A 57,671-nucleotide genomic window follows, 5' to 3' on the forward strand; every position below is an offset into this window, starting at 1 on the left:
GCCAAGAATTAAACCAACAATAAAAAGGGGTATATGAATATGAAGAAAGCCATTATTGTAATCGCAAGTACAGCCATTACCTTATACACAATAAAAAATAGAAAAAAGAAACAAAACGAAAATACTCTATATTATCCATACACACTATTAAAGAAAAAATAAAAGACAAGGTACCCTATTGTAATGAGGATATCTTGTCTTTTATTTTTCCTATTCCCTTTAAAGGATTTCCTTCTCCTTTTCCCGAATGTATTAAGCGGGATTTTCACACATATTTTAAAGGGGCATATATACAAATGGATACACAACAACTATACTTTTTAAACGATATCGGCAAACAAAAACCAGAAAGCATCCGGAACAGAAGCGCTGCATGTCCTTTTTGTGACAGAGAAAATTTAACGGATATTTTAGCTACTGAAGACTCAATTATTTGGCTAAAAAACAAATTTCCTACATTAAAAGATACATTTCAAACGGTGCTAATCGAAACAGATAATTGTGAAGACCATATTGCGACATATACAGAAGAACATATGAGATCGCTAATCCGTTTCTCCATTCAACATTGGTTAGACTTACAGAAGAATGAAGAATTCACATCTGTGATTTTATACAAAAATCATGGTCCATTCTCAGGCGGAAGTTTGCACCATGCACACATGCAAATTATCGGAATGAAACATGTAGACTATCTTGAAAATATTGAGGAAGCAAATTTCCAAGGGGTAATTGTTCAAAAAAATGAACACATTGAACTCAACATTTCAGAGCGTCCTATTATCGGCTTTACTGAATTTAATATCATCATTGAAGATATTGCATTTATAGATGAAATGGCCAATTATATTCAGCAAACTGTACGTTACATACTGACAGATTTCCATAAAGGATGTAGTAGTTATAACTTATTCTTCTATCACTTAAACAGGAAAATCATTTGTAAAGTTGTTCCTAGGTTTGTCGTTTCACCGTTGTACGTAGGATATAAAATACCGCAAGTTTCTACAAAACTAGAAGATGTGAAAATACAACTAGCGCAGTATTTCACGAAAGAAAAGGATGAAATTATTCATAAAAAAACAGAGTAGGTATAGAAAACCTACTCTTTGATTACACCTTTATTTCGATAGTATACATCCTCTAATCCGATGTTATACTTCATATTGTTATCCGTCCACTCTGGTCCTAAATTCCCTGGCCATCCAGATGTATTCGCTATATATTTTAGTAATGCAAAATCAGTCAAACCTTTTTGCACCCCGCGCTTATATCCTTTCATTAAATGCGGCATTGCAATTTGCGCATTTGTACGCGGATCTTTCAACTCCTCATCAGTTAAATGCTCTGGTGCAAGCCCACCACCACGGTGTAATTGAAACAATCCGAATGAAGTTCCGTTATCTCCAACACTTCTTGGATTTAACCTACTTTCATGTTCGGCAATTGTAAGAGGTATCCATTCCGGAAGGTTTACTTTCTTTGCTTCCTCTATAATAATTTGTTTCATCTGTTTTGCTTCTTCTGAATCAACATAGCTTGTTTCATTCATTAACTTACCCATTCCTTCAGACTTTCCTTGGAAATATAAATACACTCCAAGAACAACTAAAAATCCTACAAAGAATTTCTTCACTACCTCTACCTCTTTCTCCGCTGAAATTTGTCCCCTTTCAGCCTTCCCTTTACAATTACCTACACTCTATCATTCTCTTACCCTTCAATCATAGCAAATAACTATACATATTATCATCATGCTTTAGACCGATTTTGTGAAAAAATATATGGTAAATACGTGCAAAAATGTAACTTCCATAGACTATAATTTATTTTTTGTATATAATTGTAAATTGAATTATATATATAGAATAGGAGCATAAATAAATGAAAAGAACTCTACTAATCTTTTTCAGCATTTTACTACTCATTCCTATACATACCTCTGCGCAAACATCAGCAAAACCAAAAGTACTTATTTTGTATAGTACAGAAGACAACAAAATTACAAACAATGTACAAATCCTTAATACTCAGTTAGGATACTTTACAAATGATATAACAGTAAAAAGTTTAAAAGAAATGAATGAAACTACTAACTCATCTTCTTATACACACATTGTTTATATTGGAGAAAAAAAAGAAGATTTTTCTATTGCAGCAAAACAATTTCTAGAAAACTTCTCAGGTCCAGTATTAGTTTTAGGGCAAAATGTTGAACAATTATCTAATCGTTTTTCTTTCATTACCTCGAAAGAAACCGATATACGAATTCACACTATAGAATATCCGACTAACCAATTAAAAAATGAATTACATGAAGAACGCTTAATGAAGAAAGTTGAAACAAAAGGAACAACTCTTGCTTACGCCTTGAGTGCTGATGGAACTCATCCGTTAATCGTTCAGCAAGGAACATCCTATTATGTCGCGACTCCAAACCTTTTTGATTGGATGTCTCATTACGTCGGTGAAATGCTATTTTCTTACTTCGAACAAAAGCCTATGACAAATAAAAATTCAGCTTATTTACGTCTTGAAGACGTTCACCCAGCTGTAGATGTAAAGCAATTAAAAGAAATTGCTGAATTACTAAAAGAGAAAAAAATTCCTTATATGATTACCGTTATCCCTGTTTACAAAGATCCAGACACAGGAAAAACAGTACATTTAAAGGATAACTCTGAATTAATCGATGTTTTACGCTTTATGCAAGATAACGGCGGTTCTATCGTTATGCATGGTTACACCCATCAGTTTTATGATAGTGAAACTGGCGAAGGTTTTGAATTTTGGGATGTAAAAACAGATCAACCAATTCGCCAACCGAATCATGAAAAACCAAAGACAAAAGAAGATTTTCAGTCTACAGAAGACTATACTAAATACGTAGAAAACGGAAAAGCCTTCGAAGAAAAATATACTAAAGAGCATATTGAAAAAGGGATTACAGAGCTTGTAGGAGCAAAATTATATCCAGTTGCCTTTGAAGCTCCGCACTATACAATGTCTCAAAAAGGATATGAAATACTATCACAATATTTTTCAACTTATGTAGGACAACTACAACTAAACGATACAACTTGGAAATCAATGCACTCACCGGCTTATATAAGTACACCGTCATTTTTACATGGGATGAAATTAATTCCTGAAACTGTTGGCTTTATTGAAGAAGATAAGCCACAAGCTATAGCAAAAATGAAAGAACGTGCTTTATCTGTCGAAAAATTATCAGATGGAATTATCGGTGCATTTTATCATCCTTACTTGGGCGTTAAACCATTAAAAGAGGTATTAAAGGAACTAGAAAGTATTCCAAACATAGAGTGGATTGATTTACAAAAAGAAACGAATGAAGTAAAAATGAAAGATATTCATATTACTACTGATAAGGACGGCATTCACGTTGAAAAACCAACAAGTGCGAATGACATAATTGATTATATAAAACAATATGGGTTCTTCCTTATAATTGGGTTTATAATAATTGTCTTTCTTTTATTATTAAGACGTGCGAAAAAATTAGAATCATAAAAAACACCAAGCAAATGCTTGGTGTTTTTTATGATGACTCACTAACTTTATAAAATCGCACCGTATTCTCATATATTTGCTCAGTAACTTTCTCTACTGATATTTTTTTTATTATACTAATTTCTTGTAATACATCTTTTATCATATAAGGATGTGTCATCGTATCCTTCTGAAATTCCCACGGCCCATCTGTTTCTACCATCATATATTCAAGCGGATAATACGAAACGATTTTTCTAATTTTCTCCTTATGTAAAACATCCGGTGTGATAGAAATAAAATAACCGTTCCTCATCATCCGTTTCATTGTCTCTTCACTTCCTTTAAACCAATGGAAGTGTACACGTGAAACTTTATATTCTTCAAGTAAATCACATACAGTGTCAGCATCTTCATAAACCGCATGCAATATAATTGGTAAATCATATTTATTAGCTAGTTCAACAAACTTTTTTAACACCGCTATGTAGGGATCGATAGCAATATTTTCATCTTCTTTCCTTAAATAATATGGCAAGCCCACTTCACCAATCGCAACGATGTCCTCTACATGATCTTCGATTAATTTATAAATTTGCTCACATTCCTCTTTATGAATCGGTTGCTCTGGATGAAAACCTATCGCTGGTTGCACAAAAGGATATCGCTTTGCTAAAGATAAAGTTTCTAGGCATGATTGATAATTCATAGATACTGCAATAAGCCCTTTTATCTCTTTACTATTTTTCACATCTATAAGTAATCTACCTTTCTCTTCATCCTCATATTGATCAACATGTATATGGCTATCAATCCATTTCATCTTTATGCCCCCATAAAAAAAACAAGAAAGGGTCTCCCTTCTTGTTTTATCATCTATATTATTTAACAACTAAGTTTGTTATTATATCAAATAATCCAATACATACTATGGCAACAGTAAAGTAGCTACAGAAATCTTTAATTGGAAACTTCACTACTTCTTCTTTACGCATCCCAGTTTTCTCCCTTCTTACTATATCCCTAATTATTTTTTATCTATTTGTATCTATTATGCAAAAAATATGACAAATTTGCTATCGAATTAACTTACGTAAACCTTACAATGTTGTAAGGTTAAAAAAAGAACCCCATCTAAATAAAGATGAGGGCTATTAAAAATTAGTTGGTTTTTCGTTCTTCATTAACATTACAAACAGAAAGTAATACAGTAGACTTTCTAGTTATAATATATTATATTCACTATCTTCTAACTATCGAATTACATTACAGGATACTTACATGTTTGTAAGCTATGTGTAATGTAATTCGATAGTTTCCTTTGCCTACATCTCGTACAATAAAGTTAGAAAGTAAGCCAAATAAGAAGAACACTCACATAACCAAATTACATTGCTAGTAGCTACTCTTCTTATACCTTTCACTCATGCTACTACAATGTACCCCCTTCCCCTTTATATAATAAAAAAGCCTTAGTCCATATGGACTAAGGCTTTTTTATGCACTTCAAAATACCCCTACCTAGTATTTTTATTTTCGACAAAAAATAGGTGGGGGTATAATTCGCTATCTCATCGTTAAAAGTTTACTCTTCGCATTAATAGGAATATTTACAGCTTCAATTTCTTCAATCGCCTCGCCGTAGCGTCCTTTTGCGTACACTTTTAATGCTCCATCTCTCTTTAACATATGCTTAACAGTCTTCTTTATTTTTTGTTCTTTTCCACGTTCGTCAAATGCAATAAATTCATATTCATACCATTCATCACCAATATGCTGACCAATTGTATTCACAACCGTATAATATTCTTTCGTCTTATAAAGTGGATTATATTTATCGATAACTGGTCCAAGTTTTGTAGGCAGTAACATTACTACTATCACTATCATCGCTATTATAGTAGTGATCATTTTTTTCTTCATACTAAACATTCCTCCTCTGCAGGATATATATACATCCATTTTAAAAAGAAGGAATAAAATCTACTATTGAATCTCATTACATTACACTTACATTTTTGTAAGAATTAAAAAAGGCGAACGAATTTACTCGTTCACCTTTTAGCTCGCTTTAAAGCCACCACCAAGTACATCACGTACATCGTGAATAACAACGAAAGCATCTTCATCAACTCTACTAATAACTTGCTTTAACTTAACAAGCTCTTGTTTATTAATAACGACATATAATACTTCTTTATTTTTACCAGTATATCCGCCGCGTCCTTCTAATACAGTGACACCGCGTGTCATGTTTTTCGTAATAGTCTCTCGAATTAAGTCTGGTTGATTCGAAATAATCGTAACAGCTGTTTTTGTATCCATACCTTCCACGATGAAATCAATCACTTTCGCTCCGACAAATACAGCTACAAGTGTATACATTGCCTTTTCTTGTCCTATTATAAATACAGATCCAGCAATTACAACGATATCAATAATAAGTACGCCTTTTCCGACGCTCCAACCTAAATATTGATTTGCTAACTGCGCTAAAATTGCCGATCCTCCTGATGTACCTCCAGCTTTGAACATACACCCTAATCCGATACCTACAAATACACCAGCAAATAAAGCCGCTAATAATGTATCACTATTTACTTGATACTGAATGTGCTCTGTAACATATAAAAACAAAGATGTTTCCACAATACCTATAATTGTGTAAACCATCGTTTTCTTATCAAAAAATTTATAACCTACAGCTAATAAAATTGCATTTAAACCAAAATTCACAATTCCTGGTGACCAATCAAATAAATAATAAGTAACAACCGTTAAACCGATGATTCCACCCTCTGATAAACGGTTTGGAATTGCGAAGTAATTAATACCAATTGCAAATAGTAATGAACCGATTGTAATTAATGCGATTTCCTTTATACGTTGATTAACCATAGTTCATCCCTCCCCCCATTTGACATTGTATCACTATCTCCTAGAGGTTTAGAAGTTGTTTTTATTACGCAATTCTTCTCATAACAGTAATGTTATTATGTTTAAACAAACGCCTGATTAATTATTCATATTTGCCCTAACTGTACGAGCGAAGTGCTCCACATTACCTTTCTGAATATACTTAGCTGTCACCGTCTCCTGATTGCAAGTAAATACTAAATGCGGATGAGAATTTATGTCGTCTATATGCAAATACGAATACTCTTCAAATGTTGCAGGATAGTACGGAAATTCCCCATAAAAGAGAAGACGTCTAGTCGTAGCAACGAAAATCCCACGTCGATATGATAAGGTAAAATCATCTTTCTCAAATATCCCTATCACAAATGCTAAAATTTGTTCGTCATCCTCTACATATTTTTTCATACTTAATAAAAGTTCATTCATGCATACTCCTCCAAATTCTATTCATTGTTTTAACACTTGAAAAGAATCCATGGATTATTACAGACCGGTGTAACTCTTTTATAAAGTATGAAACGCGTTTCCTGTCAAAGACATTTCAAAAAATAATCCGTTATGTGATTATACACATAACGGATTATTACTAAACCGTGGAGCGTTCCACAAGTTTATACGGAATTTCCATCTTTTCTTGTTTAGAACTCTCATCACTTACTTGCCTGTAAAACATTTCAAAAGCCGTCTTACCTATTCCCTTTAAATTTTGGTCAATGGTTGTCAGTTGTAAAACTTGAGAAATCGGTTGATTATCAAAACCAATAATCGCTAAATCCTCAGGAACTTTAATACCTAATTTTTCAACTTCTGTCATGATCCCAATAGCAACTTCATCTCCTGCCACTATTAATGCTTCAGGAGGATTCTCCATCTCCTTGAATTGATGTGCAACTCTTACACCATCTTCTAATGTAAAGCATTCTGTGAAAATGCGATCTTCCATCACTTCTTCATCTATTAATTGTAGCTGTTGTTTATAAGCATCAAAACGTTTCTTACTACTTGGCCCTAACTTTCTTCCCGTACAATATCCAATCTTCTTATAACCTTTTTCAATAAGGTAACTCATTCCTAATTGAAAGGCATTAAAATGATCTGTATATACACTCGATATGCTTTCAATATCATTAGCCTCACAAGCGACAACTGATCCATATGCTGCATACGGCTCTATAATTTCCCACTCATTAGCACGAGAACAAATGATAAGACCGTCTAGTTGCTTTGTTTTCAACATATGTAAACTTTTCATTTCTTCTTTTTTATTGTAGTTCGTTTGACAAAGAAGTACTCGATAATTGTGAGCTAACGCAACTTCCATCATTCCACCCACCATCGCATCAAAAGACGGATGATTAATATAAGGTAGAATCACGCCAACAATATTCGTCTTCCCTTTTGATAAATGAACAGCATTTGCATTTTGTGAGTAATTCAATTTCTCAACTATTTCTAAAACAACTTTCCTTTTTTCTTTACTTACATATGGATGATCATTTAATACCCTCGAAACAGTCGTAACTGAAACCCCAGCCATCTTTGCAATATCTTTAATATTAGCCATACACTCACCTCTACTTTTAACTTAATAAATCATATGAACATATGTCAAATCTTCTCATCATTACACTTTCATTCGCTTTTCTTACAAAAGTGTAATTTTCCTGTAAGCTAATTCGATAGTGACTCCCTCCACTATCTTATACAATTAAGTCAGAAACAGGGCAACAACCATTTGAAAAGGAGCGGATCTATATGATGAACAAAATGAAAACGAACAATTTCTTAAATACAATGGGCATGGTATTTTCCGCTCTTATCGATGCAAAAGCTGTTGCTTCTACATTAAACAAGTAAGGAGAATGCATTATGAATAACATGACTTTTAACAAATTAGATTTTTTAGGACTAGCTAGCGGCTCGATTCTTCTTACTGCTTTCATTTACGCTGCTACTCTTATATAAACTTTGTGTCCCCTTTCCCCCTTTATATAAATAGTAATAGAAAAGACGACCGTCTATGCCCGGTCGTCTTTTCTTACTTTTGATTTGGTTGTAAAACTTCCTTTAGTTCTTCAAACTTTTCATTTAATTCATCTGTCATCATTTTCATAGCCGTTTTTCGATCTATTTGTTCTTCAGCATCAATTTGAATTGGGTCTCCAAAAATCAATCGTGCTTTTTTCCCTTTTATCAATTCTTTTACACTTGATGGGCCAACATAAGCTGCTGGTATTAACGGAACGTTAGAACGCATTGCAATCGTAACAGCCCCAGCTTTTAATGAAACGTCTTCTGATGATCTCGTCCCACTTGGGAAAATCCCTACTACTTTTCCTTCTTTTAATAAGCGCGATGGAATTTTCAATGTGCTTGGCCCTGGATTCGCACGGTCTACAGGGAATGCATTTACATTTTTAAAAAACCAATTTTTAAATTTCCCTTCAAACAATTCTTTTTTTGCCATGTAATGAATTTGAGTTGGGTACATTCCTGCCGCTAACATTAAAACATCCATAAAACTTGTATGTGTACACGCAACAACGTAAGGGCCATCTTCTGGTAATTTCTCTCTCCCTTGCACTTCTACCTTCCCAGCCATTTTAAATATATATTTCAACGAAAATGTAATTGGTTTATACATTTGTTTCGTTCCTTTCTGAATATCCGAAGTATAATCATTTTCTTACAATGATTATAACACTAAGTTTTAGGAGTTGGTAATAAAAATAAGTATTTATTGTTAAATTTCAATTCTTACAAAAGTGTAATTTTCTTGTAAGCTAATTCGATAGTGACTCCCTCCACTATCTTATACAATTAAGTCAGAAACAGGGCAACAACCATTTGAAAAGGAGCGGATCTATATGATGAACAAAATGAAAACGAACAATTTCTTAAATACAATGGGCATGGTATTTTCCGCTCTTATCGATGCAAAAGCTGTTGCTTCTACATTAAACAAGTAAGGAGAATGCATTATGAATAACATGACTTTTAACAAATTAGATTTTTTAGGACTAGCTAGCGGCTCGATTCTTCTTACTGCTTTCATTTACGCTGCTACTCTTGTATAACTTTGTGTCCCCTTTCCCCTTTATATAGAAAAAGACGACCGTCTATGCCCGGTCGTCTTTTTAATTTTTTCTTTCCTTCAATTCTTTTAAAAGCTGTATCAGTTCAGCTTGTTGTTTTATACTCTTACGACCATTTCGATTAATTGCTGCAAGCTCGCAGGCAACTCCAGCAGCAAAGAAAAACAATAAACTTTCTAACATATAAAATCCTCCAGTTGCCTATTAAACAGCTTGACGCAATTGCTTTTCTTGCAAAATTTGTTTATTTATATTTTCTTCTTTTCTCTGACAAACATTATTACGAATAAGCGCTGCAATAACAAATAATGTTCCTACAATATCAAATGTTGTTATTTTATATCCTTGCATCATCATAATAACTAACGTAGTAATTGGCACAAAGTTAATAAATAAAATACCATTAATTGATGATAAGATTTTCACACCGTAGTTCCAAGCAAGTAGCGCTACGATACCTGGTAATGTCATCATAAATAACAAATCATATTTCACAATAGAAATCGTTCCCATACTTGGAACTGATACATATCCAAGTGACGTAATGATTATAGTTATAATTCCTGTAACTGCAGTCCCAAATACACAAGTTAATGTTGAGTAACGTAACGTTGACCAATCACTACACGTTTGACCACCCATCGTATAAATAACCCATCCTACAACACCAACAAATATAAATGCTAGCGAAAACATGTTATCTTTCAATGTTAAAAAGAAACTCATATCACCTTTCGTAATAACAAATACAGCTCCTACAAATGCGATAATCATGCTCGTTATCATATACTTCTTCGGCTTTATATTTTTATATCCCCATAAAATACAAATTGAAATCATCGGCATAAGCGCCTCCATAATAGAAGCTACCATCACACCTGATTTCCCCATTAACATTTGTCCTAGAAAAATTAATACATTATATACGGTAAAAGCCATCGTTCCAAAAAAGACGAGTAACTTTCCTCTTCCTTCTAAGCGAAATGCTTTCTTTCCTTCTTTCATTAGCAATAATACAATCAGTACAATTGCTACCGCCCCATAACGAATAAACGAAAAATAAAACGGATCTATGTATTCTAGCGCATGATCAGCAACCGGAAACATCGCTCCCCATGACATACTTGCAATTAAACACGCTAAAGCACCTATTATCATTTGACCTTTTCTCACCACAATCCCTCGCTTCTTTCTATTTGCACAAGGAGAATTGTAAAAGAAAAAATATATCACGTAAAATGATTCAAAATGATGTTAACTATCATTTATAATGATAGTTAACATCAAGGGGGAGCATAAAATGGAATTACGAGACTTACAAATTTTCCAAAGCGTTGCCGACCGCGGTAGTGTAAGTGGTGCAGCAAAGGAATTAAATTACGTACAATCAAATGTAACCGCACGTATTAAACAGTTAGAAAACGAGCTAAAAACACCACTCTTTTACCGTCATAAACGAGGTATGACTTTAACAGCTGAAGGAAGAAAAATGCTCGTTTATGTTCATAAAATTTTGCAAGATGTTGAAGAGCTAAAACAGGTGTTTTTAGATAGTGAAATACCATCTGGTATATTAAAAATTGGTACAGTCGAAACAGTCAGTACATTACCTACCATCTTGTCTTCTTACTATAAAAGCTATCCAAATGTCGATTTATCATTACAAGCTGGCCTAACGGAAGAACTTATTAGAGAAGTACTTGATCATCAATTAGATGGTGCCTTTATATCAGGTCCTATTAAACATCCACTAATTGAACAATACGATGTTAGTACTGAGAAATTAATGCTTGTTACACAAAATAAAGCTTTTCATATAGAAGAATTTACTACGACACCCCTACTCGTTTTTAATCAAGGATGTGGATACCGTTCCAAGCTAGAACGATGGCTTAAAGATGAAGGTTTGCTACCAAAAAGAATTATGGAATTTAACATATTAGAAACCATATTAAATAGCGTAGCGCTCGGTCTTGGGATTACACTCGTCCCCCAGTCTGCGGTGCAACACCTTTCTACAGCAGGTAAAGTACATTGCCATGCCATTCCCGAGAAATACGGCAGCATTTCAACTGTTTTTATCCGTCGTAAAGATAGTTATATGACAAATTCAATGCGCAGCTTTTTAAAAACAATTGAAGAGCATCATCATATTAATTTGCTTTAAAAGACATTCTTACATGAATGTCTTTTTTTCTTACAAAAGTGTAAGTCTTTCGTAAGCTAATTCGATAGTTGCAAATGACCATATTTCCTATAATTAAGACAGAAAGCAGGGCAACAACAATTCGAAAAGGAGCGGATACGCATGATGCACAAAATGAAATCAAACAAATTTTTCAATACAATGGGCATGGTGCTATCCGCACTTGTCGATGCAAAATCTGTTGCAACTACATTAAACAAATAAGGAGAGATTATGATGAACAATATTACATTTAACAAATCAGATTTTATCGGACTTGCAAGTGGAGCAACTCTTCTTACAGCTTTCATTTACGCACTTGCTCAAAGTCTCGTTTAACAATTTGTTTCCCCAACCCCCTTTATATAGAAAAGGCTGCTCGTCTTATAGACAAGCAGCCTTTTAGTTTGTTTCATATATAATTTGGCCTGTTTTGCTTATATCATATCCACCAATTGCTTTTAATTCATTGTGAAACTCTTCAGATTGCAAAATTCCTTTTATAACCTCAATAAGTTCCTCATTTTCTTTATTCTTCAGAAGTACTAAATCATACTGCTCTTTCATTATCGGAATAAAGTCTACGTTCACAATTTGGGAAAACTTTTCTGATCCTATCCCAACATCAGCTTTTCCATTCGCGACTTGCGAGGCAACACCAAGGTGATTCGATTCTTCCCATTCATACCCGCTAATATCTTCTTTACCTAATTTTTGAATTCGCAATTGCTCATCCACTAACACCCTAATACCAGAACCCTTTTCTCGATTTACAAATCGTATAGATGACTGAGCTAAATCAGCCCATGTTTTTATATTTTGTGGATTCCCTTTTTGCACATAAAACCCAACATTTCTCGCTAATAAATTAATCATAATATATGGTTGCCCAACTAAAATACGTTTTACGTAAGGAACATTATATGTACCTGTTTCGCCATCAAATAAATGCAAACTAACGACGCTTCCTTCTCCTTGGTACATCTTCACTAAACTCGTTAAACTACCTTGATATGCTCTTAATATATTAGAATTTGGCAGACGATTTTCTATATGTTTTGCCAACATATCTAACGTTAGTTCTTGACCACTAATGATGCGTGTATTCGAACTACTAATTTCGTCCTTCTTTACAGGAGTAAATTGTACCTTACCTGTTTTCATTTGTTTTATATATTGTTCTAAATCCACTGCATCAATGCGCATTTGTCTACCAACCCTATAAGAAGGAAGTTCTCCCTTTTTAATTAGGTCGTATACAGTTAATTTTGATACTTTTAATCGCTTTGCTACTTCTTCCGTTGTGTAGGAATGATGATCCATAGACGATTCCTCACTTTCTTCCTTCATTGTAACAAAGAAAAGAATATTTCTCCTATTTTTTCAAAACAACTATATCGTTCAAATTATATTCAATTATAACTAGTTATACTTAGTTATATTTAGTTATAATTAATTTAGTAAACGAAAGGGGATTTTTTATGAACAAATTTACATTACGATTCATTGGGGTACTTATACTTTCTTTTCTTCTTATATTCAGTACAGCTTGTTCACGTGGAGAAAAGTCAGCTGCTAAAGAAGGAGAATCAGTGGAGCTGACTATATCAGCGGCTGCAAGTTTACAAGATGCATTAAAAGAAATTGAAAAACAATATAAAGAAAAAGAACCAAATATTAAGCTTTCTTTTAACTTCGGTGCTTCCGGCGCGCTGCAACAACAAATTGAACAAGGTGCGCCCGCTGATTTATTCTTCTCTGCAGCAGAAGATAAATTCCAAACCCTTGTTAAAAAAGGATTCATTAATGAAAAAGAAGGGAAAAACCTTCTTGGAAATGAACTAGTTCTAGTCGTTCCAAAAGATAGTTCTCTTTCAAAATTTCAAGATTTAAAAGATGAGAAAATCAAGAAAATCGCACTTGGTACACCCGAATCTGTACCTGCAGGAAAATATGCAAAAGCTTCTCTCACACATGAAAATCTTTGGAATGACGTTCAAAATAAAATCGTATTTACAAAAGATGTTCGCCAAGTGTTAACATATGTAGAAACAGGTAATGTTGATGCTGGTATTGTATATAAAACAGACGCTCTCGTTTCAGACAAGGTAAAAATTGCAGAGGCGGCAGCGGCTAATTCTCATGAGCCAATCCACTATCCTTTAGGTGTCATAAAGGAATCTAAGCATAAGAAAGAGGCGACTTCATTCTATGAGTATTTGCAATCAAAAGATGCACAATCTATCTTTAAGAAATATGGATTTACAATCCTGCCATAATTACTATGAGCTTTGATGCAATTTTGTCACCTGTCTTTCTATCTTTGCGAGTAGCTGCGTGCGCCACCATTATCGTTACGATTTTGGGAACGATTATTGGACGAGCATTAGCGCGCTCCTCTTGGCGATATAAAGTACTACTAGAAACTATTTTCTTATTACCAATGGTGCTTCCACCAACTGTTATCGGCTTTTTTCTAATTATCATTTTCGGAAATAACAGTCCCATTGGAAAGTGGATTGAATCATTATTTCAGCAGTCCATTATGTTTACATCTACTGCTGCTATCATTGCTTCTACAGTCGTTGCATTTCCGCTCATGTACCAATCAGCAAAAACAGGATTTTCTATCGCAAATGTACAAATTGAAGATGGCGCGCGTGATCTTGGTGCAAGTGAATATCAAGTTTTTCTACATGTTACACTCCCGCTTGCATTTCCTGCACTACTTAGCGGTATGATTTTAAGCTTTGTTCGCGCACTCGGTGAATTTGGTGCAACTTTAATGTTTGCAGGAAATATACCTGGCAAAACTCAGACGATTCCGACGGCGATTTATATGGCTATTGATGCAAGTAATATGCAACTAGCTTGGACACTTGTAATCATAACGATCAGTATGTCCCTTCTATTCTTATTATGTATTCAACTCATTAATAGAAAAATTACTACTTCTTAAAGCAGCTTTCAACAAAAGCTGCTTTATTATTTCCCGAAAAATAAATTGATTTAATCAATAACTGAATTTTACCTCTTATTTAAATATACATTTTATTTGAATTCACTTTCTAAAATAGGTAATTTCCTGTTATTATATGAAAGTGTTTCAAAAAATGAAGAAATGAAAACGCATTTATATAGTAAATTCTTCATCCTGTTTTAGCGATCGGTAATCTTCTACTCTATTAGTGGGGCATTACCGATCGTTAGAACGATATGTAATTATATTGGTATAGAAAACCGAAGGGAGTCTTGTAATGGACATTTTATTAGCGCTTCTTCCTGCAATCGCATGGGGAAACATCTTATTAGTAAGCGTAAAAATGGGCGGTGGTGCATATAGCCAAACGGTAGGTATGACAATCGGTGCTCTATTCTTCGCAACAATTATGTATGTATTTACTCAACCAACTTTAACAATGACAGTCTTGATTGTTGGCTTTATTTCAGGTTTATTCTGGGCTTTAGGGCAAGTAAACCAATTAAAAACAGTTGAAAAACTAGGTGTTTCAACTACTGTAACTATTTCTACTGGTATGCAACTTGTTGCAACTTCTATCTTTGGAGTTATCGCTTTTCGCGAGTGGACTACTACTACAACGATTGTTCTGGGAACGATTGCAATCCTATTAATCGTAGTTGGTGTAGTATTCACATCATTAGATGATAAAGAAAATGCACAGCCACCAGGACAATTGAAAAAGGGACTTCTTACTTTAATTGTTTCTACTTTCGGCTATCTTGTATATGTAATTATTATTCGTTGGTATAACATCGATGGTTGGTCTGCTATTTTACCACAGGCAGTTGGTATGTTCGTTGGTGCGGTTGTACTGACGTCTAAACATAAACCATTTAACAAATATGCAATGCGTAATGCTTTATCTGGTTTACTTTGGGGAACAGGAAACTTATTCTTACTTCTTTCATTACCACGTGTCGGAGTAGCGACAAGCTTCCCATTATCTCAAACTGGAATCGTTATCTCAACATTCGGTGCGATTGTATTCTTAGGTGAAAAGAAAACAAAACGCCAATTGATTTTTATTGCACTAGGTAGTGTTTTAATTATCGGCGGCGCTGTCTTGCTTGGTATGACGAAAGCGTAATCTTATAATCTATCAATCCCTGAAGCATTTCTGCTTCAGGGATTTTTTAATTGCAAACAACTATTTTTCAAATATAACAATCTTATAGCCCCTTTTTATATCACTTCTCCTCCCTCCAACTTCATTTTTTCATGATAAGTCTTTTCTTTTTACAAAATTCTCTTAAAAATGGTATCGTTTTTTATAACATATTCTCATCAGAAAGGAATAAAGGATATGCCTAATAAACATCGAATTTTATTTATTGGTGCCGGTCGTATGGCAGAAGCTATATTTGCTGGACTACTTACAACAAGTAAAGAATACATCGAAGAAATTATTGTTTCCAACCGAAGCAACATAGAAAAACTAACGCAATTACAAACTCAATATGATTTATCGATTACAACTGATTGGAAGCAGCATATTAAATCTGTAGATACAATCGTTTTAGCAATGCCACCTGTCGCACATGAACAGCTATTAGCGGATCTATCCCCTCTTCTAACTGATCAATTTGTCGTGACAGTTGCTGCCGGAATCGGACCATCTTATCTAGAAGAAAGACTTCCCCAAGGGACACCTGTTGCTTGGATTATGCCAAATACAGCTGCTGGAATTGGAAAGTCTATCTCCTTATACACGACGGGACATTCTGTAGATGAAACACATCAAGAAACGTTACAACTTCTTTTAAAAGGTATCGGTACCTCACAGTTTTGTACCGAAGAGGAAGTTCACCAACTTACCGCAGTTACTGGTAGTGCACCTGCTTTTCTCTATCACTTTGCTGAAGGTTTAATTGAAGCAACGAAAAGCTATGGTATTGATGAGGAAACAGCAAAGCACCTTGTCATTCAAATGATTGCTGGCTCTGCCGCTATGCTCCAGCAAAATCAAGATCCAGCTATGCTCCGCGAACAAGTAACAACACCAGGAGGTTCAACGGCTGAAGGCTTAAAAGTTCTATATGAAAATAATTTTTCAGAAGTCATTCAACAAGCAGTTGAAGCAACAAATAAAAAAGCTAGGGGGAAATAATATGAGTTTAACAAGTTTAAAAGACTATACAACATTACATAACGGCGTGAAGATGCCTTGGTTCGGTTTAGGTGTTTTTAAAGTAGAAGATGGTTCAGAAGTAATTGATTCTGTAAAAGCAGCTATAAAAAATGGATATCGTAGCATCGATACAGCTGCAATCTATAAAAATGAAGACGGCGTTGGTCAAGCAATTCGCGAATCTGCTATTCCTCGTGAAGAGTTATTCATCACTTCAAAAGTGTGGAATAGCGATCAAGGCTACGAGTCAACATTACAAGCATTTGAAACTACATTAGAAAAATTAGGTCTAGAATATTTAGATCTATATTTAGTACATTGGCCTGTAAAAGGAAAATACACTGAATCATGGAAAGCTTTAGAGCAGCTTTATAAAGATGGTCGTGTTCGTGCTATTGGTGTGAGTAATTTCCATATTCACCACCTGCAAGACGTATTTGAAATTGCAGAAATTAAACCAATGGTTAACCAAGTGGAATACCACCCACGTTTAGCACAAGAAGAATTACACACTTTCTGTAAAGAACATAACATCCAGCTTGAGGCTTGGTCACCATTAATGCAAGGGCAGCTACTGGATAATCCAACATTACAAGAAATCGCAACAAAATATAATAAATCAACTGCACAAGTTATTTTACGCTGGGATTTACAAAATGAAGTTGTAACGATTCCTAAATCAATTAAAGAACATCGCATTATTAAAAATGCAAACATATTTGATTTTGAATTAAGCACTGATGATATGAAAGCAATTCAAGCTTTAAATGAGAATCATCGCGTTGGCCCAGATCCAGATAACTTTAACTTCTAGTAAGGAAACCACTGCCATATGCAGTGGTTTTTTCGCTTTCAATAAAACTGAAAATTTAAACTATATTTCATTTGATTGACACTTCATTATCTAAGGTGTAAGATTTTGAATTATCAAAGAAACACAAAAATTAATAAAATTTATTTGTTTACTCATTGTATCAAGAGAGGTGGAGGGACTGGCCCTTTGAAACCTCGGCAGCAGGTTCATTTTGAATACTGTGCCACTTCCTGCAAGCTTTGTGCTTGAAAGATAGAATGAGGGACTTCGTTTATATACGGGTGCATAACTTGTACGTAAAAATCCCTCTTTCTCAATATGAAAAGAGGGATTTTTTGTTTTTCATTTCCCTCATCATCATCCAATCTTATTAACTATTTAGGAGGAAAATCAAATGAAAAAGAAGTTTGTACCCGGTATTGCATCAGTTGTAGGAGTAAGTATTTTATTAACTGGTTGCGGTAGTTATAAAAACGAAGCTAGCGGAGCAAATGCAAAAGATGAGGCACCTAGTAAGCAAGTTTTAAATTTATCTTCACCTACTGAGATTCGAACAATGGATACGGCTCGTGCTACAGATACTGATTCTGGTCAAGTAATGAGAAACGTATTTGAAGGTTTGTATAATCTTGGTGAAGGTAACAAACCTGTCCCAGGTGTTGCAAAATCTCATGAAGTAAGTGGCGATAAAACGAAATACACATTCCATTTACGAGATTCAAAATGGTCAAACGGTACTCCTGTTACAGCGAAAGATTTTGTCTTCGCTTGGCAAAGAGCTGTTGATCCAGCAACAGCCTCTGAATATGCTTTTTTATTCTTTGATATTAAAAACGCTAAAAAAATTAATAGTAAAGAGCTTCCAGCCGATCAACTTGGTGTAAAAGCAGTTGATGACCATACGTTTGAAGTAGAATTAGAGCGCCCTGTTCCGTATTTTATTAGCTTAACGGCATTCCCAACATTTCTACCAATCAACGAGGAATTCTTTAAAGCACAAGGTGATAAGTACGCTTTAGAAGATAATAAAATCTTATACAACGGAGCTTTTACACTAAGCGATTGGAAGCATGAACAAAGCTTTAAATTTAAGAAAAACTCTACCTATTGGGATAAAGATAATGTCAAACTCGAAGAAATCAATTTCAACGTTGTGAAAGAGAAATCAACAGAAGTAAATTTATTCGAATCCAAACAATTAGACCGTATAAAACTAACATCTGACTTCGTTGATAAATATAAAAAGGATGCTAACTTTAAAGAACGTCCGAACGTAGGGGTACAATTTTTACGTATGAATCAACAAAATAAAATACTTCAAAACGTTTCTGCGCGCCAAGCAATCGATCAAACAATTGATAGAAAATCCTTTGTAAATACGTTATTAAATGATGGATCTACACCAACATTTGGTCTCGTTCCAAAAAACTTTGCAAAAGGACCTGATGGAAAAGACTTCCGTACTGCAAACGGCGATTTAACAAAAGTTGATACAAAATCTGCACAAGAGTTATGGAAAAAAGCTAAACAAGAGCTTGGTTCTGAAAAGATAACATTAGAATTATTAACGAGTGATGCTGACCTTGATAAGAAAACTGGTGAATTCTTAAAAGGACAACTAGAAAAGAATTTAGATGGATTAACAGTAAATATAAAACCGCAACCACGTAAACAACAAGTTTCGCTTTTATTAAAAGGTGACTACGAAATTGGAATTGATGGCTGGAGCCCTGACTTTGCGGATCCAATTACATTCCTTGAATTGTTTACAACGAATAACCCTTACAACTTAGATCATTACTCTAATAAAGAGTTTGATGACACAATTGAAAAAGTTAAAACTACCTTGGCTGGTGATGAAAAAGCTCGCTGGGAAGCATTACTAGCATCCGAGAAAATATTATTTAAAGACTCTGTTATCGCTCCTCTTTACCAAAAAGGCGAATCTTATTTAGAACGTTCTTATGTGAAAGGAATTGTGCAAGTAGACTTTGCAGGTCAATTAAACTTCAAGTGGGCACAAATTGAAAAATAAAGTGAAATTTTAATCAGCCCTCACCAATTGGGCTTTTACGGGCAGTTGATCCCCCACCTAACTTCTTTGCTTTCACTGAATTCTGAGGTGAGGATCTTACTGCCCGTTAATGCGGGATAAAATGCAACTTAGATCATTGTGTTCCCACCCACACCCATTGTTTTTTTAGCAAAATATATTAAAAGCAGATTCCCTAATATGAGGAAATCTGCTTTTCTAATATATTATTCCAAGAAATTAACACTCCACTTTTTATTATTGACATATAGTTCTTTCCGGTGTTAATATTCTAAATAATCAAAGAAACGAAATATTTTACCATCAAAATATAATGTCTACTAAGTTGAAACATATAATGACAGATTATAGTTCAACATGTATATACATATAGAACACCCAATTACCTATATATACATATTTATAATAGGTTTTCTCTTCTTCTATAGCTACACTTCAAGACATGGACATTATGACGTTACGAACAACACATTTAGGGAGGAAAGAACAATGAAGAAAAAAATTGTACCTGTTGTTGCATCTGTTTTAGGGGCAAGTCTACTACTAACTGCTTGCGGGGGAAATAAAGATAATGCAGGCGGAGCAAAAGCGAACGATAAAGCACCTGATAAACAAGCAATTAACTTATCATTTGCTTCAGAAATTCCAACAATGGATGTTGCAAAAGCGACGGATGGGGAATCCATGAATGTAATGAGAAATGTTTTTGAAGGTTTGTATGCAATGGGAGAAGATAATAAACCAATTCCTGGTGTCGCTGAGTCAGTTGACATTAGTCCAGACAAAACAAAATATACATTCCATCTTCGTGATTCGAAATGGTCAAACGGTACTCCTGTTACAGCAAAAGATTTTATTTTCGCTTGGCAACGTGCCGTTAACCCTGAAACAGCTGCTGAATATGCATTCTTATTCTTTGATATAAAAAATGCAAAACAAATAAACCAAAAAGAAGTAGCAATCGATCAATTAGGTGTTAAAGCTCTTGATGATAAAACTTTAGAAGTACAACTGGACCGACCTGTTCCCTACTTCTTAAGCTTAACAACATTTTCAACATTCTTACCAATTAATGAAGAGTATTTAAAATCTCAAGGTGATAAATACGGTTTAGAAACGAATCATTTAATTTACAACGGGGCTTTCACATTAGATAACTGGAAACATGAACAAAGCTTCCAATTGAAAAAGAACCCTAACTATTGGGATGCTAAAACTGTAAAATTAGAAGAAATTAACTTCAATGTCGTTAAAGATAAGTCTACAGAAGTTAACTTATATGATTCGGGACAAATTGATCGTGTTGCTTTAACTGCGGAATTTGTTGATAAATATAAAAACGATGCAAACTTCAAAGAACGTGCTGAAGTAGGTATTCAATTCTTACGACTAAATCAAAAAAATGCTGTATTAAAAAATCAACATGCACGTCTTGCTATTAACGAAGCAATGAATAAGAAAGCTTACGTAGAAACAATTTTAAATAACGGTGCAATTCCAGCCGAAGGAATGGTTCCTGCGAAGTTCGCAAAGAGCCCAGACGGCAACGACTTCCGTAAAGAGAATGGAAATCTAGTCAAAGATGATGTGAAAACAGCAAAAGAAAACTGGAAGAAAGCGAAACAAGAACTTGGTACTGACAAAGTAACAATTGAACTATTAACAAGTGATAATGCTTTAGCTAAAAAGACTGGCGAATACTTAAAAGGTGAACTAGAAAAGAATCTAGATGGATTAACAGTGACTTTAAAACCTCAACCACGTAAACAACAGTTAAAACTACTATTAAGTGGTGATTACGAAATCGGAATCGATGGCTGGGGCCCTGACTTCGCAGATCCTATTACATTCTTAGATCTATTCACAACAGATAGTGCTTATAACTTCGATAAATACTCTAACAAAGAGTACGACGAGCTTATTCGTAAAGTAAAAACTGATTTAGCTGGTGATGAAAAAGCACGCTTTGAAGCAATGAAGCAAGCTGAAAAAATCTTATTACAAGATGGTGCTGTCGCTCCTTTATACCAACAAGGTCGTTCTTACCTACAACGCGGATTTATTAAAGGACTTGTAACAACTGACTTCGGTGGTGAATTTAACTACAAGTGGACAGAAGTTGCAAAATAATAAAATAAAAAAGGTATCCTTCGTGGGATACCTTTTTTATTTTATACTTCTTTAACTACATGACTTTTTCTCTTTACTATTCCTTTTATAGATACAGTAACCACTGCTACCACTTGTGTAACTAATATAATGACTAATAATGAAATAATATTTTTCTCTAAACTAACTCCCCCAAATATTATTTTGTAATAACCATTCGCTGCATATGTTGCGGGAAATAATCCCGAACGGCAAACCTGTTTTTCCAATGCAGTAATAAATACATATGTATTAATACTAAGAAGACTAAAAGGACGATTATCAACTCTCTTCATATCTCTCTTTTTGTATTGAACCAAAACTCATCATAAATATAATCATAAACATCAAATATGTTCTCCACGTCAAAGAAGGTATATGCCCTGACCAAAGATAGCTAATTAAATAGTTAATTCCCATAATACAAGACGATACTACTAAACTAATACTTATTAGTTTTACATATTTGAGCATACCTTTTCTCCTTACTTTTTACTTTTCTATCTCTTCAAATTGCAAATTCACCGGCTCTTCTAACAGTGTTTCATAAAAGTTCTCTGCCAAATCTGTTGAAGGAATTTTTTCATCTACTTCATCAAATCGAATACTGTCTAGCCATACACAACCTTCTCCTGATAATAAAATACCAAATGCAATACCAAGCGCTCCTTCTTTTATATCTAATACAACCGAGTACGATTGCCAGTTATTCGTATTTTTAATTGGGCGATTTTGCATATTATCCATAGCGAGCGGTTCTGTATCTTTTCCATCTACTCGCATCCACAATCCTGCCCAATCTCTTACGTTTTCACTCTTAACAAATGCTGTAAAACGTAATCTCTTCCCTACATATTTATCTGCTCGGAACATTTGCATTAATGTTGAAAATCCTCCGTGTGTAACATTCTCTTTTGCTTTTATGTATGCAGATACTTTTCCTTGATGGACAACTTCATAATCTAAACCCATCTCATATTCAGCAGGATGACTTCCACCTAAGATCCATCCTTTCGGTATACCTTTTTGCATTGAAACACCCTCTCTTTCTATATAAAATGACTGGAAGTACTTTCGATATTTCTTTGGTGGCAATTGAAACATTCTTTTAAAAGCTCTAGTAAATGCTTCTTGCGAGGAAAAACCATATTGCACTGCAATATTAATAACTGCTCTCTCAGTCGACACTAAAGCTTGTGCAGCATGAGTTAATTTTCTCTTACGAACATAATCCGTTACACTCATCCCGATATAACTTTGAAAAATACGATGAAAATGGTACATCGATACTGCGCTATGAAATGCCACCCTTTCTGTCGTAAGCTCCTCATGTAAGTGGTTCTCTATATATTCAATCGCCTTTTTTATCATCTCTTTATATTCTTCATGCATTTTAGTACCTCCTCACAACTTCAATTTACCATATACATACAAATTATTTTTGATTTAAATTGCGCATTTACCCTTGAAGCTACGAGAAAATAATTTATTTTCAACACATACATAATTACATGATTTTGGGAAAAACTTGTATAGAACAAATTTACATAAGGAGGAATTTATAATGAGAATTTTACTATCAGCTTTATTAGCTCTTATGCTAGTACCTGCATTAACAGGATGTAAAGCTCCTGCAAAAGAAGATACAACTTCTAATAAGAAAACGACTGAAGAAGCAAAAAATGAGGCCCCTGCAGATTTAAAACTAAACTTTAATGAATTTGATTTAAAAGCAGACTATCAAGATACGAAGAAAGACTACGAAGCTGATTATAAAAATGTAGCAGCGGATAAGAAAATGGAAGCAAAAATTGAAGACCATAAAACAGATGTAAAGTTCACAGGCGACGAGGCTATTACAAAATTGAGCCCACTTCTACAAGAGTTGAAATTTGATAAAAATACGCCTGATCAAGAAGTTATTGATCAAGTAGTAAACGTATTCAAACTTGATAAAGACTACCAAAAGTTTGATTTAGAAGTTGTCTTCTCTGATGGAACGAAAAAAGAATATAAAAGAGAAATAAAATAAAGAAGTAGGCGGTTGCCTACTTCTTTATTTTATTTTTTAAGTTTTACATATCTTAGTTCTGGACTAGAACCGATAATGAATTGGACGCCAGATACTGATGATTTTTGTAAATACGAAGAGCTTGGGAAAATAATTGGGATTAATGGTGTATCATCAAACATAATATCTTCTGCTTTATGCAATAAGTCAAAACGTTTATCTTCATTTTGTTCAACTTCTGCTTCTTTTACTAAAGTATCAAATTCTTTATTATGCCATTTTGCATAGTTGTTTGGACCATCACCTGCATATAAATCTAGTTTAGTAATTGGATCTAATAGAGAGCCGCCCCATCCCATATAAGCTAATTGGAAATCACTTTGCTTATATGTGTCGATGTAACTCTTCCACTCTTTATTTTCTAATTTAATATCTACTCCAAGATTTTTCTTAAACATTTCTTGCATTGCTTCTGCTACTTTTTTATGTTGTGTATCTGTAGTGAATTTTAATGTTACTTCAGGTAATGTAGACCAACCTTGCTCTTTCATACCCTCTTCTAATAATTTTTTCGCTTCTGCTGGATCGAATTTTACGTAATCACCTTTTTCTTTACGGAAATCACGACCACCTTGTGTTTTTGCTCCTTCTGGAACAAATGCATATGCTTCTTGTGCATTATTTTTATACAGTTTTTCAACGATAAACTTACGATCAACCGCTAATGAAAATGCTTTACGTACTTTCGCATTTGTAAACGGCTCTTTTTCTACGTTAAACGAATAAATATAAGATGAGAATCCTGCAACACGCTTATATTCTTTGTTTCCTTTTTCTTTTTCAATCATCTCTTGTGGTAAACCACTTAGTAAATCCAATTCTTTTGACTTGTACAATTGGTATGCTGTTTTAGAATCTGGAATAATACGAAACTCAATTTCTTTTAATGTTACCTTTTTATCATAGTATTCTTTATTTTTTTGTACTGTAATAGCTTGGTTATGCTTCCATTCTTTTAACGTGAATGGTCCGTTCGTAATTAACTCTTTTGGATCTGTTTTTAATTTATTATTATCATCAATTGATTTTTTAGATAATGGAATAAATAATGAACTTGCTAATTTTTGTTTAATAGAAGCAACTGGGTGCTCAAGTGTTACCTTTAATGTTTGAGAATCAACGACTTGAATACCAACTTGTCCTTCTTCACCTTTTCCAGTATTATATGCCTCTGCTCCTTTAATAAAATACATTTCTGTCGCATTCATAGAACCCGTTTTCGGATTTAATAATCGCTTCCATGCAAACTCAAAATCATTTGCTGTAATAGGAGAACCATCTGACCATTTAATATCTTTCTTTAAATGAATTGTATATTCAGTTCCATCAGCATTTACTTCTTCTTTCTCTGCTAATTCATTTTGATATTTCCCATCACTATCTTGCGTATATAAACTTGAAAACAACTGCCCAATTATATAACCTGACGTGCTATCTGTCGCAATGGCAGAATCCAGCGTATACGGATCACTACTAATATTCGTTACTAATCGATCTCCCTCTCCCTTACCAGCACTCGCTTTTTGCGTCTCTTTCTTACCGCAAGCAACAGAAGTAATTGCTAAAACAGTCATAATGACAAACAGTAAAAACTTCTTCATCCTACATTCTCCTTTAATCTGAAATTTTTGGTGTTGATGCTAATAATGTTTTTGTATAAGAATGTTGTGGATTACGGAACACTTCGTCCGTATTTCCAAATTCAACAAGTTCTCCTTTATATAGGACAGCCACTTTTTCACATAAATAGTGAACCATCGGTAAATCATGTGCGATAAATAAATATGTATAGCCATGTTCCTTTTGAATCTTTTGCAGCAGATGTACAATTTGGATTTGCAGTGAAACATCTAATGCTGAAATTGGTTCATCAAGGATTAAAACTTCTGGCTCACATAATAACGCTCTTGCAATAGCAATACGTTGACGTTGTCCTCCGCTAAATTCGTGTGGATAGCGATCAATATATCGTCTATCTAATCCAACACGCTCTAGTGCATCAGCTGCGACTTTATCTTTCAATCCTTTATCGCCTAAACCGAATGAAATATAGCCTTCCGTTACAATATCGCGTACTTTCCAGCGCGGGTTTAATGCAGCTGTGGAATCTTGAAAAATAAACTGTACTTTCTGTAAGAAATTTCGCTTATTAGCTGACTTCAGCGTGTGAACAACTTGACCGTTATAATCAATTTCACCAGACGTTGGTTTTTCAATCCCAGCTATGAGCTTACCAAGTGTTGTTTTTCCTGAACCACTTTCTCCGATAACGCCAAGAGTTGTTCCTTTCGGAATGGAAAGTGATATACCTTTTAGCGCCGCAATTTCTTTATTTTTACTTCCATATGTTTTTGTTACTTGCTTTACAGTGATTAAATCTGTCGTCATGAGGCATTCACCTTCTCTTTTGATTTCGCTTGATCGTGCTCAAGAACATGCTGCCAGCAATGTGAACTATGCTCCTCAGAATATGTTGTTCTCTCTGGAAAGCGATGAATGCATTCCTTTATTGCTACAGGACAACGATTCACAAACGGGCATCCAAAACTATTTAACGTTTCAATTGAAGGCGTTGTTCCCTCAATTGCTCTAAGTACCTTTTCTGAATCATCCATATTCGGAATAGCTTGTAATAAACTTTTCGTATACGGATGCTTAGGTGAACCTATTACTTCTTGTATCGTTCCTTTTTCAACAACACGTCCCCCGTACATAACTACTACTCGGTCAGCTACTTCACGTACAAGTGCCAAATCATGAGTAATTAATAAAATACTCGTATTTTGTTTTTCTTTTCTTTCTTTTAACAACTCCATAATTTGCTTTTGAATCGTTACATCTAATGCTGTTGTAGGTTCATCTGCAATAACGAGCTTCGGATGGCAAGCAAATGCAATTGCTAAACAAATACGCTGCCTCATACCTCCGCTCAACTGATACGGGTACTGTTCAAAGCGTTTCTCTGCTTCATGTATCCCTAAATCATTTAGTAAGTTAATCGCAATTTCTTTTGCTTCTTTTTTCGATTTCTTTTCATGTTGCAAAATTACTTCTGTAATTTGTCTACCTACTTTCATCGTTGGGTTTAAAGATGAAAGCGGGTCTTGAAATATAAAGGAAATATCTTTCCCGCGAATTTGATTCCATTCTGCTTCTTGTAAATTAGTTAATTCCTTTGATTGGAAAGATATATTTCCATCATCAATATGAATCGATTCTTGATTTAAGCCGATAATTGATTGTGCTGTAACACTTTTCCCTGAACCACTTTCTCCGACAAGTGCAACTATTTCACCTTCGTTAATAGAAAAGGAAACATGCTTCACAATTGCTTGCTTACTATTCTCTTTTTCAACGGCCAACGTTACGTTTTCTAAAGATAAGATTTGTGCCATGTTTTTTCTCCTTTCGATTACGTTTTACGATTTTCGGATCAATTGCATCTTGCAAACCATCACCAATCGCATTAAATGCGAACATGATTAGTGCAATCATGATTGCTGGGAAGAAAAGTTGCCACCATTCACCGCTTAGTAATGTCCCGAGTGCATCGTTCGTCATCGTGCCCCAGCTTGCCGCTGGTGATTGTACTCCAAGTCCGATAAAACTTAAAAATGATTCTGAGAAAATAGCTGCTGGAATTGTAAATGATAAATTTACGATAATAATCCCCGTTAAGTTTGGAATTAAATGCCCATATATAATTTTCATATGAGGTGTACCTAATCGCTCTGCTGCGATAACAAATTCTCTTTGTTTTAAAGACAGAACTTGCGCTCTAATGAGACGTGCCATGCCGATCCATCCCGTTAACGCAAGGGCGATTATAATTGTAAAAAGTCCTGGCTTCATAACGATTAATAGTAAAATAACAATTAATAAATATGGGATACCGTATAACACTTCAATCCCTCTTATAATCCACTCATCAATTAACGTTCCAAGACGATTACGCCCTCTCACGTATCCACTAAATCCACCGATAAGTACACCGAGCCCTATATCGAGAGCTGCTGCAACTAACCCAACTGTTAGTGAAATTTTCCCACCAGCCCAAGTACGCGCCCAAATATCTCTCCCTAAATCGTCTGTTCCGAACCAATGCTCACTACTAGGTGGTAAATTAGTTGCTTCTTTGACTTGTTCACTTGCAGTAAATGACGTTAAACTTTCGCCAATAAGCGAGAAAACAATAATTAGTAATAACGTCACTGCCCCTAAAACTGCTATAGGGTTTGATATAAACTTGCGAAACACTTCCTTCTTTCGGCTAATCGTTTGCTGATCTTTATTTATCGTTAATTCTTTTTTCTCTTCATTCGTTAATAACTGGTCATTAATTTCATAAGCCTCCATTTAAACATTCCCCTCCTTACGTAATAGAACGAATGCGCGGATCAACAATACGATGAATGATATCTGTAATAAAAATACATACAATTAATAGCGCACTATAGAAAATGGTTGTTCCCATAATTACCGGATAATCTCGGTTAAAAATACTATCTACAAAATATTTTCCTAAACCAGGAATTGAAAAGATTTTTTCAATAACGAAAGTTCCTGTTAAAAGTCCAGCCATTAATGGGCCAACAAATGTAAGTACCGGAACAATTGCATTTCGAAGAGCATGTCTTATAATGATTTTCTTAATTGGTATACCTTTCGCTCTCGCTAGCTTAATATAATCACTCTGCAACACTTCAATCATATTAGAGCGAACAAATCTTGTGATAACCGCGATTGGCCCGAGCGCTAATGCGAAGGAAGGTAATACAGTATGCTCGAAGGTTCCCCAAGACGCCACTGGTAGTAATTCAAATCGAATGGCAAATACTTGTATAAATAGTGGAGCTAAAATAAAACTAGGAATAGAAATACCGAGAATCGCAAGCAAGCTCACACTATAATCAATCACTTTCCCATGATATAGCGCGGCAAATGTACCTGCGGCAATTCCGACTAACAATGAAATAACAAGTGCTTGTAGACCAATAATTGCTGACGGTCCAAAACCGGTTGTTATAATTTCCGATACACCTTGACCCGTCGATTGAACAGATTCACCAAAATCAAAATGAACTACCCCATCCAAATAAGCAACATACTGATTCCATAACGGTTCATCAAGGTGATACTTCGCTCTCATGTTCTGTATCACTTCTTCAGGAAAGATTTTCGCATCTGACGAAAACGGATCCCCTGGAATAATATGCATAATTAAAAATGTTACTGTCGTAATAACCCATAGTGTAAATACCATAACCGATAGTTTTTTAATAACATACACTTCAATAACCCCCTAAACAAATGAATTTACTTTGTTTTATTGACATATTTGTTCCCATTACTCCTTCTCCACTTCTTAAAACACAAAAAGCCTTGATCTTAAAAAATAAGATCAAGGCTTAATAAAACTATGCCCATCACTTATCTTTCAAGACTTGCTTGCTGGAATTAGCACGGTGTTCTATTACAGAACCCGCTGCTGAGGTATCATAGGGCCAGTCCCTCTACCTCTCTGGATAAGTAAATTGCTATATTATTATTTGGTTCAAATTGTATATTTTGAATTATAATTCTGAAAAAATGAAAAGTCAATCTAATTGGATATATTTAGAAAAATCAGTTTTCAGTGGCATTATTTCTTAAAATCACTACTTTAACTTATAATAAAGTGAAACTTTAATCAGTCGGGAGTTTTGTCCATCCTTCACTGATTATTAGCCCACACCAATCGGGCTGCCCGCAAATAGCGGGATAAAATTAATTATTTTAAAGGAGTTATAAGATGGATCCCTTACTCCTAGCCACCATAGGATTGCCATTAACAATTGTCATACTCGTAATCATCGGCTTCTATAAACTCTTCATTAAAAAGAAACGTATCACTTCTTTTTATACTCCATTCGATAATATTACTGGACAAACAATTTCAGAATTTCACGAAGAACAGAAGGTATTAGTATCCGAGGATGAAGACGGAGATGGTAAGAAGAAAAAATAACCTTGCGCATGCGCAAGGTTATTTTTGGGCCTCTGTCTGAAAACGTTTATAGTATGTCGATGCTGTTGCAAAATTAATTTCTATATCACGAATTAATGATGAATCTTCTTCTTTAGCTAACTTCTGTAATTTTTTCATCGCTTGTTCCGATTCATTCAAGAAACCAACATATACCTCATGTTCTTGCTCTTTCGACTTTGGAACACGAATTTCTTTACGCATATTATCAATATCTTCTAACATGCTCGTTGTTACCTTTTGCACATCTTCTTTATATGTAGCATTCGTTATTTCCTTACCGCCCTTTTCTTTTGCCACTTCAAATAACTGTAACGCCTTATTAATTTCTTTATTTATTTTCGTATCATATTTTTCATGTACTGCGCTGTATTCTTTCATTTCTTCTGTTTGCTCAGTGGATTGCTCTACCTTTTCTTTCGGTTCTTTCGTATCTTTATTTCCATTACATCCTGCTAGAAGGATCATACTTCCCATTACAGCAATACCCAAAACCTTCTTCATCTCGAATTCTCCTTTTATCTACAGCTACTACTAATTATAGTTTCTTTTATCTCCACTTGTTATTATACCGAGAACGCCCTACTTTTTACACTTAAGACGATATCTTAATATACATACCAACATTTTTGTCACAGTATCGTCACTTTATGCAAATAACTTTTGCATGAGTTATTTCAAAGAAATGAAAAAAAGAGCTGATTCAGGGAAATGTTTGAATCAGCTCTTTTTTGTTAAGCCTCTAAATTTTGTTTTTGTTGCAGTTCAAACTGCTTTTCACTTCTTTTTGCCATGAATAAATAACATAACACAGCACCAATTTCACAAAGAGCTATAACAACACCCATAGGAAGTGCTGTATTGCTTCCACCAATACCTACTAGCGGTGCTACAAGTGCTCCTGAAATGAACTGTAATAAACCTAGTAAAGCTGACGCTGTTCCTGCTGCTTGTTTTTGATTTCTCATCGCTAACGAGAAGCCGGTTGTTGATACAACCCCAACACTTGATACAACAAGGAATAGCGAGCATAAAACACCGATTAGCCCTATTCCAAGTACGATTGTAAGTAGTAACGATAGACCGCCAACAGCCGCAATAATAATACCAACAACAAATAAAGTTTTTTCATTAACTTTCCCCGCTAAGCGGCCAGTAACTTGGCTAGCAATAATAATACCAATACCGTTAATTGCAAAGAACAAACTAAACTGTTGTGGTGATGCCCCGTATATATTTTGCAACACAAACGGTGAACCAGAAATATAAGCAAACATTGCAGCTGTTACTAATCCTTGCGACAATGCATACCCCATAAATAAACGATCTTTCAGAAGCTTTCCGTATGTTGCAAGCGTTCCTGATAATCCACCTGTCTCTCTTTCTTCAGGTGGTAATGTTTCACGTAATACGAAAGTAGCTGATATTAGCATGAATACACTAATTGCTCCAAGAACGATAAAAACGCCGCGCCATGATGTGAACTGTAATAATTGCCCTCCAATAATCGGTGCCAAAATAGGCGCTGCTCCGTTTACTAACATAAGCAGTGAGAAAAACTTCGTCATTTCAGAACCTGAATACATATCACGTACCATTGCACGTGATATAACGATACCAGCAGACCCTGAAGCACCTTGTAAGAAACGTAAAAGCACTAAACTCCAAATCGATGGTGCAACAGCACAAAGTAAAGAAGAAGCAACATAAATAATAAGAGCGATAATAAGAGGTTTGCGTCTTCCGTAAATGTCACTAATTGAACCAACAAATAACTGTCCCACTGAAAGCCCAAGTAAACAAGCTGTCAATGTAAGCTGCGCAAGAGATGCCCCCGTTTGTAAATCATCTGTTAACTTCGGTAAAGATGGCAAATACATATCAATAGATAATGGCCCGATTGCCGTAAGTGTCCCTAATACAAGAATCATCCATAACCTGTTTGCCTTTACAGGTTTATATACTTCGTGATTAACTCCATTCACTTTTTTCATTCACCCTTTCATATAAATATCGAATCGTAACAATTATAGTTACAACATAAATATACGTCAAGTATACTGTATTTTCCTGTTTAATAATGTAAAAAAAAGCGATAGAATCTCTATCGCTTTACTTTTTCAAATTACTATTTACAAATTTAGATACAGATGCCATCATTTCTCCTGTGTCTAAATATGTGATTTGAATTGGATCTCCTACTTCTGTAAACATTGCATACGGGAATTTCTTCGCCGGTACCATAAATACTTTTTGCTCGTTTTCTAATAGTACGTACACAATCGTATTTTCACCTGATTTTTCTTTATACACACGTTGTACAGTACCTTCTTTTTGCGCTTCTTTCCCATTTGAAGTCGGTCTAAATGAATCACCACTTCCGCTCAGCGCATTTTTATAATTCTCAAGTGCTTCTTTTTGCGTTGAACCTGTTGCAAACACTTTTGCATTAGAAGCATATATGACAGTATGAGCACGTACTAATCCCCCGTCATCAATAACCGGTACAATCCAAGAAGGTTTACCATATACGTTATAAATAACCGGCATTGTTCCATGCCATTTCTCTCTCTTAAAGGAATTATCCACTACTTCTGTAGCAGCCGAACCGTCCATAATTCCCTTCACTTCTTTTCCGTTATAGTAATACAACTTTCCTGTACGTGCATCAACTAATGAGTAACCGAGAGCAGAATCTACTCCTTCTTTCGGAGAGGTAAAGTCTGTAAAGTAATACAGTTTACCATCTTTTCCAAAGATCGGCGTAACGCCTTCCTTCGTCCCCCACTCAGTCGGAATCTTCATGTCAGTTTGTGAGAATTTCGTATTCCAAAATCCGTGAATATATTTTCCGAAGTACGTATTTAACGTAGATGCTGTTTCATGATTTAATACACCATCAACGAATTTAGGTGCATTCCCTTTATCATATCGCTTCACATCACCTGTTTGTGCATCAACAACGACAACGCCTTCTACTTCAAACCCTGATCTTCCTGAAATAAACTCACCGTATGTCATTGTATAATACGGTTTTCCTTTATCATCAACTTCAAATTTTGGTTTCCCTTTAAAAACTAAATCTGGCTCTGCTTTTCGAACAGCACGTTCTAATTTATTACCAAAAAACATACTTGGTACATACTTCATTTTATATCCAAGATGTAATTTCGCTTCCGCATCAGGATTTGTACCTGACATTGTTACGTAACCTGGTATTGTTCCTGCCTTACGCGCTTTAAAAAATCCCGAAACTTCTATCGGTGCTACATACAAGGCTTCACCATTTACCATTTGTGGCGTTAATTCCCCTAGCTCAAAATAAGCTACTTTCGGAATATCACCAAATACCTTTTTCATTTTATTTTCCGCTGTTTTAGGCGGAACTGTAAACGGTTGGTCATTTTCAGTAAATGGCTCTGAAATATCTTTCTCTACCTTAACAACAGAATCATATTTCTTTTGCGAGATTACTATATCGTGCAAATAACCAAAATAGCCGTAACTTGCGAGTAAAACAAACATTAGAAGTCCTTTTAACGTACCTTCTAATTTCCCTACCTGCTCTTGTGAGAATAAAACAAGCCCAATTAAAATCGCTACTGCAACAGAATAATGAGTAAGAATAGAATCTGCTCGATCATCAATTAGCCAGAAATATTCATAGATTGCAATACCTATCCAAAATAAAACAGGAATAACTAAAATAGATGATTTCTTACCCTTTACAACTTTCTCATTTCCTCCTTTATCCACCGCGCGAATTTTATTACCGCTTCTAGTCCATGGAATCAAAAACAAAGTGAGAATAGCTAAAACTATAAATTTCATCAAAGGCAATGTCCCCTTTTCTTTTGTCTTCTCCATAAGTATAACAAATAAAGGGTAATCAGGTAAAAATGGGTATGATTATATTTTTTTGCTACTTAATACAATTCCACTCACTACATATAAAACTGAAGCAATGTAAAAAATAGTCCCTATTGTAAAGAAATCCACTAGGTAACCAGTTGCAATTATAGCTACTCCGCCACCAATTGATGTCCATACATGGTATTTTCCAATTTCGTAACCAGCTTCCTTATGCGCTACCTTTCGTGCTAACGATGTCTTCTCCGTATTACGCTGCACAGCACCTAAAATACCCATTAAAATTTGGAGAATGTATACATGCCAAACTTCTGTTGCAATAGGGAAACAAAGCATTAATATAGACATGGACCATGCGTATATAATTAATAACTTTCTATCACCTATCCTATCAGAGGTTCTTCCAACTAACGGATATACTAGAGCTGAAGTTAAGGCAAATAAACCGTACGCCCAGCCAAATTGCGAGAAACTATTTCCAACATTTCGAAGCAATAGTATATAAAAAGGAAATACCATGCTACCCGCCATCATAATAATGCTTTGTGAGGCCACAAATCTTCTATATGTCATTTGCTATACTCCTTATAAAATAAATTCACAAATCTTTCCTCTGGATCTACTTCCTTCTTCTTCTGAAGGAATTCTTCTATGCGAGGATACGCTTTCTTTAGTTGCTCCTTCGCCGGATAAGAATAATACGGTAAATAATAACTCCCATTATGCTTTAAAGTAACATCTATCATCTTCTGAATGACCACTTTTGTTTTCTTTATTTCATCCTCAGAACGCCCTTGATTAATTAGAAGCACAAGCGCAAACATATCATCTTTCGCGTAAGATAGCACCGCATTCTCATTCTTTTCTACATAGCGGATTGTAATGTTAAGAAGGTTTAATTCCTCTTCATTTAAAACACTTCGTAAATCATCTATATACTCTGCAAAACTATCTATTGGTACAAAGTACTCTTGTAAAACTTCGGTCAAGTTCGGGTTATCGTATTCCATAAAGGCACTATCAGATCTCATTACGTTATTTCGAGTTTCGTACTTACCATCTTTACGTTCAAAATAACTTCTTTGTATATCCCAAAATGCACCCTTTCCCCAGTCACTATAACGTGATAACCCGAGCAAAAATTTCGGCGCAGCTATAATATTTTCTTCTTTTAATTTGCTGTACTCTCTCAGCTTCTGCTGATCTTCTGCTAGTACATAATCTGTCACATACATTTCTTTTAAAAATGAATTTGGGGCAACAGAAATACGTCCTAAATGCATACGTATATTCTCGTCCTTTCTCACCTTCTCCTTAAAATATGAAGAGTACTCCTTATAATCTATTACCTTCGTATGCGTTTCATATAATTCATCATTTGTTAATTTGAGCGTCACATCTAAAATCACCCCAAACAATCCGTATCCCCCAATTACATACGGAAACAAGTCAGCATTTTCTTCTCTACTTACATTACGCATAGTACCATCTGCCATTAACAATCTGAACGACTCTACTGTATCAATCAATGCCTCATGACGAATATCACGCCCATGTACATTTACACTTAATGAACCACCAACAGTGAAAATATTTTGAGATTGCATCACCTGAACTGCAAGGTCGTATGGGTTTATTTTCTTTTGAATGTCATTCCATGTCACACCACTTTGTACTCTAATCCTCTTCTTCTCCGGATCAAACTCTAATATTTTGTTATATCCTTTCATATCAAGCATCGTACCGTTCGGATAATACGTCTGTCCGCCTTGGCTATGTTGTATACCTGCAATCGAAATCTTCTCTCCAGAAACATTTGCATCTCGCACCAGCTTTTTTAATGATCCCTCATCCTCAGCATCTTCAACACGCTTAATTTTTGTTGGAAGCAACTTCCCTACATCGCTCATAATAGGATGATTCAGTTGCCCTTTATATGTATGTATAGATGTCGCGAGCAACACTGTATACGCTACAATTACAACCGCTATTTTTCTTTTTTTCAAATGGCACTCTCCTCTTCTAATGTTCTTCCTCTTCATATTGTACCTATTTTCCTAAGAAGAAAGTATTAACAAAAAAGAGAGACCATTTATTTTAGGTCCCTCTCTCATCAAGACTATCACTTTGCTGCTGGCAGCTGTATTGCCTCAAACTTTTCGTACGATGTATATTTTGCACTCGTAATAATGTGTGTCTTATCCTCACCATTACTACTCATAATCATATCTATCTTCGCTGATTCATATTTAAAATCTTTTGTAATGATATATTCTGCATCTACTTCTTCTATCTTTGCGTTTTGTGCTTGTAGCATTTTCTTCTGCGTTTCATCCATGCTAGCTAACATACTTTCTGTTTCTTTCCCTTTTAATATGAACTTCAGTTTATACTTGTCTCCACTTTTCTCCATCTTCATTTTATCTAAAACTACTGCTGGCACTTCTAAATTATCTACAATATCTTGAGTTGCTTTCATCTCGCCAGTATTTAATTGCTCCTCCGGTACAGATATAACTTCTCCTGTATTAGGATTTTTCACCTGACCAGCAACTTTACCATCCACAGCATACACTACAACATCTGTACCAGAAATATTCATTTCAGAACGAGAATTCTTTTTCTTTGGCTCTAATTGCATTTTAGCCTTTAGTATATTCATCTCTGTTCCTTCAGCTTTTATCTCTACATCATATGTCATCGTTACATTTTCTTCATTTTTAAAAGCGTCATTCGTTTTCTTGAAAACATCCTTCGCTGCTAACTCTTTTTCTTTCTGCATGGCTTCTTTTTTCGGTTCATCAGTCTTTGTTGTTTTCTCATTACTACACCCTGCACCTAAAATAACTGCAAGGATCATACTAGAAGTTAAAATAAGTTTTTTCATAATTTCTCCTCCTTTTCAAAAGGATATCATCTATTTTCCTTTGAAATCTATATACTTTTTAATATTTCTATTTAACTTTATTTCTCGAATAACAACATGTTTAAAGAAATACTTAAATATGATGTAAATAAAAACAACTAAATTCAGGAGGTCATTATGAAAGCAATTATTTGCACAAAGTATGGGCCGCCTAATGTTCTCAAACTTCAAGATGTAGAGAAACCTACTCCAAAAAAAAATGAAGTATTAGTTAAAATTCACGCAACAAGTGTAACAACTGGAGATTGTAGAATGCGCGGCTTTAATAGCCCCCTTTTATTTTGGATTCCTATGCGGATTATATTAGGTTTTAAAAAACCAAGAAAGCCTATACTCGGCGTGGAGCTATCTGGTGAAATCGAAGAAATAGGAACAGATGTAACTCAATTTAAAAAAGGAGACCAAGTTTTCGCATTAACAGAGCTTAATGTCGGTGGTTATGCAGAATATACATGTGTACATGAAAGCGGATTGATATCATTAAAACCTACCAATGTGACGTATGAAGAAGCTGCCGTTATTCCTTTTGGTGGAACTTCAGCATTACACTTCCTGAGAAAAGGACGTATAAGAAAAGGGCAACAAGTACTTATATATGGCGCATCTGGTTCAGTAGGAACAGCTGCCGTACAACTTGCTAAATATTTTGGCGCGACCATTACAGCTGTTTGTAGTAATTCAAATTTTGAACTAGTGCAATCTTTAGGAGCTAATCACGTAATTGATTATACGAAAGAAGATTTTACAAAGCGGGCTGAACGCTACGATATTATATTTGATGCAGTTGGAAAAATTAAAAAATCCCATTGCAAGAAAGCATTAACCGCTAACGGTAAATACGTGTCGGTCAATGGAACGATGGCAAAAGTGAGTAAAGAAGATATGCTTCTACTAAAAATGCTAACGGAAGAAGAAAAATTAAAGCCAGTTATTGATAAAACTTATCCGTTAGAAGAAATTTCAGAGGCTCATACGTACGTAGAGACCGGACATAAAAAAGGTAATGTTTCTATTACCTTAAAATAAAATATATTCAGAAAATAACATTGACAATTCTTTTTGTAAGATTTACTATTAGTACCATATTTAAAAACTACATACACATACTCTTATCAAGAGTGGCGGAGGGACTGGCCCGATGATGCCCGGCAACCGAGCTTAGAACGTATAAGCTAAGGTGCTAATTCCTGCAGAACGATTTTCGTTTTGGAAGATAAGAGAGGAACCTATTTCGTCTATTCGGCACCTCTCTTATTTTTGAGAGGTGCTTTTTATTTTGGAACGTATATTAAGGGGGAATTATAGATGAAAAAGGTATTATTAAGTATTGTAAGTGGGGCTGTATTATTGTTAGGTGCATGTGGTGCTAATTCTGATAAAGAGGTAAAAGCATTAGATGAGAAAAAGATTACTGTCGGTGTAACAGGCGGACCGCATGAACAAATTTTTGAAAAGGTGAAAGAAGTTGCAGCAAAAGATGGTCTCCAAATCGATGTAAAAGTATTTAATGATTATGTAGCGCCAAACGTATCTTTAGATGAAAAAAGCCTCGATGTAAACAGCTATCAAACTAAATCTTATTTAGACGTATTTAAAGCTGAACGTAATATGAAATTAACTGAAGTATTTTCCACAGTAACATTCCCTATGGGCATATACTCTAAAAACTTAAAAGATGTAAAAGAATTAAAAGAGGGCGACGCAATTGCTGTCCCAAACGATCCAACAAATGAGTTGCGTGCTTTAAAGCTATTTGAAAAAGCAGGGGTTTTAAAAGTGGATCCAAAAGCTACAGAAAAAGCGACTGCAAAAGATGTAATTGAAAATCCGAAAAATTTAAAGATTGTTGAATTAGAGGCATCTCAATTACCAACGCAGCTAGGTGAAGTGAAGGCAGCTGCGATTAATACAAACTTTGCATTAGGTGCAAAATTAAGTCCAGCAAAAGATTCGATTTTCCGCGAAGGAAAAGATTCACCATATGTGAACTGGGTCGTTGTTCGTACTGAAAATAAAGATGATGCAGTTGTAAATAAATTGAAGAAAGCTTATCAATCTAAAGAAGTAAAAGATTTCATTGAGAAAAAATTCGATGGTTCTGTTTTACCGTCTTGGTAGGAGTTGACTATAATGATTGAATTAAAAAACGTCTCCAAAGTATTCTCAACAAAAAAAGGGAATGTTGAGGCCCTTAAACCAACTTCCCTTAGAGTAAAAAAGGGCGAAGTATTCGGAATCATTGGATATAGCGGCGCTGGTAAAAGTACATTAAATCGTTGTGTAAATTTATTAGAAAAACCAACGACAGGAAATATCATTATAAACGAACAAGATTTAACAACCTTATCGACAAAGGAACTAGCAAAAGCGAGACAAAAAATCGGCATGATTTTTCAAGGATTCAATTTACTTAAAACCGTTACCGTTTATGAAAACATCGCACTACCCTTACGTCTATCTGGTCTTCCCAAAAATGAAATTGAAAAAAGGGTAGAAAAGTATTTACGCATTGTTGATCTTTTTAATAGAAAAGATGCCTATCCAAGTGAATTATCTGGTGGTCAAAAACAACGTGTAGCGATCGCTCGCGCACTATCTCATGAGCCTGAAGTTTTATTAAGCGATGAAGCAACGAGCGCATTAGATCCGGAAACGACCGATTCTATTCTTGATTTATTATTAAAGATTAATGAAGAAATCGGGATTACGATTTTACTAATTACACACGAAATGAATGTCATCCAGCGTATTTGTGACCAAGTTGCCGTTATGGAACATGGAGCGGTAATCGAAAGTGGAACCGTAAAAGATATTTTTACAAACCCACAACATGTAACAACGAAGAAATTTGTAAATAGCGCATTTGCAGCTAAAATTCCAGAAGAGGTACAGAAAGAGCTACAAAATACTGGAGAAATCGTAACACTTTCATTTATAGGAACCACTTCAGGAGAACCAGCGTTAGCTGTCGCTACAAAACGTTTTCAAGTATATCCCAATATTTTATCAGGCAATATTACGCAGTTAAAACATGAGGCATATGGGAAACTGGTCGTTCATATGCAAGGTGAAAAAAATGAAGTACACCGTGCCTTATCATTTTTACAAGAACAAGGGATCATCGTAGAAGGAGGTAGAACAGATTATGGGAAACAAGTCCTTTTTGGATGAGTGGGGTAACGTAATATGGGAAGCAACAATTCAAACATTTCAAATGACATCTATTTCACTACTTATCTCTATTCTAATTGCCTTACCACTCGGTGTAACACTCGTTTTAACAAGACCTGGTGGCCAACTAGAGAATAAACTCGTATATCCGATTCTTAATACAATTATTAATGTCATTCGCTCTCTTCCATTTATCATTCTCTTATTCTTTATTTTACCTTTCACAAAATTTTTAATGGGGACATCTATTGGCGTGCAAGGTGTCATCGTACCACTTGTCGTATTCACAGCTCCCTATATTGCTCGTTTAATGGAAACGGCTTTACTAGAAGTGGACCGTGGTGTTATTGAAGCGTATCAAGCAATGGGGATTTCTACTTTAAAAATCATTTGGCACGTCATGGTTAAAGAAGCTCGTCCATCTCTCGTACTTGGATTAACAATCGCAACGATCGGCTTAATCGGTGCAACAGCAATGGCTGGACTTGTAGGTGCTGGAGGCCTTGGTGATCTCGCATATCGATTCGGACATTTACGCTACGAACCTGAAGTAATGTATGCAACAGTCTTTATTTTAATCATTCTCGTTCAAGGATTACAGTCATTAGGGAATGGTATAGCACGAAGATTGAAAAAAGATTAAAAAGAAGGTATCTCACCAGGGTGAGATACCTTCTTTTTATCCCGCTATTTGTGGGCAGTAAGACCCCACCTCAAAATTCAGCGGAAGCAAAAAAGTTAGGTGGGGGATCAACTGCCCGTAAAAGCCCGATTGGTTCAACTAATAATCAGTGGGGGATGAACAAAACCCCCACTGATTAAAGTTTCACTTTATCTTTTAAATCCACCTTCTGAATGAATAACTTGCCCTGTAATCCATCCGGCTTCTTCGCTCACTAAAAACTTAATAAGCCTCGCCGCATCTTTCGGTTCACCAATCCTTCCAAAAGGAAACATCGGTGTTAACCCGCGCTTTATCTCTTCAGTCATCCATCCTGTATTAGTTGGACCTGGATTAATCGCATTAACCGTTATCCCTAAATGAGCCACTTCTGCTGATAACGTACTAGTGAGAGCATCAATAGCTCCCTTCGTTGTTGCATAGGCTAGTTCTCCAGCCATAGGCCCTTTAAATTGCCCCGAAGTAATATTAACAATTCTACCGCCAGATTTTTTATCAAATCCTTGAGCAAACTTACTACTTAATAATGTAGTGCCGCGAACATTTACCATGTAATGTTTATCTAACTCTTCAGCAGTCAAATTGGAGAAATCATTATTCGTAGAGTACGCTGCGTTATTAATTAATATATCAGGGTACCCCATTTGTTCAGTAACTTTATTTATAAGTTGTTCCGGCGCATCATTCCGAGTTAAATCTAACTCCATACTTGATACTTCAACACCGTTCTTTATTAGCTCTTCTTTTAATTGTATTTGTTCGTTTGGATCAACGCCCCAAGGCATCTCTTTATCGTAATTCGTCCAGTACGTAAAAAATATATCGTATCCTGCTTCAGCTAATTCTTTACAAATCGCTGCACCAATACCATCTAAACGACTAACACCTGTAACAACAGCTACTTTATATTTTAATTGATTCATCATATACTCCTCCAAATTTAAAGGACGCATATTTTATATAAGAGATATAAATTTCCCCACATAGGCATCTATCCTTACAAAGGGGATGTACAAACCAAATATGCAGTCCTTGAATGATTTACAGATAGCTAAATAAACCCTCATTAATGAGAGAAAATTTCCTCTATCCGCTTTCTAATCATTAAAAGTTCATCCACATATCTACTCTTTATCCCCTTTCAATATATCTCTATTATTTACTGTAACAAAAAGATTCAATATTTAAAATAGAAAAGATAATTTTACCTACATATAAACTTTAACTATGTTTCTATTTAAAATAACCATTAAAATATTAAAATAACAAAAATAATCAGAAAATGATGGTAAATAATGGTTTGTTTTTTTATAATAAAACGTGGGGCTAATGTGAGAGATATTATAAATGGTCTGATTATACAGACTCAACTAGTTTTAAACAAATAGGGGGAAGAAACATGTCAAAAAAATTACTTTCTTTATTTTCTACAATAATCGTAGCAGCTTTTGTAATAACTGGCTGTGGTCAAAGCGATACGACAAATAAAGAACAAAAAGAAGATGTAACGAAAGAAAACAAAACAGAAAAAACGGATACAACGAAAGAAAATAAACCTGAAGAAAAAAAATCCGAAGATAAAAAGGCCGAAAATACAGCCACTAGTTCCAGCGATTATTCCAAGCTGATTTCCTATATGGAAAAAGAAACCGGTGGTAAAACAAAAGTTCTTTTTGAAAATAAGGAACCACAAGTCCATAAAGCTGAAGATATTTCAGTATCAATGAATAGTTATACATTAGTTGAATTAAATGGATTCCATACGGACTTTAACATTCCATTTAACCGTCAAACAGAGGGCGGAGTTATTCTTGTGAACTATAGCGTAAAAAATAGTTCAGCTAAAGACCTTTATTATATGCCAACATTGGACATGTCATTTACTGGTGCTCAGAAAGCATATAGTAACTATAGAGATTTAATTCCAACAGAAGATCAGCTACCAACTAAGCTTGCTCCAACAAATGATTATTTAGTAAAAGCAGGAGAGACAATTTCTGGTTATATCGCTTATCCATTTGGAAAAGATGATCTAGCAAAAATTTTAAGTCTCTCAACAGTCTCAGTCACAGTCCCAACTGCACAAGCTAATAGAGGAAAATTTGATGCCCCAATCGGAAGCCCTGGAAACTTTTCATTAAGTTTAAACAAACAAGGCGCTGAAAAGGTTGCAGCAGATAAAACTTTCTACCAAGATAAAGTAACTGCTAATAACATGGGCGATAAAAAAATGCTAAAAGAACAATCCGGTATTAATAACAGTCAAGAATTAGGTGCTGTCAATGTTACATTAGATGGATATCAATTCGCTCAATTCACACCAAATTCCGTCGAGGCTCCGCGATTTGCAAATTTCAAGAATGGTATTGTTCTATTAACAGTAAAATTCAAACTTGATAACAAAGATACGCAAGACGTTGCACTATCTCCTATAAGCTCTACATTGAGAGTTAATGATGGTACACAATATACAATTAGCGAAGGTATGCTACTAAATTACGACTATAACGCTTCAGTCAAAACAGGAACATCTGGAGAGTTACTGCAAGTATATATTTTAGACCAAGAGCAGTATGAAAAGATTTGGAAAGACAAAAGCTTCGAGATTGAGTTAGGACCTATGAGAAATAAAGAAGCTAAAGATATTTCACAAGGTAAAAAGGCTAAATTTACATTACCTAAATAAATTACTAAATCTATATTAGAAAAGGCATATAACATATGATTGTTATATGCCTTTTCTATTTGTATAAAGAACAAAACTTTAATTTAAGTGTATACATTTATCATTACCTATTCGTTGTATAAGTGTAGGGAGGAAAAATGATGGGAAAAGAAAATATATTGACCTCCTATCTTATCAATTTAGGAGAGGAAGTGTTCAAGCTATTACTAGCGAAAGGAGCTATAAAAGAAGATGCAGAAGATATCATCCAAAATACTTTCTATAAAGTATACACATTGCTAGATGATCTAACCGAGAGTAACATACGTCCATGGTTTTTCAGAGTCGCACTAAACGAATACATTGACTTAAAAAGAAAAAAAGAACAGCAAAACATCTACTTAACTGAGGAAATTTATTCAAAACTACAATATACAGACCGAGAATTGGATGTCGTTTTAAATAAAGATGAGATTTTCTATTTATTAAAAGATATAAAACTAGAATACAAAGAGGCCTTCTTTTTAAAATATTATTACGATTTTACATATGAAGAAATCGCTCTAATACTAGATATTCAAGTAAACAGCGTCAAACAAAAATTACATCGCGCACGTAAAACAATTCATTCTAAAGTAGGAGGAAAAACTTAATGGATACTTCTTTAAAAGATGCGTTAAAAAGGGCGAAGCGTAAGCAATTACTCAAAACCATTATTACTTCTATTATCGTCGTAATAATACTTATTCCTATAATTTATAAGATCGGTAATTACTTCGCAGCGAAAAGTTCTACGAAACTTCACGAACATCTCTTTTTACATAACGCAATTGCAGAACCGAATGTGCAAATCGATTCTCAAGTAACGAGTAATTCATCTATGTTTGGAGGCAATATTATATCAAATCGTTCTAAAAATATTAATGGTTATGTAGTCCCATGGAACACATTAACAAGTTCCTATGGTTGGCTCCGTACCAACATTGATACCAATGAATTAACGCCCGGCTTTTATTGGTCCAATACAGAGTTCTATGAGTACGATAAACAAACTAAAAATAAATTCGCAACATTTTATAATCCAGATATTAAAGAATATCATGATGGTGTCCAAAATGAATTAGGTGAGGTTTCACAAATGAATAACTATGTTGCGGAAGTTGCTCTCTCATTCAATCAACCCTATACATTACAAGAAATTAAAGAAAAAATTCCAGATACCTTAAACGTTGTATGGCTATATATGATATCACCAATTGGAGATGAAAGTAAGGGGCCTGCTGGTATGCCAGTTTACGGATTCAATCCAGACAAGTCCCCTGAAGAAGCGTACAAAGAGTTCGTTGATTCACTTAAACAATACGATGACCATGGACATGACGAAGACATTCAGAAGTTTTTAAAATCAAACAAAAACAAACCCTTTGATCAAGTGAAAATTTTAGGTGTTATGCTAACTGGGAGAACGGAAAACTTTAAGGCGTTAGAAAACCAAGACTTTATTCGCGGTGCTTCTGTAGGGGTTACTGCACAAGTGGTTCCTTATATAAAACCGGAGAAATAATAAGGAAAAGAAAAGAAAAGATAAACTAACAGTAGATAGTTAAAAGAACGTACATTAATCTGTTTACTATGGGAGCTATCTATTTTAGTTGAGAGCTCCCGTCCTTCATTTATTGTTCACCCTCCAAAAAATAAATTTCCAAATACTTTATGTACAAATGAAAAATCATAATTTTTGTTCACACTTTATCCATTGTGAATTTATTCACAATGGATATATAATAAACATGTAAATACAATACATTGGAGGGATTTCAATGGTTATCAATTTTTTAAGAACTGATAAACGCGCTACTTTCATATTATTATTTTTACGACTTTACATAGGATATGCATGGCTTGCTGCCGGAATAGGAAAAGTTTTTGGACAATCTTTTGACGCAAGTGGTTTTCTAAAAGGAGCTATCGCTCAAGCATCAGGTGACCACCCTGCAGTACAAGGCTGGTGGGCAGATTTTCTTCAACATTTTGTTCTTCCAAACGCAGACCTATTTAGCTTTTTAGTTCAATGGGGAGAAATTTTAGTAGGGCTAGGTTTGATTTTAGGTGGATTAACAAAAACAGCTGCATTTTTCGGCATCATAATGAACCTTTCATTTTTATTAAGCGGAACTGTTAGTGTAAACCCAAACCTACTTATTTTAACTATGTTCATTTTAGTTGCAGGACAGAATGTTGGACGTATTGGATTAGATGGTTATGTTTTCCCCAAAATTTTCAAAAAAAATAACCGTGAAGCATATAAATTAAGTAAAACTGCATAAGAACAGTTCATCTTTTAAATATAAATAAGGAAAGAGCCTACATTCAGGCTCTTTTCTCATTTACACCAAAATATTTCACAGTTTGCCTTATCCGAAATGTTAAACTCAATCATATATAACCGGATAAATGTGTACGACTTTATTTCAAGCACCTAAAAAGCTTAAAGACTAAAACAAGCCATTATAGAACCCTAAAATCTTTCATACTTTCTCCAAGAATATAGTGTGAAAACCACATCAAATTCTGCTTCATAATAGCCACATGAATTCCTGGCTGGTCAGAACTATATGCCATTCCTTTAAATATAATTAATTCTGTATCCACTTCCATATCTCTTAATCCTTCATATAGCTCATATGCATTTAGAATTGGAATTCTCGCATCCTTTTCCCCATGTTGAATTAAGGTAGGCGTACATGCTGATTTAATATATGTCATTGGCGATGTTTTCCTATATATCTCTGGATCATTCCATGGAGTATTTCCTAAATACATTCTAATAAAGTAAGGGATATCTGTATTTACATAATGGGTACCCCAGTTAGTAATTCCGCCTCCAACTGAAATAGCTTTAAATCTATTACTAAATGTAGAACAAAAAGCTGATATATATCCCCCGTTGCTCCATCCCATAACCCCTACTCTATCTTTATCTGCAATTCCTTTTTCAACTAGTTTATCCACTCCGGATATAACATCATCGTAGTCAGCAATTCCCTGTTTTCTATAGTTTGCTTTTAAGAATTCATTACTATAACCAGAACTTCCCCTGTAGTTTGGTTCTAAAACGATAAAACCTTTTTCAATAAACTGCTCAATAGGATATTTTTCATTAAAACAGTCTGAAAATATTGGGAAGGATGCCCAAGCCGGACCACCATGGATTACCACTAATAAGGGATATTTTTTATTTGCTTCAAACTCTACTGGGGTTGATAAAACACCCTCTATTTCAAGACCATCACTACTTTTCCATGAGATTATTTCTCTATTACTTTTAAGCTTTCCTTCGAAAAAGCTATTTTCATTCGTTATTTTTTTATCGTCTAAATAGATTTCAAAGGTTTCATTTGTAATAGCCTTATTATAGGATATATGATTTCCATCCATTGTTATAGAAGCATCCATTATAAAGCCATCTACTTTTTCGCTTACCATTTCCACAGTGCCATCCTCAGATAGCAATCCAATAAGATAATTCGTTTTATCCTGCCATCTAATTAAAATCCCTTTAGCTGTCCACTGTAATGGCATAACCGTACTATCAAAGTTTGTTAGAGGCTGAATTACCTCTCCAATATTCATATCATATATCTCTAATGTACTTTCTTGTATATGGTTTCTATAGTAATCCCTCTCTCTTATGCTTGCTGTGTAACATATTTTACTGCCGTCAGGAGAAAAGCAAACACTCCCTCCCAACAACTTATCTATATTTAGCTTTTGTAGCTCTCCAGCTTTACTATCTAATATGTATAGATCTCCATTCATATAATCTTCCATATTTGAGCTTGGTGTAGCCATGAATACAACCTTTTTCCCGTCATTTGAAATATCAAATTCATGGATATGAAAATCCTTCCCATCAGTTAGTTGATACACAACTCTGTTTTCATGTTCATATTCATCATTTTGTATCACTTTTTCTATTTCAATGTAATATAAACAATTATTCTGGTACTCCTTACCTATATGATGGAAATCCCCATATAGTTCCCTGCGTTTCTTTATCACCTCAGATTCTTTTGACTGTGCAACATAATAAAAACCTTTACCAGTAGGCTCCCATTTGAATTTACTAACTCCTTCTTTCTCATCAGTAATTTGCACACCGCCATAACCATCTAGTGACTTAACAAAGATTTGATTTTTCCCATCACCAGCCGGGCTAAGGTATGCGATATCCCTAGAATTTGGAGACCATAACGGGCATGTACTATCTATATCCCCATTTGTTAATGGGTAACTCTGTCCCTTATCTTTTTCATATATCCATACATGATTCCTATATGTATTGTCTTTCCAATTAGCCGTCTTCTTTATAAATGCTACGTTTTTTCCATCATCACTTATATTTGTACTTGATAAGGTTGGTAACGAAATAATCTCTTCTATACTTAAATATGTTTTTTCTTTCACTTTCATTAATAAACCCCCTTGTAATATCTATTAATCTATCGTCTCTTCCTGTGTAATAAAGGACATTGTTCACGAATACCCAAAATGATAACAGAAAATTCAGATAAACAAAAGTAGTTCCTTTCCAAATCCGATAAAGTAAAAATTTAATCAGTGGGGATTCTGTCCATCCCCACAGCTAGTTCCTCGCCCCTCTTTAATCCACTTATCGATTTTAGATGTTCTTTTTCTTTTGGGCACAAAAACACCCCTTTAGATAAAAATATCTAAAGGGGTGAAGCTTCACAAATTTATTTCAAATCTACCAACCTCTACTCAACCGTAACAGACTTAGCTAAGTTACGTGGCTTATCAACGTCACACTCGCGGTGAAGTGCTGCGTAGTATGAGATAAGTTGTAATGGAATAACTGCTACTAGCGGTGCTAGTGCTTCGTGTACAGCTGGTAATACGAAGCTGTCGCCTTCCATTTCTAAGCCTTTCATTGAGATGATACATGGGTTAGCTCCGCGTGCTACTACTTCTTTCACGTTACCACGAATTCCAAGGTTTACGTGCTCTTGTGTAGCCAGTGCGATAACCGGTGTACCGTTTTCGATTAAGGCGATTGTACCGTGTTTTAATTCTCCTCCAGCAAATCCTTCTGCTTGGATGTAAGAGATTTCTTTTAGTTTTAACGCACCTTCTAAACCTACGAAGAAGTCTACGCTACGTCCGATGAAGAAGCAGTTACGCGTTGTTGCTAAAAATTGTTTTGCTAATGCGTCCATTTCTTCTTTTTGATCACAAAGTACTACCATTGCATTTGCTACAAGTCCTAATTCGTGTGTTAAATCGAAATCAAGAACTTCACCTTTCGCTTTTGCAATGTCAGCCGCTAAGATTGAAAGTACTGCAAGCTGTGCTGTGTATGCTTTCGTCGATGCAACTGCGATTTCTGGTCCCGCATATAACGGAAGTGTATAATCAGCTTCACGAGAAAGCGTAGAACCAGGTACATTTGTAATCGTTAATGCTTTATGACCCATTTCATTTGTTTGCACAAGTACTGCACGGCTATCAGCTGTTTCACCACTTTGTGAAATGTAAATGAAGAATGGTCTTTCTGTTAATAATGGCATATTGTAAGAGAATTCACTTGCTACGTGTACTTCAACTGGTACTTTCGCGAATTTCTCAATGAATTGCTTTCCAACAAGACCTGCATGATAACTCGTTCCACATGCAATGATGTAAATACGATCGCTATCTAAAATCGCATTGCGAATGTCTTGATTTAATTCAATCTCGCCATTTTCATCTTGATACTTTTGAATTATATTACGGATTACAAGTGGTTGCTCATCGATTTCTTTAAGCATGAAATGAGGGTATGTTCCTTTTTCAATATCACTTGCGTCTAATTCCGCTGTAAACGGTGCACGTTCAATCGTTTCACCTTGTAAGTTTTTAATTGTAATGCTTTCTTTTGTTACAATTACGATTTCTTTATCCATTAACTCGATAAATTGATCTGTAACTTGTAACATCGCCATAGCGTCGCTCGCCACAACATTAAAGTTGTCACCAACACCTACTAATAGCGGGCTTTTGTTTTTAGCAACATAAATCATGTTTGGATTTTCAGCATCAAGTAGTCCGATTGCGTAAGAACCATGTAAAAGAGATAACGTTTGACGGAACGCGTCTTCTACACTTAGTCCTGTACTTACTTGTTGTTCCATAAGTTGCACGATAATTTCTGTATCTGTTTCACTTACGAACGTTACATCTTGTAAATATTCCTTTTTCACTAACTCATAGTTTTCAATTACACCGTTATGAACTAGTGTAAAGCGTTTTGATGTACTTTGATGCGGATGCGCATTTAGTTTACTTGGAACACCATGTGTAGCCCAGCGTGTGTGACCGATTCCCACGCTTGCTGCTACATTCTCCTCTACGACTTCGCGAAGTTTTGCAATACGGCCTTTTTCTTTGTATACAACAACACCGTTCTCTGCTTGTACTGCAATACCTGCTGAATCATATCCACGATATTCTAGCTTTTCTAAACCTTTTAATAAAATTTCCTTTGCATCTTGCTCTCCAATAAATCCTACGATTCCACACATGTTTAGTCGCCGTTACAAATGCTTACACTGCTTTGCGAACATGTAACGACATAGTCCGATACCATTTTTATTTGTACTAAAAAAACGGATTACATATTGCTAGCCCTGTAAGCTTGTAACGGCTTTCACCTTCCTCTCGATTGGGTTAAAGTCCGTATATACTTATACAGCTAGTATTCATCCGTTCCTTTTCTCTCATCACACTTTCACCTTTGTCCACTAAGTCACCTTAATGTTTTAAGTAAAAGTTTGCGGTTGTGATGAACAACCGGGAGTCATCCGCCGAAATCTCGATAAAACTCCACCTCGTCAACTACACTACTTGTAGCTCTGGCGCTTTTATAATTTACAATATTTACTTTGAGAAAAAGAACAAGACCATCTTATAACAAACATGATAAACCCGTCAATGAAATTTTTTTCATCGTCTATAAAACATATGAAAAAGGAGCACTTCTTGTGCTCCTTTTCAATAAATTCATTGAATTATTCAGCGCCAACTTCAGCTTTAACAACTTCTACAATGCGGTGTACATATCCATCACAAATTTCTTGTGTTGGTGCTTCTGCCATTACACGAATAAGCGGTTCTGTTCCAGACGGACGAACAAGAATACGACCGTCGCCGTTCATTTCTTCCTCTACAACACGAATAATTTCTTTAATTTTTTCGTTTTCTAATGCCAGTTTTTTATCTGTTACACGAACGTTTACTAGTAATTGTGGGAATTTTGTCATCTCACCTGCAAGCTCAGATAATGGTTTTTTCGTCATTTTCATGATGTTTACAAGTTGAAGTGCACTTAACATTCCATCACCAGTTGTAATGTAATCAAGTAAGATAATGTGACCTGATTGTTCTCCGCCCAGGTTATATCCACCACGTTTCATTTCTTCCATTACGTAGCGGTCACCAACTGCTGTTTTATCACTTGTAATACTGTTTGCTTCAAGTGCTTTGTAGAAACCTAAGTTACTCATAACTGTTGAAACAACTGTATTATGTTTTAATTGACCAGTTTCTTTCATATACTTCGCGCAAATAAACATAATTTGATCGCCATCAACGATGTTTCCTTTTTCATCCACAGCGATTAAACGGTCGCCATCACCATCAAAAGCAAGTCCGATATCAGCACCTTTTTCTTTTACTAATTCAGCTAAGACTTCTGGATGTGTAGAACCTACACCTTCGTTAATATTCATACCGTTTGGAGAAGTTCCCATCGTTGAAATATCAGCTTCTAAGTCTGCAAATAAGTATGGAGCTAAAGAAGAAGTCGCACCGTGTGCGCAATCTAAAGCGATATGTAAACCAGAGAAATCTTCCTCTACAGTTTGTTTAATGTATTGTAAATATTTTTGTCCACCTTCAAAGTAATCGCTCACTTGTCCAAGGTTAGTACCTGTTGGACGTGGTAACTCGTCAACTTCTTTGTCTAATAATGCTTCAATTTCTGCTTCTTGCTCATCTGTTAATTTGAAACCATCTGAACCGAAGAACTTAATTCCATTATCTTGTACTGGATTATGAGATGCAGAAATCATAACACCTGCTTGTGCATCTAAAGCTTTTGTTAAATAAGCCACACCTGGTGTAGAAATAACACCAAGACGCATTACTTCTGCTCCAGTTGATAATAGACCTGCTACTAAAGCTCCTTCTAGCATATGTCCAGATACACGTGTATCACGGCCAATAATTACTTTTGGACGATCTGTATCTTTTGTTAATACATAGCCGCCAAAACGTCCGATTTTGAATGCTAATTCAGGTGTTAATTCCTTATTTGCAACCCCGCGTACTCCGTCTGTACCAAAATATTTACCCATTATTATTCGCTCCTTTTTCGTGCTCTTTTTGATTATCTACTGTTGGTTCTTGGCCCGTTTCTTGGCCATTTTCTTTGTCTTTATCTTTATCTTTTTCCTGATCCTTTTCTGGGTCCTTTTCTGGATCAGGTTCAGGATTTTTTGGTTTTTCAGTTTGATTTTCTTGATTGTTTTTTGAATCTGGTTGTTCAATATTCCCCTGTACTTCTTTATCCGGCTTTTCTTTCTTCACAATTGTGACTTTAGCACTTTTTTGTTTTGCTTCTATCGAAATATTACCAGGACCACTCACTTGAATAGAAACATCTTTCGTCCCCGGAGATACATTTTGCAGATTAATCGCCGCGGTTATTTGAGCAGCTGTTATTTTATCTACTATACTTGCTTCTCCTGAAATATCAACGCTTATCTTTCCATCTTGTGGCGAAAGTAGCTGCGCAGTAACATCATTCGGAATTCCACTTTTTTGAATTGGGATACCATCAATAGTTTTACTTTTCGTTTGTTTTACCTTTTGTACCCCTACGGAAACCTTCACTTGATTTGGTTTTGCACTTGTTACACCTTTTGGCAATAAAACAGAGGCATCGAATGTTGTAGAATCCGTCAATTGACTAAGATCTACCTCGACCCCCTCTATAGATTGTATATTATCCAAAATGTCTTTTGGACCTGCTATCGTTACTTCTTTTGGTTCAACACTAATATTTGTAACAGCTAAACCTTCTGGTAAATTCCCTTTTTTCGAATATGTTAAAGGAACTGTTTTTTCGACGTTATTTGCTGTAGCTTGCGTCGCCACATTCAACGTTACACTAATTTTAGATGGACTTGTTCTTACATTTAAACGTTTTCCTTCTTTATTGTATAATGTAACTTCGGGTGTTTTTGTAACAGTTTTATTAACACCTTTCAAATCAATATACGCCTTAGCAGATGAAATACTTTCGATTTCTTCTTTCGTCCCAACTACCTCAACAGTATCAGGTTTAATGTTTGATTTTTCGAGAGTAGCACCCGCTGGCATCTGATCCTCATTTGATAATTTTAAGTCTACATGAACATATTTTCTCGCTTTTTCATGAAGAGTAACTTTAATTGTTGCTGGTTGGACTGTTCCTTTCACATCATCTGGAAGCCCATTCGCTTTTAAAGAAACTTCATAAGTTCCTTTTGGACTATCTCGCAAATCAACTGATATATCAAATTGTTTTTTTGCTTTTGCTGTAGCAACTGCTGATTTTGGACCTTCCAACTTCACCTTGACTCCACCTGATGGAATACCACTTACAATATATTTCTCTTCATCATACTTAAAGGTAATAGGATAATCAGTTAATGTTTCTTTCGTTTCATTTACGAAAGGTAATATACTCGATGTCGTATTTTTTTCAGTTAAAGTTGCTGACATAAAAAGCATACACGCCAATAGTAATGAGATTCCTTTTAAAAACCAATGATTCTCCATTAACTTATCCATGACGCTTTCTCCTCCAATTCCATAAAGACGAAGAAGTCGTTTTTTCGTTCCCACTAAATTCTGCTAACAACATATCCTTCAGCTGCTCTGTCTTCAAATCACGATGTAACTCACCGTTTTTCGTTAAAGAAATTTGACCCGTTTCTTCCGACACAACTACTGTAATACTATCAGTAACTTCACTAACTCCCATTGCAGCGCGATGCCTTGTTCCTAACTCCTTAGAAATAAACGGACTTTCTGATAGCGGAAGATAACATGCTGCCGCTTTAATTGTACTTCCCTGCATAATTACTGCTCCATCATGAAGAGGTGTATTAGGGATAAAAATATTAATGAGTAATTCTGATGACACATTTGCGTTCAGCGGAATACCCGTTTCCACATAGTCACCCATCCCAGTCTCTTTTGACAACGTAATTAATGCACCTATTCTACGTTTTCCCATATATTCCGTAGCTTTCGCTATCGCTGTTGCAACAATTTCAGGTTCATCTTCCTCGTGAGTTCCCACACGCGAAAACAGGCTACCTCGTCCTAGCTGCTCAAGTGCTCTTCGCAATTCTGGCTGGAAGATAATAATAACAGCTAAGAATCCCCACGTTAATACTTGTTCCGTTAGCCAATATAGCGTATGCAATTCAAGTAAAATACTGATCATCCGGACGACAATAATAACTGTAATACCTTTTAAAAGTTGAACAGCCTTCGTGCCCCGGATTATAAGAATTAGCTTATATATAATAAACCATACAACAGCAATATCTAATGCCGTACTAAGATATTTCAAAATGGTCGTATCTTCAAAAGGCATGCTAACCCTTCCTCCTACTTACGAGCAATTCTATCCATATATTGAAATATTGTTTTATGCTCTATCTGTATGTATTTCCAACAACTAGTTAATTATACCATACATGAAACAAACGACAATTACAAACGCCCCCTTTAGCTTAAATTGGTAAGATGTCAAACTTTCTTACCCTACAGTATAATATAAGTCATTATTATACGCCTATTTTCCAATAAAAAAAGCAACTTCACAGTTGCTTTTCTTACATTTATTTCAGTTTTTCACCGAATAAAGAACCCATTAAAGCAACCGCTGTTGTTGCTGTTCTGTTTCTCTCATCTAAAATTGTATTTACTTCAACAAACTCAGCAGATGTAACAATATCAGCTTCTGCTAACATCTCCATCGCTAAGTGGCTTTCACGATAAGATAGACCACCAATTACAGGTGTTCCAACTCCTGGTGCGTCATGAGGATCAAGCCCATCTAAATCTAATGATAAATGAACACCATCAGTATGAGATAAATACGCAATTGTTTCTTCCATAACAGCCGTCATACCCATACGATCAATTTCATGCATTGAGAATACTTTGATGCCTTCTTCACGAATAAAGTCTTTTTCTCCTTCATCTAATGCACGTGCACCGATAATTACAACGTTCTCTTTCTTCACCTTTGGATATGCCCCGTATAAGTCTACAAGTGAAGAATGTCCATATCCTAAACTTGCAGCAAGTGACATACCGTGAATATTTCCAGATGGTGAAGTCTCTTCTGTATTTAAATCACCATGTGCATCATACCAAATAACACCTAAATTTTTATAATGTTTCGCTACACCAGCTAGCGTACCGATAGCAATACTATGGTCACCGCCTAATACAAGTGGAAAACGACCTTCTTCTATAATATGATCAACCTTACTTGCTAATTCATTACATACAGTTGCAACTTGTGTAAGGTTTCTTAATTTTGTATTTTCATCTACTTCTTTTTCTCTCTCAATACATATATCTCCCAAATCTTTAACGTCATATCCAATTTGTTCAATTCTTTCAATTACCCCTGCATAACGGATCGCGCTTGGTCCCATATCAACCCCGCGACGCATCTGTCCTAAATCCATTGGAACTCCAATAACTGAGATTTCTTTTTTCATAGATAGTATCCCCCTTTTATGCCTTCCTAAATATTTTAAATCTTTTATATAGTCTGACTCAACTCGACATTTTTCTGCATGGATATACATTTTATTCACTTACATTTACGTTGGAATCCCAATTTTCAAACTATTCTATGTATAAGGTTAACTTGATGAACCAACTAACTTTTCTATCAGCTAATATTTTTATCAGTGCTTTTCTCCATTACTACCTAGAATTACACAAGATATCCTCAAATAAATAGATTAAAAAACGCTTCTACATTTAGAAGCGTTTTTCTGATGCTAGTTTCCATACTGCTGCAATATTTTTTGCTGTCATTTCGATATTCTCTTCTGCCCTTTTATATGCTTCTTCTAACGTCATTGGACTAGCCGTAATACTAAACACTGCATCAATTCCCTTTTCGTAAACAGTCGTATAATTCGAGGATACAGATCCACCAATAGCAATTACAGGAATATGACGACATTTCGCCCGCTTCGCGACACCAACAGGAGCTTTTCCATACGCTGTTTGTTCATCTATTCTTCCCTCACCAGTTACAATCAGATCGGCGCCCTCTATACACTTATCAAAATTTGTATAATCTAATACAATTTCAATCCCTTTTCTTAACTGTCCCTTTAGCACTGCAACGACAGCGGCTCCCATTCCTCCAGCTGCCCCCGCACCTGGTATTTCAGATACATCAAAAGACACATGTTGTTTAAGTATATTAGCATAATGTTTTAAATTCCCATCTAGCTCTTTCATCATCTCTACATTCGCACCTTTTTGTCTCGCAAATACAAAAGATGCCCCGCTCAGTCCAACTAAAGGGTTATCTACATCACATGCTGCTTCTAACTTTATATCTTCCAGGCGTGAATCAATCCTAGAAAGGTCAACAGTGGTTATCAAATGCAATGTCCCTCCAGAGGGTTCTATTACCCCACCTTTCCTATTTATAAATCTTGCGCCTAAGGCAGATAGCATACCAGCCCCACCATCATTTGTAGCACTTCCTCCAAGCCCTAAAATAATGTGTTTAGCTCCTTGATCTAATGCATGTAATATAAGTTCACCTGTCCCTTTTGTAGTTGTAATAAGTGGGTTTCTCTTTTCAATTGGAACGTGTTGTAATCCTGATGCTGCTGCCATTTCAATAAATGCTGTCTTCTTATCCTTAGACATACCATAAAAGGCTTGCACGCTCTCTCCAAGCGGCCCTGTCACATTAAGTGATATAATTTTCCCCATTGTAGCACCAACAAGAGATTCAACCGTTCCTTCGCCTCCATCTCCAATTGGTACCTTAACATACTCTGCTTTAGGAAAAATTGCTGCAAAGCCTCTTTCAATAGCTTCACATACCTCTATAGCTTTCAGGCTTTCTTTATATGAATCCGATGCAATGACAACTTTCATAATTACCTCCCCCTTATCCAATCCTTTTTTTTATTTTAAACGATATACGGAAAAGTTGCCTTTTGGAGTGGAATTTAAACACAAAAAAAGCTTACATCAAATGATGTAAGCTTTCCCTATTTATATGGAGCCTAGCGGGATCGAACCGCTGACCTCCTGCGTGCAAGGCAGGCGCTCTCCCAGCTGAGCTAAGGCCCCTTAGTACTTAAGCGGAAGACGGGATTCGAACCCGCGACCCCAACCTTGGCAAGGTTGTATTCTACCACTGAACTACTTCCGCGAAAATGGTGAGCCATGAAGGATTCGAACCTTCGACCCTCTGATTAAAAGTCAGATGCTCTACCAACTGAGCTAATGGCTCGTAAATGGCTGGGCTAGCTGGATTCGAACCAGCGCATGACGGAGTCAAAGTCCGTTGCCTTACCGCTTGGCTATAGCCCATTAATATTTACTAGTATGGTTATCTTTTCAAAAAAATAAACCCTTTCAGGTTATTTTAAAGAAAATGGTGGAGGGGGGCAGATTCGAACTGCCGAACCCGAAGGAGCGGATTTACAGTCCGCCGCGTTTAGCCACTTCGCTACCCCTCCGACATTTAAAAATATATGGTGGAGGATGACGGGATCGAACCGCCGACCCCCTGCTTGTAAGGCAGGTGCTCTCCCAGCTGAGCTAATCCTCCAAAAGTGATGACCCGTACGGGATTCGAACCCGTGTTACCGCCGTGAAAGGGCGGTGTCTTAACCACTTGACCAACGGGCCAAAAAAATAAAAACTTTTCCCAAGCTTCCAACCGGGCTTGAACCGGTGACCTCTTCCTTACCATGGAAGTACTCTACCAGCTGAGCTATGGAAGCATAATGGCTCCGCAGGTAGGAATCGAACCTACGACCGATCGGTTAACAGCCGATAGCTCTACCGCTGAGCTACTGCGGAATAATATAAGCCTGGCAACGTCCTACTCTCACAGGGACAAGGTCCCAACTACCATCGGCGCTAGAGAGCTTAACTTCCGTGTTCGGTATGGGAACGGGTGTGACCTCTCTGCCATCATTACCAGACTTTTATCATTATACACATTCTTTTCAGAATGTCAAAAGGAATTTTTAATATATATTCCT

At 35.4% G+C, this 57,671-nt stretch carries 56 protein-coding genes, 9 tRNA genes, 1 rRNA gene, 2 pseudogenes and 3 riboswitches; of the genes and pseudogenes, 24 read left to right on the top strand and 44 right to left on the bottom strand.

All coding sequences use genetic code 11. From position 1 onward, the window contains the following. The first annotated feature begins 33 nt into the window (after positions 1 to 33). Positions 34 to 162: a spore coat protein B gene (locus tag QCI75_RS25590; protein WP_144506096.1), complete on the top strand. Its 129-nt coding sequence runs from the start codon at positions 34 to 36 to the stop codon at positions 160 to 162. Between the two features lie 134 nt (positions 163 to 296). Continuing rightward, on the top strand, positions 297 to 1,091 hold the full coding sequence (locus tag QCI75_RS25595; protein WP_235676349.1) for a DUF4931 domain-containing protein: 795 nt from the start codon (positions 297 to 299) through the stop codon (positions 1,089 to 1,091). 11 nt (positions 1,092 to 1,102) lie between these two features. On the opposite strand, the gene QCI75_RS25600 is transcribed toward QCI75_RS25595, so the two are convergent. Further along, positions 1,103 to 1,636 (bottom strand): transglycosylase SLT domain-containing protein, encoded by a 534-nt coding sequence (locus QCI75_RS25600; RefSeq protein ID WP_002113396.1) that lies wholly within the window; start codon positions 1,634 to 1,636, stop codon positions 1,103 to 1,105. Between the two features lie 248 nt (positions 1,637 to 1,884). On the opposite strand from QCI75_RS25600, the gene QCI75_RS25605 reads away from it, so the two are divergent. Further along, positions 1,885 to 3,534: a DUF2334 domain-containing protein gene (locus QCI75_RS25605; protein WP_353761405.1), complete on the top strand. Its 1,650-nt coding sequence runs from the start codon at positions 1,885 to 1,887 to the stop codon at positions 3,532 to 3,534. A 28-nt stretch (positions 3,535 to 3,562) separates the two neighbouring features. On the opposite strand, the gene QCI75_RS25610 is transcribed toward QCI75_RS25605, so the two are convergent. From QCI75_RS25610 to QCI75_RS25630, 5 genes are all read right to left on the bottom strand, one after another. Continuing rightward, positions 3,563 to 4,336: a TatD family hydrolase gene (locus QCI75_RS25610; RefSeq protein WP_353761406.1), complete on the bottom strand. Its 774-nt coding sequence runs from the start codon at positions 4,334 to 4,336 to the stop codon at positions 3,563 to 3,565. Positions 4,337 to 5,079: 743 nt separating this feature from the next. After that, positions 5,080 to 5,436: a YxeA family protein gene (locus tag QCI75_RS25615; protein WP_353761408.1), complete on the bottom strand. Its 357-nt coding sequence runs from the start codon at positions 5,434 to 5,436 to the stop codon at positions 5,080 to 5,082. A 138-nt stretch (positions 5,437 to 5,574) separates the two neighbouring features. Continuing rightward, a complete protein-coding gene (locus QCI75_RS25620; protein WP_199661710.1) occupies positions 5,575 to 6,411 on the bottom strand; it encodes a YitT family protein in 837 nt (278 codons plus the stop codon). Positions 6,412 to 6,528: 117 nt separating this feature from the next. Next, positions 6,529 to 6,858, bottom strand: a complete 330-nt coding sequence (locus QCI75_RS25625; protein ID WP_144507923.1) for a PH domain-containing protein — start codon at positions 6,856 to 6,858, stop codon at positions 6,529 to 6,531. A 160-nt stretch (positions 6,859 to 7,018) separates the two neighbouring features. Beyond that, positions 7,019 to 7,996 carry a LacI family DNA-binding transcriptional regulator gene (locus QCI75_RS25630; protein ID WP_353761409.1) on the bottom strand — a complete coding sequence of 326 codons (978 nt, stop codon included), beginning with the start codon at positions 7,994 to 7,996 and terminating at the stop codon, positions 7,019 to 7,021. A gap of 305 nt (positions 7,997 to 8,301) precedes the next feature. Between QCI75_RS25630 and QCI75_RS25635 the strand changes: the two genes are divergently transcribed. Further along, complete coding sequence (locus QCI75_RS25635; RefSeq protein ID WP_002124767.1) at positions 8,302 to 8,397, top strand: DUF3948 family protein; 96 nt, start codon at positions 8,302 to 8,304, stop codon at positions 8,395 to 8,397. A 73-nt stretch (positions 8,398 to 8,470) separates the two neighbouring features. Here the strand turns inward: QCI75_RS25635 and QCI75_RS25640 are convergent, their stop codons facing one another. Then, a complete protein-coding gene (locus QCI75_RS25640) occupies positions 8,471 to 9,076 on the bottom strand; it encodes a lysophospholipid acyltransferase family protein (RefSeq protein WP_144507927.1) in 606 nt (201 codons plus the stop codon). Between the two features lie 337 nt (positions 9,077 to 9,413). Here QCI75_RS25640 and QCI75_RS25645 point away from each other — a divergent pair, with 337 nt between their 5' ends. Further along, the gene (locus tag QCI75_RS25645; protein WP_142344732.1) at positions 9,414 to 9,509 is read left to right on the top strand and encodes a DUF3948 family protein; all 96 of its coding nucleotides are present in this window, start codon (positions 9,414 to 9,416) and stop codon (positions 9,507 to 9,509) included. A gap of 60 nt (positions 9,510 to 9,569) precedes the next feature. Here the strand turns inward: QCI75_RS25645 and QCI75_RS25650 are convergent, their stop codons facing one another. Beyond that, positions 9,570 to 9,710: a YrzO family protein gene (locus tag QCI75_RS25650; protein WP_144507929.1), complete on the bottom strand. Its 141-nt coding sequence runs from the start codon at positions 9,708 to 9,710 to the stop codon at positions 9,570 to 9,572. A 21-nt stretch (positions 9,711 to 9,731) separates the two neighbouring features. Then, positions 9,732 to 10,700, bottom strand: coding sequence for a DMT family transporter (locus QCI75_RS25655; RefSeq protein ID WP_144507931.1), 969 nt, complete (start codon positions 10,698 to 10,700; stop codon positions 9,732 to 9,734). A gap of 127 nt (positions 10,701 to 10,827) precedes the next feature. Here QCI75_RS25655 and QCI75_RS25660 point away from each other — a divergent pair, with 127 nt between their 5' ends. Continuing rightward, complete coding sequence (locus tag QCI75_RS25660; RefSeq protein WP_353761410.1) at positions 10,828 to 11,694, top strand: LysR family transcriptional regulator; 867 nt, start codon at positions 10,828 to 10,830, stop codon at positions 11,692 to 11,694. Positions 11,695 to 11,949: 255 nt separating this feature from the next. Then, complete coding sequence (locus tag QCI75_RS25665; RefSeq protein ID WP_088232809.1) at positions 11,950 to 12,051, top strand: DUF3948 family protein; 102 nt, start codon at positions 11,950 to 11,952, stop codon at positions 12,049 to 12,051. A gap of 63 nt (positions 12,052 to 12,114) precedes the next feature. Here the strand turns inward: QCI75_RS25665 and QCI75_RS25670 are convergent, their stop codons facing one another. After that, positions 12,115 to 13,062: a substrate-binding domain-containing protein gene (locus QCI75_RS25670; protein WP_353761411.1), complete on the bottom strand. Its 948-nt coding sequence runs from the start codon at positions 13,060 to 13,062 to the stop codon at positions 12,115 to 12,117. A 131-nt stretch (positions 13,063 to 13,193) separates the two neighbouring features. Here QCI75_RS25670 and modA point away from each other — a divergent pair, with 131 nt between their 5' ends. The 7 genes from modA (at position 13,194) to QCI75_RS25705 (ending at position 21,859) form a co-directional block, all read left to right on the top strand. Next, the gene (gene modA, locus QCI75_RS25675) at positions 13,194 to 13,991 is read left to right on the top strand and encodes a molybdate ABC transporter substrate-binding protein (RefSeq protein ID WP_144507934.1); all 798 of its coding nucleotides are present in this window, start codon (positions 13,194 to 13,196) and stop codon (positions 13,989 to 13,991) included. Between the two features lie 5 nt (positions 13,992 to 13,996). After that, the gene (modB, locus tag QCI75_RS25680) at positions 13,997 to 14,671 is read left to right on the top strand and encodes a molybdate ABC transporter permease subunit (protein WP_144507936.1); all 675 of its coding nucleotides are present in this window, start codon (positions 13,997 to 13,999) and stop codon (positions 14,669 to 14,671) included. A gap of 298 nt (positions 14,672 to 14,969) precedes the next feature. Then, on the top strand, positions 14,970 to 15,821 hold the full coding sequence (locus QCI75_RS25685) for a GRP family sugar transporter (RefSeq protein WP_002113377.1): 852 nt from the start codon (positions 14,970 to 14,972) through the stop codon (positions 15,819 to 15,821). Positions 15,822 to 16,037: 216 nt separating this feature from the next. Then, the gene (proC, locus tag QCI75_RS25690) at positions 16,038 to 16,841 is read left to right on the top strand and encodes a pyrroline-5-carboxylate reductase (protein ID WP_353761412.1); all 804 of its coding nucleotides are present in this window, start codon (positions 16,038 to 16,040) and stop codon (positions 16,839 to 16,841) included. Between the two features lies 1 nt (position 16,842). Then, a complete protein-coding gene (locus QCI75_RS25695; protein ID WP_353761413.1) occupies positions 16,843 to 17,676 on the top strand; it encodes an aldo/keto reductase in 834 nt (277 codons plus the stop codon). Positions 17,677 to 17,830: 154 nt separating this feature from the next. Further along, a riboswitch (SAM riboswitch) is annotated at positions 17,831 to 17,935 on the top strand. A 135-nt stretch (positions 17,936 to 18,070) separates the two neighbouring features. After that, complete coding sequence (locus tag QCI75_RS25700; protein WP_353761415.1) at positions 18,071 to 19,711, top strand: peptide ABC transporter substrate-binding protein; 1,641 nt, start codon at positions 18,071 to 18,073, stop codon at positions 19,709 to 19,711. A gap of 507 nt (positions 19,712 to 20,218) precedes the next feature. Beyond that, on the top strand, positions 20,219 to 21,859 hold the full coding sequence (locus QCI75_RS25705) for a peptide ABC transporter substrate-binding protein (protein WP_353761416.1): 1,641 nt from the start codon (positions 20,219 to 20,221) through the stop codon (positions 21,857 to 21,859). Positions 21,860 to 21,900: 41 nt separating this feature from the next. Here QCI75_RS25705 and QCI75_RS25710 read toward each other — a convergent pair whose 3' ends face one another. Genes QCI75_RS25710 through QCI75_RS25720 form a run of 3 tightly spaced genes read right to left on the bottom strand, consistent with a single transcriptional unit; the run spans position 21,901 to position 23,269 of the window. Continuing rightward, on the bottom strand, positions 21,901 to 22,173 hold the full coding sequence (locus QCI75_RS25710) for a hypothetical protein (protein ID WP_144506603.1): 273 nt from the start codon (positions 22,171 to 22,173) through the stop codon (positions 21,901 to 21,903). Continuing rightward, the gene (locus QCI75_RS25715) at positions 22,160 to 22,351 is read right to left on the bottom strand and encodes a hypothetical protein (protein ID WP_144506604.1); all 192 of its coding nucleotides are present in this window, start codon (positions 22,349 to 22,351) and stop codon (positions 22,160 to 22,162) included. The genes QCI75_RS25710 and QCI75_RS25715 overlap by 14 nt, the downstream gene beginning before the upstream one ends. Positions 22,352 to 22,369: 18 nt before the next feature. Next, positions 22,370 to 23,269: a helix-turn-helix transcriptional regulator gene (locus QCI75_RS25720; RefSeq protein ID WP_144506605.1), complete on the bottom strand. Its 900-nt coding sequence runs from the start codon at positions 23,267 to 23,269 to the stop codon at positions 22,370 to 22,372. Between the two features lie 172 nt (positions 23,270 to 23,441). Between QCI75_RS25720 and QCI75_RS25725 the strand changes: the two genes are divergently transcribed. Further along, complete coding sequence (locus QCI75_RS25725) at positions 23,442 to 23,909, top strand: YusW family protein (protein WP_098766990.1); 468 nt, start codon at positions 23,442 to 23,444, stop codon at positions 23,907 to 23,909. Between the two features lie 29 nt (positions 23,910 to 23,938). On the opposite strand, the gene QCI75_RS25730 is transcribed toward QCI75_RS25725, so the two are convergent. Genes QCI75_RS25730 through QCI75_RS25750 form a run of 5 tightly spaced genes read right to left on the bottom strand, consistent with a single transcriptional unit; the run spans position 23,939 to position 29,238 of the window. Beyond that, a complete protein-coding gene (locus tag QCI75_RS25730) occupies positions 23,939 to 25,549 on the bottom strand; it encodes a peptide ABC transporter substrate-binding protein (RefSeq protein WP_144506606.1) in 1,611 nt (536 codons plus the stop codon). A gap of 13 nt (positions 25,550 to 25,562) precedes the next feature. Continuing rightward, positions 25,563 to 26,336, bottom strand: coding sequence for an ABC transporter ATP-binding protein (locus tag QCI75_RS25735; protein ID WP_144506607.1), 774 nt, complete (start codon positions 26,334 to 26,336; stop codon positions 25,563 to 25,565). Beyond that, on the bottom strand, positions 26,333 to 27,343 hold the full coding sequence (locus QCI75_RS25740; RefSeq protein ID WP_144506608.1) for an ABC transporter ATP-binding protein: 1,011 nt from the start codon (positions 27,341 to 27,343) through the stop codon (positions 26,333 to 26,335). Before QCI75_RS25740 ends, QCI75_RS25735 begins: the two co-directional genes overlap by 4 nt. Further along, positions 27,300 to 28,304 carry an ABC transporter permease gene (locus QCI75_RS25745; protein WP_144506609.1) on the bottom strand — a complete coding sequence of 335 codons (1,005 nt, stop codon included), beginning with the start codon at positions 28,302 to 28,304 and terminating at the stop codon, positions 27,300 to 27,302. Before QCI75_RS25745 ends, QCI75_RS25740 begins: the two co-directional genes overlap by 44 nt. 16 nt (positions 28,305 to 28,320) lie before the next feature. Continuing rightward, entirely contained in the window at positions 28,321 to 29,238 is a 918-nt protein-coding gene (locus QCI75_RS25750) for an ABC transporter permease (RefSeq protein ID WP_144506610.1), read from the bottom strand. A gap of 137 nt (positions 29,239 to 29,375) precedes the next feature. After that, positions 29,376 to 29,480, bottom strand: a riboswitch (SAM riboswitch). A 259-nt stretch (positions 29,481 to 29,739) separates the two neighbouring features. On the opposite strand from QCI75_RS25750, the gene QCI75_RS25755 reads away from it, so the two are divergent. Then, positions 29,740 to 29,955, top strand: coding sequence for a DUF3951 domain-containing protein (locus tag QCI75_RS25755; protein WP_000371386.1), 216 nt, complete (start codon positions 29,740 to 29,742; stop codon positions 29,953 to 29,955). 18 nt (positions 29,956 to 29,973) lie between these two features. Here QCI75_RS25755 and QCI75_RS25760 read toward each other — a convergent pair whose 3' ends face one another. From QCI75_RS25760 to QCI75_RS25785, 6 genes are all read right to left on the bottom strand, one after another. Beyond that, positions 29,974 to 30,477, bottom strand: coding sequence for a hypothetical protein (locus QCI75_RS25760; protein ID WP_144506611.1), 504 nt, complete (start codon positions 30,475 to 30,477; stop codon positions 29,974 to 29,976). A gap of 230 nt (positions 30,478 to 30,707) precedes the next feature. After that, positions 30,708 to 31,967: a multidrug effflux MFS transporter gene (locus QCI75_RS25765; RefSeq protein WP_144506612.1), complete on the bottom strand. Its 1,260-nt coding sequence runs from the start codon at positions 31,965 to 31,967 to the stop codon at positions 30,708 to 30,710. 118 nt (positions 31,968 to 32,085) lie between these two features. Then, entirely contained in the window at positions 32,086 to 33,804 is a 1,719-nt protein-coding gene (locus QCI75_RS25770) for a DUF3981 domain-containing protein (protein WP_353761420.1), read from the bottom strand. A gap of 78 nt (positions 33,805 to 33,882) precedes the next feature. After that, positions 33,883 to 34,416: an MFS transporter gene (locus tag QCI75_RS25775; RefSeq protein ID WP_353761422.1), complete on the bottom strand. Its 534-nt coding sequence runs from the start codon at positions 34,414 to 34,416 to the stop codon at positions 33,883 to 33,885. After that, a complete protein-coding gene (locus tag QCI75_RS25780; RefSeq protein ID WP_353761424.1) occupies positions 34,413 to 35,849 on the bottom strand; it encodes an FAD-binding protein in 1,437 nt (478 codons plus the stop codon). The genes QCI75_RS25775 and QCI75_RS25780 overlap by 4 nt, the downstream gene beginning before the upstream one ends. Positions 35,850 to 35,965: 116 nt before the next feature. Beyond that, positions 35,966 to 36,730 (bottom strand): hypothetical protein, encoded by a 765-nt coding sequence (locus QCI75_RS25785; RefSeq protein ID WP_353761426.1) that lies wholly within the window; start codon positions 36,728 to 36,730, stop codon positions 35,966 to 35,968. A 156-nt stretch (positions 36,731 to 36,886) separates the two neighbouring features. Here QCI75_RS25785 and QCI75_RS25790 point away from each other — a divergent pair, with 156 nt between their 5' ends. The 4 genes from QCI75_RS25790 (at position 36,887) to QCI75_RS25805 (ending at position 40,583) form a co-directional block, all read left to right on the top strand. Next, complete coding sequence (locus QCI75_RS25790) at positions 36,887 to 37,795, top strand: NAD(P)-dependent alcohol dehydrogenase (RefSeq protein WP_144506616.1); 909 nt, start codon at positions 36,887 to 36,889, stop codon at positions 37,793 to 37,795. 80 nt (positions 37,796 to 37,875) lie between these two features. Next, positions 37,876 to 37,989, top strand: a riboswitch (SAM riboswitch). 85 nt (positions 37,990 to 38,074) lie between these two features. Continuing rightward, the gene (locus QCI75_RS25795) at positions 38,075 to 38,887 is read left to right on the top strand and encodes a MetQ/NlpA family ABC transporter substrate-binding protein (protein ID WP_002009844.1); all 813 of its coding nucleotides are present in this window, start codon (positions 38,075 to 38,077) and stop codon (positions 38,885 to 38,887) included. Between the two features lie 12 nt (positions 38,888 to 38,899). Further along, positions 38,900 to 39,940, top strand: coding sequence for a methionine ABC transporter ATP-binding protein (locus tag QCI75_RS25800; RefSeq protein ID WP_353761427.1), 1,041 nt, complete (start codon positions 38,900 to 38,902; stop codon positions 39,938 to 39,940). Continuing rightward, complete coding sequence (locus QCI75_RS25805; RefSeq protein WP_144506618.1) at positions 39,915 to 40,583, top strand: methionine ABC transporter permease; 669 nt, start codon at positions 39,915 to 39,917, stop codon at positions 40,581 to 40,583. The genes QCI75_RS25800 and QCI75_RS25805 overlap by 26 nt, the downstream gene beginning before the upstream one ends. Before the next feature lie 188 nt (positions 40,584 to 40,771). Here QCI75_RS25805 and QCI75_RS25810 read toward each other — a convergent pair whose 3' ends face one another. After that, positions 40,772 to 41,548 (bottom strand): SDR family oxidoreductase, encoded by a 777-nt coding sequence (locus tag QCI75_RS25810; protein ID WP_144506619.1) that lies wholly within the window; start codon positions 41,546 to 41,548, stop codon positions 40,772 to 40,774. A 473-nt stretch (positions 41,549 to 42,021) separates the two neighbouring features. Here QCI75_RS25810 and QCI75_RS25815 point away from each other — a divergent pair, with 473 nt between their 5' ends. The 4 genes from QCI75_RS25815 to QCI75_RS25830 all read left to right on the top strand — a co-directional run bounded on the left by QCI75_RS25815 (position 42,022) and on the right by QCI75_RS25830 (position 45,614). After that, on the top strand, positions 42,022 to 43,308 hold the full coding sequence (locus QCI75_RS25815; RefSeq protein ID WP_144506620.1) for a DUF5068 domain-containing protein: 1,287 nt from the start codon (positions 42,022 to 42,024) through the stop codon (positions 43,306 to 43,308). 140 nt (positions 43,309 to 43,448) lie between these two features. Further along, a complete protein-coding gene (locus QCI75_RS25820) occupies positions 43,449 to 43,940 on the top strand; it encodes an RNA polymerase sigma factor (protein WP_144506621.1) in 492 nt (163 codons plus the stop codon). Continuing rightward, positions 43,940 to 44,851 carry a sigma factor regulator N-terminal domain-containing protein gene (locus QCI75_RS25825; RefSeq protein WP_144506622.1) on the top strand — a complete coding sequence of 304 codons (912 nt, stop codon included), beginning with the start codon at positions 43,940 to 43,942 and terminating at the stop codon, positions 44,849 to 44,851. Before QCI75_RS25820 ends, QCI75_RS25825 begins: the two co-directional genes overlap by 1 nt. Positions 44,852 to 45,107: 256 nt before the next feature. After that, the gene (locus QCI75_RS25830; protein ID WP_353761429.1) at positions 45,108 to 45,614 is read left to right on the top strand and encodes a DoxX family membrane protein; all 507 of its coding nucleotides are present in this window, start codon (positions 45,108 to 45,110) and stop codon (positions 45,612 to 45,614) included. 181 nt (positions 45,615 to 45,795) lie between these two features. Here the strand turns inward: QCI75_RS25830 and QCI75_RS25835 are convergent, their stop codons facing one another. The 19 genes and pseudogenes from QCI75_RS25835 to rrf form a co-directional block, all read right to left on the bottom strand. Next, positions 45,796 to 47,760 (bottom strand): S9 family peptidase, encoded by a 1,965-nt coding sequence (locus QCI75_RS25835; RefSeq protein ID WP_353761430.1) that lies wholly within the window; start codon positions 47,758 to 47,760, stop codon positions 45,796 to 45,798. A 47-nt stretch (positions 47,761 to 47,807) separates the two neighbouring features. Beyond that, positions 47,808 to 47,994: pseudogene (locus tag QCI75_RS30610) on the bottom strand (TnsA endonuclease N-terminal domain-containing protein); the annotation flags it as partial. A gap of 71 nt (positions 47,995 to 48,065) precedes the next feature. Next, positions 48,066 to 49,868 (bottom strand): glutamine--fructose-6-phosphate transaminase (isomerizing), encoded by a 1,803-nt coding sequence (gene glmS, locus QCI75_RS25840; protein WP_144508478.1) that lies wholly within the window; start codon positions 49,866 to 49,868, stop codon positions 48,066 to 48,068. Between the two features lie 12 nt (positions 49,869 to 49,880). Then, positions 49,881 to 50,067 (bottom strand): annotated as a pseudogene (locus QCI75_RS25845) (hypothetical protein). Positions 50,068 to 50,354: 287 nt separating this feature from the next. After that, positions 50,355 to 51,701, bottom strand: coding sequence for a phosphoglucosamine mutase (gene glmM / locus QCI75_RS25850; protein ID WP_002115349.1), 1,347 nt, complete (start codon positions 51,699 to 51,701; stop codon positions 50,355 to 50,357). Beyond that, entirely contained in the window at positions 51,694 to 53,181 is a 1,488-nt protein-coding gene (locus tag QCI75_RS25855) for a CdaR family protein (RefSeq protein ID WP_353761432.1), read from the bottom strand. The genes glmM and QCI75_RS25855 overlap by 8 nt, the downstream gene beginning before the upstream one ends. Next, a complete protein-coding gene (cdaA, locus tag QCI75_RS25860) occupies positions 53,174 to 53,995 on the bottom strand; it encodes a diadenylate cyclase CdaA (RefSeq protein WP_001115704.1) in 822 nt (273 codons plus the stop codon). The genes QCI75_RS25855 and cdaA overlap by 8 nt, the downstream gene beginning before the upstream one ends. A gap of 247 nt (positions 53,996 to 54,242) precedes the next feature. After that, the gene (gene rocF / locus QCI75_RS25865; RefSeq protein ID WP_144508476.1) at positions 54,243 to 55,136 is read right to left on the bottom strand and encodes an arginase; all 894 of its coding nucleotides are present in this window, start codon (positions 55,134 to 55,136) and stop codon (positions 54,243 to 54,245) included. A 268-nt stretch (positions 55,137 to 55,404) separates the two neighbouring features. After that, the gene (locus tag QCI75_RS25870) at positions 55,405 to 56,550 is read right to left on the bottom strand and encodes a glycerate kinase (protein WP_353761435.1); all 1,146 of its coding nucleotides are present in this window, start codon (positions 56,548 to 56,550) and stop codon (positions 55,405 to 55,407) included. 125 nt (positions 56,551 to 56,675) lie between these two features. Continuing rightward, a tRNA-Ala gene (locus QCI75_RS25875) sits at positions 56,676 to 56,748 on the bottom strand. Positions 56,749 to 56,758: 10 nt separating this feature from the next. Continuing rightward, positions 56,759 to 56,830, bottom strand: a tRNA-Gly gene (locus QCI75_RS25880). 5 nt (positions 56,831 to 56,835) lie between these two features. Further along, a tRNA-Lys gene (locus QCI75_RS25885) sits at positions 56,836 to 56,911 on the bottom strand. 5 nt (positions 56,912 to 56,916) lie between these two features. Beyond that, positions 56,917 to 56,991, bottom strand: a tRNA-Gln gene (locus QCI75_RS25890). A 65-nt stretch (positions 56,992 to 57,056) separates the two neighbouring features. Then, a tRNA-Tyr gene (locus tag QCI75_RS25895) sits at positions 57,057 to 57,140 on the bottom strand. Positions 57,141 to 57,156: 16 nt separating this feature from the next. Next, positions 57,157 to 57,232: transfer RNA gene (locus tag QCI75_RS25900), tRNA-Val, on the bottom strand. Between the two features lie 8 nt (positions 57,233 to 57,240). Further along, positions 57,241 to 57,312: transfer RNA gene (locus QCI75_RS25905), tRNA-Glu, on the bottom strand. Positions 57,313 to 57,334: 22 nt separating this feature from the next. Beyond that, positions 57,335 to 57,407 (bottom strand) — tRNA-Thr (locus QCI75_RS25910). Between the two features lie 4 nt (positions 57,408 to 57,411). Further along, positions 57,412 to 57,486: transfer RNA gene (locus tag QCI75_RS25915), tRNA-Asn, on the bottom strand. A 9-nt stretch (positions 57,487 to 57,495) separates the two neighbouring features. Further along, positions 57,496 to 57,611, bottom strand: a 5S ribosomal RNA gene (gene rrf, locus QCI75_RS25920). Between the last annotated feature and the right edge of the window lie 60 nt (positions 57,612 to 57,671).

The sequence above is a fragment of the Bacillus cereus group sp. RP43 genome (assembly GCF_040459645.1).
Classification (GTDB): Bacteria; Bacillota; Bacilli; order Bacillales; family Bacillaceae_G; genus Bacillus_A; species Bacillus_A mycoides_C.

Excerpts from the sequence above, each read along its gene's own strand:
- QCI75_RS25590 (WP_144506096.1), top strand. The coding sequence starts at position 34 with ATGAATATGAAGAAAGCCATTATTGTAATCGCAAGTACAGCCATTACC.
- QCI75_RS25595 (WP_235676349.1), top strand. The coding sequence starts at position 297 with ATGGATACACAACAACTATACTTTTTAAACGATATCGGCAAACAAAAA.
- QCI75_RS25605 (WP_353761405.1), top strand. The coding sequence starts at position 1,885 with ATGAAAAGAACTCTACTAATCTTTTTCAGCATTTTACTACTCATTCCT.
- QCI75_RS25610 (WP_353761406.1), bottom strand. The coding sequence starts at position 4,336 with ATGAAATGGATTGATAGCCATATACATGTTGATCAATATGAGGATGAA.
- QCI75_RS25615 (WP_353761408.1), bottom strand. The coding sequence starts at position 5,436 with ATGAAGAAAAAAATGATCACTACTATAATAGCGATGATAGTGATAGTA.
- QCI75_RS25620 (WP_199661710.1), bottom strand. The coding sequence starts at position 6,411 with ATGGTTAATCAACGTATAAAGGAAATCGCATTAATTACAATCGGTTCA.
- QCI75_RS25625 (WP_144507923.1), bottom strand. The coding sequence starts at position 6,858 with ATGAATGAACTTTTATTAAGTATGAAAAAATATGTAGAGGATGACGAA.
- QCI75_RS25630 (WP_353761409.1), bottom strand. The coding sequence starts at position 7,996 with ATGGCTAATATTAAAGATATTGCAAAGATGGCTGGGGTTTCAGTTACG.
- QCI75_RS25635 (WP_002124767.1), top strand. The coding sequence starts at position 8,302 with ATGAATAACATGACTTTTAACAAATTAGATTTTTTAGGACTAGCTAGC.
- QCI75_RS25640 (WP_144507927.1), bottom strand. The coding sequence starts at position 9,076 with ATGTATAAACCAATTACATTTTCGTTGAAATATATATTTAAAATGGCT.
- QCI75_RS25645 (WP_142344732.1), top strand. The coding sequence starts at position 9,414 with ATGAATAACATGACTTTTAACAAATTAGATTTTTTAGGACTAGCTAGC.
- QCI75_RS25650 (WP_144507929.1), bottom strand. The coding sequence starts at position 9,710 with ATGTTAGAAAGTTTATTGTTTTTCTTTGCTGCTGGAGTTGCCTGCGAG.
- QCI75_RS25660 (WP_353761410.1), top strand. The coding sequence starts at position 10,828 with ATGGAATTACGAGACTTACAAATTTTCCAAAGCGTTGCCGACCGCGGT.
- QCI75_RS25665 (WP_088232809.1), top strand. The coding sequence starts at position 11,950 with ATGAACAATATTACATTTAACAAATCAGATTTTATCGGACTTGCAAGT.
- QCI75_RS25670 (WP_353761411.1), bottom strand. The coding sequence starts at position 13,062 with ATGAAGGAAGAAAGTGAGGAATCGTCTATGGATCATCATTCCTACACA.
- modA (WP_144507934.1), top strand. The coding sequence starts at position 13,194 with ATGAACAAATTTACATTACGATTCATTGGGGTACTTATACTTTCTTTT.
- modB (WP_144507936.1), top strand. The coding sequence starts at position 13,997 with ATGAGCTTTGATGCAATTTTGTCACCTGTCTTTCTATCTTTGCGAGTA.
- QCI75_RS25685 (WP_002113377.1), top strand. The coding sequence starts at position 14,970 with ATGGACATTTTATTAGCGCTTCTTCCTGCAATCGCATGGGGAAACATC.
- proC (WP_353761412.1), top strand. The coding sequence starts at position 16,038 with ATGCCTAATAAACATCGAATTTTATTTATTGGTGCCGGTCGTATGGCA.
- QCI75_RS25695 (WP_353761413.1), top strand. The coding sequence starts at position 16,843 with ATGAGTTTAACAAGTTTAAAAGACTATACAACATTACATAACGGCGTG.
- QCI75_RS25700 (WP_353761415.1), top strand. The coding sequence starts at position 18,071 with ATGAAAAAGAAGTTTGTACCCGGTATTGCATCAGTTGTAGGAGTAAGT.
- QCI75_RS25705 (WP_353761416.1), top strand. The coding sequence starts at position 20,219 with ATGAAGAAAAAAATTGTACCTGTTGTTGCATCTGTTTTAGGGGCAAGT.
- QCI75_RS25710 (WP_144506603.1), bottom strand. The coding sequence starts at position 22,173 with ATGAAGAGAGTTGATAATCGTCCTTTTAGTCTTCTTAGTATTAATACA.
- QCI75_RS25715 (WP_144506604.1), bottom strand. The coding sequence starts at position 22,351 with ATGCTCAAATATGTAAAACTAATAAGTATTAGTTTAGTAGTATCGTCT.
- QCI75_RS25720 (WP_144506605.1), bottom strand. The coding sequence starts at position 23,269 with ATGCATGAAGAATATAAAGAGATGATAAAAAAGGCGATTGAATATATA.
- QCI75_RS25725 (WP_098766990.1), top strand. The coding sequence starts at position 23,442 with ATGAGAATTTTACTATCAGCTTTATTAGCTCTTATGCTAGTACCTGCA.
- QCI75_RS25730 (WP_144506606.1), bottom strand. The coding sequence starts at position 25,549 with ATGAAGAAGTTTTTACTGTTTGTCATTATGACTGTTTTAGCAATTACT.
- QCI75_RS25735 (WP_144506607.1), bottom strand. The coding sequence starts at position 26,336 with ATGACGACAGATTTAATCACTGTAAAGCAAGTAACAAAAACATATGGA.
- QCI75_RS25740 (WP_144506608.1), bottom strand. The coding sequence starts at position 27,343 with ATGGCACAAATCTTATCTTTAGAAAACGTAACGTTGGCCGTTGAAAAA.
- QCI75_RS25745 (WP_144506609.1), bottom strand. The coding sequence starts at position 28,304 with ATGGAGGCTTATGAAATTAATGACCAGTTATTAACGAATGAAGAGAAA.
- QCI75_RS25755 (WP_000371386.1), top strand. The coding sequence starts at position 29,740 with ATGGATCCCTTACTCCTAGCCACCATAGGATTGCCATTAACAATTGTC.
- QCI75_RS25760 (WP_144506611.1), bottom strand. The coding sequence starts at position 30,477 with ATGAAGAAGGTTTTGGGTATTGCTGTAATGGGAAGTATGATCCTTCTA.
- QCI75_RS25765 (WP_144506612.1), bottom strand. The coding sequence starts at position 31,967 with ATGAAAAAAGTGAATGGAGTTAATCACGAAGTATATAAACCTGTAAAG.
- QCI75_RS25770 (WP_353761420.1), bottom strand. The coding sequence starts at position 33,804 with ATGAAATTTATAGTTTTAGCTATTCTCACTTTGTTTTTGATTCCATGG.
- QCI75_RS25775 (WP_353761422.1), bottom strand. The coding sequence starts at position 34,416 with ATGACATATAGAAGATTTGTGGCCTCACAAAGCATTATTATGATGGCG.
- QCI75_RS25785 (WP_353761426.1), bottom strand. The coding sequence starts at position 36,730 with ATGAAAAAACTTATTTTAACTTCTAGTATGATCCTTGCAGTTATTTTA.
- QCI75_RS25790 (WP_144506616.1), top strand. The coding sequence starts at position 36,887 with ATGAAAGCAATTATTTGCACAAAGTATGGGCCGCCTAATGTTCTCAAA.
- QCI75_RS25795 (WP_002009844.1), top strand. The coding sequence starts at position 38,075 with ATGAAAAAGGTATTATTAAGTATTGTAAGTGGGGCTGTATTATTGTTA.
- QCI75_RS25800 (WP_353761427.1), top strand. The coding sequence starts at position 38,900 with ATGATTGAATTAAAAAACGTCTCCAAAGTATTCTCAACAAAAAAAGGG.
- QCI75_RS25805 (WP_144506618.1), top strand. The coding sequence starts at position 39,915 with ATGGGAAACAAGTCCTTTTTGGATGAGTGGGGTAACGTAATATGGGAA.
- QCI75_RS25810 (WP_144506619.1), bottom strand. The coding sequence starts at position 41,548 with ATGATGAATCAATTAAAATATAAAGTAGCTGTTGTTACAGGTGTTAGT.
- QCI75_RS25815 (WP_144506620.1), top strand. The coding sequence starts at position 42,022 with ATGTCAAAAAAATTACTTTCTTTATTTTCTACAATAATCGTAGCAGCT.
- QCI75_RS25820 (WP_144506621.1), top strand. The coding sequence starts at position 43,449 with ATGGGAAAAGAAAATATATTGACCTCCTATCTTATCAATTTAGGAGAG.
- QCI75_RS25825 (WP_144506622.1), top strand. The coding sequence starts at position 43,940 with ATGGATACTTCTTTAAAAGATGCGTTAAAAAGGGCGAAGCGTAAGCAA.
- QCI75_RS25830 (WP_353761429.1), top strand. The coding sequence starts at position 45,108 with ATGGTTATCAATTTTTTAAGAACTGATAAACGCGCTACTTTCATATTA.
- QCI75_RS25835 (WP_353761430.1), bottom strand. The coding sequence starts at position 47,760 with ATGAAAGTGAAAGAAAAAACATATTTAAGTATAGAAGAGATTATTTCG.
- glmS (WP_144508478.1), bottom strand. The coding sequence starts at position 49,868 with ATGTGTGGAATCGTAGGATTTATTGGAGAGCAAGATGCAAAGGAAATT.
- glmM (WP_002115349.1), bottom strand. The coding sequence starts at position 51,701 with ATGGGTAAATATTTTGGTACAGACGGAGTACGCGGGGTTGCAAATAAG.
- QCI75_RS25855 (WP_353761432.1), bottom strand. The coding sequence starts at position 53,181 with ATGGATAAGTTAATGGAGAATCATTGGTTTTTAAAAGGAATCTCATTA.
- cdaA (WP_001115704.1), bottom strand. The coding sequence starts at position 53,995 with ATGCCTTTTGAAGATACGACCATTTTGAAATATCTTAGTACGGCATTA.
- rocF (WP_144508476.1), bottom strand. The coding sequence starts at position 55,136 with ATGAAAAAAGAAATCTCAGTTATTGGAGTTCCAATGGATTTAGGACAG.
- QCI75_RS25870 (WP_353761435.1), bottom strand. The coding sequence starts at position 56,550 with ATGAAAGTTGTCATTGCATCGGATTCATATAAAGAAAGCCTGAAAGCT.